Origin of the sequence: Acinetobacter sp. Q85-2, assembly GCF_013420555.1 — a bacterium.
Lineage (GTDB): Bacteria > Pseudomonadota > Gammaproteobacteria > Pseudomonadales > Moraxellaceae > Acinetobacter > Acinetobacter indicus.
The window spans coordinates 1-50,814 of sequence record NZ_VOXW01000021.1; the positions used below are offsets into that span (position 1 = coordinate 1).

At 46.8% G+C, this 50,814-nt stretch carries 46 protein-coding genes; 26 read left to right on the forward strand and 20 right to left on the reverse strand.

Annotated elements, in window-relative coordinates; all coding sequences use genetic code 11:
- Window positions 1–159 precede the first annotated feature (159 nt).
- Window positions 160–732 carry a peptidylprolyl isomerase gene (locus FTT68_RS11300; protein ID WP_016659793.1) on the reverse strand — a complete coding sequence of 191 codons (573 nt, stop codon included), beginning with the start codon at window positions 730–732 and terminating at the stop codon, window positions 160–162.
- 97 nt (window positions 733–829) lie between these two features.
- On the opposite strand from FTT68_RS11300, the gene FTT68_RS11305 reads away from it, so the two are divergent.
- Window positions 830–1,540, forward strand: coding sequence for an acetoacetate decarboxylase family protein (locus tag FTT68_RS11305; protein ID WP_160255809.1), 711 nt, complete (start codon window positions 830–832; stop codon window positions 1,538–1,540).
- A gap of 10 nt (window positions 1,541–1,550) precedes the next feature.
- On the opposite strand, the gene FTT68_RS11310 is transcribed toward FTT68_RS11305, so the two are convergent.
- Window positions 1,551–2,627: an alpha/beta hydrolase gene (locus FTT68_RS11310; RefSeq protein ID WP_005181046.1), complete on the reverse strand. Its 1,077-nt coding sequence runs from the start codon at window positions 2,625–2,627 to the stop codon at window positions 1,551–1,553.
- 202 nt (window positions 2,628–2,829) lie between these two features.
- Between FTT68_RS11310 and FTT68_RS11315 the strand changes: the two genes are divergently transcribed.
- Window positions 2,830–3,255, forward strand: coding sequence for a hypothetical protein (locus FTT68_RS11315; RefSeq protein WP_005181048.1), 426 nt, complete (start codon window positions 2,830–2,832; stop codon window positions 3,253–3,255).
- A 241-nt stretch (window positions 3,256–3,496) separates the two neighbouring features.
- On the opposite strand, the gene FTT68_RS11320 is transcribed toward FTT68_RS11315, so the two are convergent.
- Window positions 3,497–3,748 carry a hypothetical protein gene (locus FTT68_RS11320; RefSeq protein WP_180006986.1) on the reverse strand — a complete coding sequence of 84 codons (252 nt, stop codon included), beginning with the start codon at window positions 3,746–3,748 and terminating at the stop codon, window positions 3,497–3,499.
- An 830-nt stretch (window positions 3,749–4,578) separates the two neighbouring features.
- Here FTT68_RS11320 and grpE point away from each other — a divergent pair.
- The 4 genes from grpE (at window position 4,579) to FTT68_RS11340 (ending at window position 8,837) form a co-directional block, all read left to right on the forward strand.
- A complete protein-coding gene (gene grpE, locus FTT68_RS11325; RefSeq protein ID WP_005181051.1) occupies window positions 4,579–5,127 on the forward strand; it encodes a nucleotide exchange factor GrpE in 549 nt (182 codons plus the stop codon).
- 119 nt (window positions 5,128–5,246) lie between these two features.
- Window positions 5,247–7,187, forward strand: a complete 1,941-nt coding sequence (gene dnaK, locus FTT68_RS11330) for a molecular chaperone DnaK (protein ID WP_005181052.1) — start codon at window positions 5,247–5,249, stop codon at window positions 7,185–7,187.
- A gap of 228 nt (window positions 7,188–7,415) precedes the next feature.
- Window positions 7,416–8,327, forward strand: coding sequence for a matrixin family metalloprotease (locus tag FTT68_RS11335; protein WP_075168301.1), 912 nt, complete (start codon window positions 7,416–7,418; stop codon window positions 8,325–8,327).
- A gap of 120 nt (window positions 8,328–8,447) precedes the next feature.
- Window positions 8,448–8,837 carry a hypothetical protein gene (locus FTT68_RS11340; RefSeq protein ID WP_168382072.1) on the forward strand — a complete coding sequence of 130 codons (390 nt, stop codon included), beginning with the start codon at window positions 8,448–8,450 and terminating at the stop codon, window positions 8,835–8,837.
- A 42-nt stretch (window positions 8,838–8,879) separates the two neighbouring features.
- Here the strand turns inward: FTT68_RS11340 and FTT68_RS11345 are convergent, their stop codons facing one another.
- The 3 genes from FTT68_RS11345 to purE form a co-directional block, all read right to left on the reverse strand.
- Window positions 8,880–10,163: a lytic murein transglycosylase gene (locus FTT68_RS11345; protein WP_075175487.1), complete on the reverse strand. Its 1,284-nt coding sequence runs from the start codon at window positions 10,161–10,163 to the stop codon at window positions 8,880–8,882.
- A gap of 737 nt (window positions 10,164–10,900) precedes the next feature.
- Window positions 10,901–12,022, reverse strand: coding sequence for a 5-(carboxyamino)imidazole ribonucleotide synthase (locus FTT68_RS11350; RefSeq protein WP_075175485.1), 1,122 nt, complete (start codon window positions 12,020–12,022; stop codon window positions 10,901–10,903).
- Window positions 12,023–12,037: 15 nt separating this feature from the next.
- Window positions 12,038–12,550 (reverse strand): 5-(carboxyamino)imidazole ribonucleotide mutase, encoded by a 513-nt coding sequence (gene purE / locus FTT68_RS11355; protein ID WP_005181065.1) that lies wholly within the window; start codon window positions 12,548–12,550, stop codon window positions 12,038–12,040.
- Between the two features lie 288 nt (window positions 12,551–12,838).
- Between purE and FTT68_RS11360 the strand changes: the two genes are divergently transcribed.
- On the forward strand, window positions 12,839–14,119 hold the full coding sequence (locus FTT68_RS11360) for a DUF2254 domain-containing protein (protein ID WP_180084070.1): 1,281 nt from the start codon (window positions 12,839–12,841) through the stop codon (window positions 14,117–14,119).
- Between the two features lie 3 nt (window positions 14,120–14,122).
- On the opposite strand, the gene FTT68_RS11365 is transcribed toward FTT68_RS11360, so the two are convergent.
- On the reverse strand, window positions 14,123–14,461 hold the full coding sequence (locus tag FTT68_RS11365; RefSeq protein ID WP_005181069.1) for a DMT family protein: 339 nt from the start codon (window positions 14,459–14,461) through the stop codon (window positions 14,123–14,125).
- 254 nt (window positions 14,462–14,715) lie between these two features.
- Between FTT68_RS11365 and mpl the strand changes: the two genes are divergently transcribed.
- Together mpl and FTT68_RS11375 are read left to right on the forward strand one after the other, a co-directional pair.
- Complete coding sequence (gene mpl / locus FTT68_RS11370) at window positions 14,716–16,083, forward strand: UDP-N-acetylmuramate:L-alanyl-gamma-D-glutamyl-meso-diaminopimelate ligase (RefSeq protein WP_180084072.1); 1,368 nt, start codon at window positions 14,716–14,718, stop codon at window positions 16,081–16,083.
- Between the two features lie 249 nt (window positions 16,084–16,332).
- Window positions 16,333–17,418 (forward strand): zinc-dependent alcohol dehydrogenase family protein, encoded by a 1,086-nt coding sequence (locus FTT68_RS11375; RefSeq protein WP_005181074.1) that lies wholly within the window; start codon window positions 16,333–16,335, stop codon window positions 17,416–17,418.
- Between the two features lie 95 nt (window positions 17,419–17,513).
- On the opposite strand, the gene FTT68_RS11380 is transcribed toward FTT68_RS11375, so the two are convergent.
- Together FTT68_RS11380 and FTT68_RS11385 are read right to left on the reverse strand one after the other, a co-directional pair.
- Window positions 17,514–17,795: a GNAT family N-acetyltransferase gene (locus FTT68_RS11380; RefSeq protein WP_005181076.1), complete on the reverse strand. Its 282-nt coding sequence runs from the start codon at window positions 17,793–17,795 to the stop codon at window positions 17,514–17,516.
- Window positions 17,796–17,833: 38 nt separating this feature from the next.
- The gene (locus tag FTT68_RS11385; RefSeq protein ID WP_219605518.1) at window positions 17,834–18,127 is read right to left on the reverse strand and encodes a GNAT family N-acetyltransferase; all 294 of its coding nucleotides are present in this window, start codon (window positions 18,125–18,127) and stop codon (window positions 17,834–17,836) included.
- A gap of 564 nt (window positions 18,128–18,691) precedes the next feature.
- Between FTT68_RS11385 and FTT68_RS11390 the strand changes: the two genes are divergently transcribed.
- The 4 genes from FTT68_RS11390 to FTT68_RS11405 all read left to right on the forward strand — a co-directional run bounded on the left by FTT68_RS11390 (window position 18,692) and on the right by FTT68_RS11405 (window position 22,404).
- Complete coding sequence (locus FTT68_RS11390) at window positions 18,692–19,657, forward strand: TerC family protein (protein ID WP_075168119.1); 966 nt, start codon at window positions 18,692–18,694, stop codon at window positions 19,655–19,657.
- A gap of 263 nt (window positions 19,658–19,920) precedes the next feature.
- Complete coding sequence (gene guaD, locus FTT68_RS11395; RefSeq protein WP_075175265.1) at window positions 19,921–21,237, forward strand: guanine deaminase; 1,317 nt, start codon at window positions 19,921–19,923, stop codon at window positions 21,235–21,237.
- 212 nt (window positions 21,238–21,449) lie between these two features.
- Complete coding sequence (gene hpt / locus FTT68_RS11400) at window positions 21,450–21,977, forward strand: hypoxanthine phosphoribosyltransferase (RefSeq protein WP_005181088.1); 528 nt, start codon at window positions 21,450–21,452, stop codon at window positions 21,975–21,977.
- 166 nt (window positions 21,978–22,143) lie between these two features.
- Window positions 22,144–22,404 (forward strand): GlsB/YeaQ/YmgE family stress response membrane protein, encoded by a 261-nt coding sequence (locus FTT68_RS11405; protein ID WP_005181091.1) that lies wholly within the window; start codon window positions 22,144–22,146, stop codon window positions 22,402–22,404.
- Between the two features lie 72 nt (window positions 22,405–22,476).
- Here the strand turns inward: FTT68_RS11405 and FTT68_RS11410 are convergent, their stop codons facing one another.
- Together FTT68_RS11410 and dmeF are read right to left on the reverse strand one after the other, a co-directional pair.
- Complete coding sequence (locus FTT68_RS11410; protein ID WP_104499335.1) at window positions 22,477–23,178, reverse strand: DsbC family protein; 702 nt, start codon at window positions 23,176–23,178, stop codon at window positions 22,477–22,479.
- A 90-nt stretch (window positions 23,179–23,268) separates the two neighbouring features.
- Window positions 23,269–24,276, reverse strand: coding sequence for a CDF family Co(II)/Ni(II) efflux transporter DmeF (dmeF, locus tag FTT68_RS11415; RefSeq protein ID WP_127801809.1), 1,008 nt, complete (start codon window positions 24,274–24,276; stop codon window positions 23,269–23,271).
- 54 nt (window positions 24,277–24,330) lie between these two features.
- Between dmeF and FTT68_RS11420 the strand changes: the two genes are divergently transcribed.
- Together FTT68_RS11420 and FTT68_RS11425 are read left to right on the forward strand one after the other, a co-directional pair.
- Window positions 24,331–24,597 (forward strand): metal/formaldehyde-sensitive transcriptional repressor, encoded by a 267-nt coding sequence (locus tag FTT68_RS11420; RefSeq protein WP_005181098.1) that lies wholly within the window; start codon window positions 24,331–24,333, stop codon window positions 24,595–24,597.
- Window positions 24,598–24,736: 139 nt separating this feature from the next.
- The gene (locus FTT68_RS11425) at window positions 24,737–25,879 is read left to right on the forward strand and encodes an MFS transporter (protein WP_104488182.1); all 1,143 of its coding nucleotides are present in this window, start codon (window positions 24,737–24,739) and stop codon (window positions 25,877–25,879) included.
- Window positions 25,880–25,996: 117 nt separating this feature from the next.
- Here the strand turns inward: FTT68_RS11425 and FTT68_RS11430 are convergent, their stop codons facing one another.
- From FTT68_RS11430 to rpmH, 6 genes are all read right to left on the reverse strand, one after another.
- Window positions 25,997–26,332, reverse strand: coding sequence for a DUF1622 domain-containing protein (locus tag FTT68_RS11430; protein ID WP_005181102.1), 336 nt, complete (start codon window positions 26,330–26,332; stop codon window positions 25,997–25,999).
- Between the two features lie 275 nt (window positions 26,333–26,607).
- Window positions 26,608–27,963, reverse strand: a complete 1,356-nt coding sequence (gene mnmE, locus FTT68_RS11435) for a tRNA uridine-5-carboxymethylaminomethyl(34) synthesis GTPase MnmE (protein WP_180084078.1) — start codon at window positions 27,961–27,963, stop codon at window positions 26,608–26,610.
- 95 nt (window positions 27,964–28,058) lie between these two features.
- On the reverse strand, window positions 28,059–29,828 hold the full coding sequence (gene yidC, locus FTT68_RS11440) for a membrane protein insertase YidC (protein ID WP_005181113.1): 1,770 nt from the start codon (window positions 29,826–29,828) through the stop codon (window positions 28,059–28,061).
- A 5-nt stretch (window positions 29,829–29,833) separates the two neighbouring features.
- The gene (yidD, locus tag FTT68_RS11445; RefSeq protein WP_005181116.1) at window positions 29,834–30,154 is read right to left on the reverse strand and encodes a membrane protein insertion efficiency factor YidD; all 321 of its coding nucleotides are present in this window, start codon (window positions 30,152–30,154) and stop codon (window positions 29,834–29,836) included.
- Window positions 30,155–30,163: 9 nt separating this feature from the next.
- The gene (gene rnpA / locus FTT68_RS11450) at window positions 30,164–30,556 is read right to left on the reverse strand and encodes a ribonuclease P protein component (protein ID WP_005181120.1); all 393 of its coding nucleotides are present in this window, start codon (window positions 30,554–30,556) and stop codon (window positions 30,164–30,166) included.
- Window positions 30,557–30,584: 28 nt separating this feature from the next.
- Window positions 30,585–30,719: a 50S ribosomal protein L34 gene (gene rpmH / locus FTT68_RS11455; protein ID WP_000831329.1), complete on the reverse strand. Its 135-nt coding sequence runs from the start codon at window positions 30,717–30,719 to the stop codon at window positions 30,585–30,587.
- A 660-nt stretch (window positions 30,720–31,379) separates the two neighbouring features.
- Here rpmH and dnaA point away from each other — a divergent pair.
- From dnaA to gyrB, 4 genes are all read left to right on the forward strand, one after another.
- The gene (dnaA, locus tag FTT68_RS11460) at window positions 31,380–32,759 is read left to right on the forward strand and encodes a chromosomal replication initiator protein DnaA (protein WP_005181121.1); all 1,380 of its coding nucleotides are present in this window, start codon (window positions 31,380–31,382) and stop codon (window positions 32,757–32,759) included.
- Between the two features lie 110 nt (window positions 32,760–32,869).
- Entirely contained in the window at window positions 32,870–34,018 is a 1,149-nt protein-coding gene (gene dnaN / locus FTT68_RS11465; protein WP_016659767.1) for a DNA polymerase III subunit beta, read from the forward strand.
- A 24-nt stretch (window positions 34,019–34,042) separates the two neighbouring features.
- Window positions 34,043–35,125 carry a DNA replication/repair protein RecF gene (gene recF, locus FTT68_RS11470; protein WP_180175360.1) on the forward strand — a complete coding sequence of 361 codons (1,083 nt, stop codon included), beginning with the start codon at window positions 34,043–34,045 and terminating at the stop codon, window positions 35,123–35,125.
- A gap of 42 nt (window positions 35,126–35,167) precedes the next feature.
- Entirely contained in the window at window positions 35,168–37,636 is a 2,469-nt protein-coding gene (gene gyrB / locus FTT68_RS11475) for a DNA topoisomerase (ATP-hydrolyzing) subunit B (RefSeq protein WP_104470783.1), read from the forward strand.
- A 54-nt stretch (window positions 37,637–37,690) separates the two neighbouring features.
- Here the strand turns inward: gyrB and FTT68_RS11480 are convergent, their stop codons facing one another.
- Together FTT68_RS11480 and FTT68_RS11485 are read right to left on the reverse strand one after the other, a co-directional pair.
- Window positions 37,691–38,854, reverse strand: coding sequence for a zinc-dependent alcohol dehydrogenase (locus FTT68_RS11480; RefSeq protein ID WP_168397922.1), 1,164 nt, complete (start codon window positions 38,852–38,854; stop codon window positions 37,691–37,693).
- Between the two features lie 310 nt (window positions 38,855–39,164).
- The gene (locus FTT68_RS11485; protein WP_180055101.1) at window positions 39,165–41,102 is read right to left on the reverse strand and encodes an ATP-binding cassette domain-containing protein; all 1,938 of its coding nucleotides are present in this window, start codon (window positions 41,100–41,102) and stop codon (window positions 39,165–39,167) included.
- 232 nt (window positions 41,103–41,334) lie between these two features.
- On the opposite strand from FTT68_RS11485, the gene FTT68_RS11490 reads away from it, so the two are divergent.
- The 4 genes from FTT68_RS11490 (at window position 41,335) to erpA (ending at window position 45,381) form a co-directional block, all read left to right on the forward strand.
- Window positions 41,335–42,342, forward strand: coding sequence for a putative solute-binding protein (locus FTT68_RS11490; RefSeq protein WP_104490659.1), 1,008 nt, complete (start codon window positions 41,335–41,337; stop codon window positions 42,340–42,342).
- Between the two features lie 257 nt (window positions 42,343–42,599).
- Window positions 42,600–43,610 carry a putative solute-binding protein gene (locus FTT68_RS11495; protein WP_180175361.1) on the forward strand — a complete coding sequence of 337 codons (1,011 nt, stop codon included), beginning with the start codon at window positions 42,600–42,602 and terminating at the stop codon, window positions 43,608–43,610.
- A 344-nt stretch (window positions 43,611–43,954) separates the two neighbouring features.
- The gene (locus tag FTT68_RS11500) at window positions 43,955–44,923 is read left to right on the forward strand and encodes a putative solute-binding protein (RefSeq protein ID WP_171065126.1); all 969 of its coding nucleotides are present in this window, start codon (window positions 43,955–43,957) and stop codon (window positions 44,921–44,923) included.
- A 122-nt stretch (window positions 44,924–45,045) separates the two neighbouring features.
- Complete coding sequence (gene erpA, locus FTT68_RS11505) at window positions 45,046–45,381, forward strand: iron-sulfur cluster insertion protein ErpA (RefSeq protein WP_005181144.1); 336 nt, start codon at window positions 45,046–45,048, stop codon at window positions 45,379–45,381.
- Window positions 45,382–45,454: 73 nt separating this feature from the next.
- Here the strand turns inward: erpA and FTT68_RS11510 are convergent, their stop codons facing one another.
- Window positions 45,455–46,582, reverse strand: a complete 1,128-nt coding sequence (locus FTT68_RS11510; RefSeq protein WP_005181147.1) for an anhydro-N-acetylmuramic acid kinase — start codon at window positions 46,580–46,582, stop codon at window positions 45,455–45,457.
- A gap of 63 nt (window positions 46,583–46,645) precedes the next feature.
- On the opposite strand from FTT68_RS11510, the gene tyrS reads away from it, so the two are divergent.
- The 3 genes from tyrS (at window position 46,646) to FTT68_RS11525 (ending at window position 50,651) form a co-directional block, all read left to right on the forward strand.
- Window positions 46,646–47,878, forward strand: a complete 1,233-nt coding sequence (gene tyrS, locus FTT68_RS11515) for a tyrosine--tRNA ligase (RefSeq protein ID WP_168382784.1) — start codon at window positions 46,646–46,648, stop codon at window positions 47,876–47,878.
- A 488-nt stretch (window positions 47,879–48,366) separates the two neighbouring features.
- Entirely contained in the window at window positions 48,367–48,639 is a 273-nt protein-coding gene (locus FTT68_RS11520; protein ID WP_180175362.1) for a hypothetical protein, read from the forward strand.
- Between the two features lie 107 nt (window positions 48,640–48,746).
- Window positions 48,747–50,651 carry a bifunctional UDP-sugar hydrolase/5'-nucleotidase gene (locus FTT68_RS11525; protein WP_180175363.1) on the forward strand — a complete coding sequence of 635 codons (1,905 nt, stop codon included), beginning with the start codon at window positions 48,747–48,749 and terminating at the stop codon, window positions 50,649–50,651.
- Window positions 50,652–50,814: the final 163 nt, after the last annotated feature.

The window sequence follows — 50,814 nt, forward strand, 5'->3', positions numbered from 1 at the left end:
ATAGGACAATTTCTTACACACGCAAGTGCTTTTAGCATCTTGTTTTATCGAGTGTTTCTTTTTTATGCACCAATATGGAGCATTTTTACCCGATCTTTGAAATAAACTTCTAATTTTAAAGCAGAAATATTTAATTTATATTTCTGCTTTTTATTTTCGTTAATTTTTTGCCGTTGCCGGTTTTATCTTCACACTCAGGATTTTCACCGGTTGAGCCGGAACATTCTGGTGCACACCAACATTGCGGGTCGGTACTTTGGCAATTTTATCGACCACATCCATCCCCTTGGTAACACGGCCAAACACGGCATAACCCGCATTACGTGGACTTTTATTCAGGAAGTCGTTATCGACCAGATTAATAAAAAACTGGCTTTTGGCTGAATCAGGATGATTGGTTCGTGCCATCGCCAAAGTACCACGCTGATTGCTCAGGCCATTATAGGATTCATTTCTGACCGGTGGACGGGTATTTGGACGTTCCACCATGGCTGCATCCATACCGCCGCCCTGAATCATAAAGCCCGGAATGACGCGATGGAAAATGGTACCGGTATAAAAACTGCTACTGACATATTTTTCAAAATTGGCTGCTGACAACGGCGCTTTGTCGTTAAACAGTTCAATTTCAATATTGCCCATGGAAGTTTTCATTTCAATCATTGAATTGGCAGCCCATGCAGAGGCACTAAGGGCAAGGCTGGCGGCCATAAGAACGCTACGTTTTAACATTTCTTTACGAATCCGTGGTTTGATGTTTTGCTTCACTTATATTAATTGTTCAGTATGAAGAAAACATTAGCTGTTCCTTTCAAATCCTGAGAATAAGATGAATAACAATATCCAGAACCAGATTTTTGCGCATCCGCCTTGGCGCTTACACGGCGATGCTTTTATTTTGAATTATTGGCTGAATCCTTTTTTCCTGAAAACAGCCAAACGTTTTCGGCTGGCTCCGTCTCCTTTAGGACGCATGGTCAATGTAATGCTGATCCGTTATCAGGATTCGCCAGTGGGTCCGTATGATGAACTGTTAATTATGGATCATCCTTTATTGTATAAGCATCGCTTGTCGACCATTCCCAAGATTTATGTCTCGACCCAGGCTTCTTTAGTGCATGGCCAGCAGTTATGGGGCATTCCGAAAGAGCTGGCCGAATTTGAATGGCTGGAAAAAGAAGGTCGCACCTATTGTATTGTGCGCCATCAGCAGCAAGAGATGTCAATTTGTCTGGAGCGGCCGAAAAACAGCACCTCGTTTTATATCAATAGTCACCATATTCCGGCTTCATTTTTATCCATTCAGCAGGCCTGGCAAGGCCAGCGCTACCAGTTTAGTCCGAAATTTCGCGGCCGTTTATCTAAACTCAAAACGGTGGAATGGCAAAATACCCAGGATATTTTTCCTGATTTTTCCCAGGCCCGACTATTACAAAGTTTTTATGTACCGGAGTTTGATCTGTTATTCCCCGAAGCGCAGATTAAAACCAAAACCGCTGTTCCACGTGAAACCAGAAAAAATCTGAGTCGGCCTTTTTAAGTTACCCCTTTTAAAAGAAGCGTGGTCGATCCCAAAATTTTCTGAAATTCTTGCCCAGCTCGAGCGTGAGTTTTTTAGCACGGCGCGAAACCGGGGTTAAATTAATAAAACCATGGGTCTGGTCGGTATATTCCTTATATTGGACTTTGACCCCTTGCTGACGCAGCTTGTGCGCATAAATTTCCGCTTCATCGTGCAGCACATCATGCCCGGCCGTCACAATAAAGGTCGGCGGCAGTTTTCTTAAATTGCCGTAGGTTGGTGAAATCAGGGCATCATCCAGTGCCATATTGTGCTGTAACGCATAATACTCGGTGACGAAATCAATATCCTGCTCAGTCAGCACCAGACCATCTTTATAGGCAAAGAACGACGGATGACGGCTTTTAAAATCCACCACTGGATAAATCAGTAACTGGGCATGCGGTGCATAGGCGGTATTTTTACTACGCTGTGACACCACGGTAGCAATATTGGCACCAGCACTGTCACCCGCCACGGCAATACGGTTTTTCAGAATATTAAATTGACGGCGATGCTGATACACCCAAGCCAAAGCATCTTCACAGCACTGAATCAGCTGTGTCGGTGAAACCTCGGGGGTCAGTGGATAATCGACACTGACCACCTGCGCCTGAGCGGCATGCGCCAATAGCCGGCAAACTTCATCATGGGTATCGAGATTGCCCACCACAAAACCACCACCATGATAAAACACAATCAACGGCAGTTTTTTATGCGGTGCAGGATGATAATAACGGGCTGAAATGGTGCCACTTTGCAGGCTTAAACGTAAATCTTCGACCCGTTTGACATAGGTCGGCTGTTTACGGATCGCCTTCATCTGAGTATCAAAAGCCTGACGCGATTGCGCCGGATTTTCGCCAATAAAACCGATACGCCCCTGCTTGATTTGGGCCGCCATCATGCATTTAATGAGGGGATCAAGTTGCGGATACTGATAAGGATAGCCCAAGGCGCGCGCCAGTGATTCCTGCGCCACACACGGTAAATGATCGAGTGTTCGCACCACCGTACCCTGACTGTTATCAATGATTTTTTGCAGTTTCTGTTGATACGCACTCATCTATCATCTTCCTTTTTTATTCATTCTTCACATTTTCTACATGATCAGTAGTTTAGTGACTATTTCGTTATAGAAGTCCAGTCATCGACCTACATATTCAGAATTTATATACGCTAATCTTATTTCTATAAGGTGTCATTGACAATTTTGATGATACAGAGGGATTGATTTTGCTAATCCGGATAGAAAAAGGACGCTCACCATGTCTAGAAAACTCCTCTTGGTTTCCTGTGCGACCGTATTTTTAGCGGTCGGTTGTGTCGCGTTCCCTGAAGATGGCCACTACAATGGCCGCTATGATCACCGTTATGACCGGGATTACGACCGTAACTATGATTATCGCCGCATGACAGAACGTCAGCGTTGGGAATATGAACAACGTCAAAAACGCTTACAGCAACAACGCCAACGCGAAGCGCAGTGGGATCGACAAAAACGTGAACTGGAACGTAAACGTGCCGAACAAAGCCGTCAGCAGTTACAACGGGAACGCGAACGACGCGCCGAACTGAACCGTAAACGCCAGCAAGTCGAACGCAAACAGCAAGAGCAGCGTAAAAAACGGGTCGAAGAACAGCGTAAACGGATGGAAGAATATCGCAAACGGCAACGTGACCGTCGTGATTAATCCTGTATTTGACAGTGTGCGATGTACAGTTTAAAAACCCGAAAACCTGGCTTTCGGGTTTTTATTTTTACAAGGTGCTTTGATTGAAAGCGCTGTGATAGAAAAATAACGACCTTCCATAATAATAGTGAAAATAGCTGGCCTTCCCTGGCCATTTTTTGAATATTCCTATTTAGAAATTAAATCTTCCTCCCTGATTTAAATGATGGTCCTGTTTCATTTGAAATAGACAGCGTTGAATTTAGGGCTGCGGCTGTGCCTCAACTGCCGGTGCTTCCGACCCTGCTGGTGCAGCAGCGGCCGGGGCAGTGACTTCTGCGGCTACGCCCACTTCAGCCCCCGCTTCTACCGGCATGGTAGTCACCTGTACCGTTTCAGGTTGCTCCGGATTTTGTGCCACTTCTGGTGCCTGTGCCGTTTCATGACTGCTACAACCTACCACCGCCAGTCCAGCAAACAAGGCCACAGCCAATACACCCATTTTTTTCATCATTCGATCCTCATTCATTGAAAAATACAAAGTCCAACTTTGCGCTGGCTATACTTTCAAAATTTCAGCACTGGCTGGGCAGATAAAAAGTTAAATTTTTATATCCACCGGTACGAGTTATGCAGTTTTTTATAAACGTGAAGATGCAGCTGTTTTTACAGCCAATGGAAGGAATCAGCAGGATTAATCTGCTGTTTTTATTATAGATTACAGCAATAAAAAAAGACAAAAGTGCAGAATTATTTTAGAGGGAGAAAACAGCATGCTCTACACAACATACAGCTAGTTTTGCGAAAAGATAACAGTGTAAATGCGGTACTTTTAAATCTTTAGGGCAAAAAAAAAGCTTATCCAGAGGGCGGATAAGCCAGAAAACACATTTCAAGAAAATATCAAAAGAAACTACAGCGATAGAATCTGGGCGCAATCATACAAAGTTGACCTTGCCCTGTAAAATAGTATTTTTCACTCATTCTGATCGTTTTTATGTATAAATAATAATCAACTTAAAAATTTTGTATAGACAACTCAACAGCATCTACAGAATTTATCCGGACTTAAAATTAAAATCATTTTCCCATAAATTGGGGTTTCAGCCTCGTAGTATCTTCCTGCACCCTCCCTGCTAAAAAGATCAAAAATTAAAAGAATGTATGTTTTTTCAGCAAATTTCTGCAGATTTAATGACTGGCACCGCTTGAATTTTTATCCCCTGCCCCGACTTCTTTAATAATTACGAAATTCATCACTCATGGCAGTTCAGAATGAACCAGTCAATACTGATGCCAGAAGGACTGTACATGTTTAAGAACCCATTTAAACGGAGTAAATCAATGGCAACCGAGCACAACCAAGACGCTCAAGATCTGCAACAAGAGCAAGTAGAACAAGATACTACCCAAACTCAAGCTGAAACCGAGCAGGCAGACGTTTCCGTTGAGTCTTTACAAGAACAGATTGCGCAGCTCGAAGGCGATTTAAAACTTGAAAAAGCGCGTACCGCCAATGCAGTGTATGAAGCGCAAAAGAGTGTCGAGCGTATTCAGCGTGAATCTGAAAAGCATAAAGAAGCAGTGCTGGAGAAATTTGCCAAAGAACTGCTCGATAGCGTAGATAACCTGGAACGTGCTATTGCCGCAGCTGGCGAAGAAAAAACCCCGCTGTCTGAAGGGGTGGAACTGACGCTGAAATCACTGCTGACGACTTTAGAGAAATTCGGCATTGTGGCGGTAGATACCGCGAACGGTTTCAATGCAGATTTACATCAGGCGGTGGGCATTGATCCAACAGCCAAAGCCAACGAAATTGGCAACGTACTGCAAAAAGGTTATAGCTTAAATGGCCGTTTATTGCGTCCTGCAATGGTTATGGTCGGCGCTTAAGCCTCATAAATTCGGGAGTTGGTGAAATTTTTTCATATTTTTAACTTGAAAAAAATTGAACGGCTCTCATATCGGATAACAAGTGTAAAGCACAATAAAATTTTTGAGGAAACATCCAAATGGCTAAAATCATTGGTATTGACTTAGGTACAACCAACTCATGTGTTGCGGTACTTGAAGGCGATAAAGTTAAAGTAATTGAAAACGCTGAAGGCGCGCGTACAACTCCATCTATTATTGCGTATAAAGATGGCGAAATCCTGGTCGGTCAGTCTGCGAAACGTCAAGCAGTAACTAACCCGAAAAACACCTTGTTCGCAATCAAACGTCTGATCGGTCGTCGTTATGAAGACCAAGCGGTACAAAAAGATATCGGTCTGGTGCCATACAAAATCATCAAAGCAGACAATGGCGATGCTTGGGTTGAAGTTAACGACAAAAAATTAGCACCACAGCAAATCTCTGCAGAAGTTCTGAAAAAAATGAAGAAAACTGCGGAAGATTACCTCGGTGAAACTGTTACTGAAGCAGTTGTAACCGTTCCCGCATACTTCAACGATGCACAGCGTCAAGCGACTAAAGATGCCGGTAAAATTGCTGGTTTAGACGTTAAACGTATCATCAACGAACCTACTGCTGCGGCGTTAGCGTTCGGTATGGACAAGAAAGAAGGCGACCGTAAAGTTGCAGTCTATGACTTGGGTGGTGGTACTTTCGACGTATCGATCATTGAAATTGCGGATCTTGATGGCGACCAGCAAATCGAAGTATTGTCGACTAACGGTGATACATTCCTGGGTGGTGAAGACTTCGATAACGCATTGATCGATTACCTGGTTGAAGAGTTCAAGAAAGAACAAAACGTCAACCTGAAAAACGATCCACTTGCGTTACAACGTTTGAAAGAAGCGGCTGAAAAAGCAAAAATCGAGCTTTCTTCTTCAAATGCAACTGAAATCAACCTGCCATACATCACGGCTGATGCGACTGGTCCTAAACACTTGGTGATCAACGTAACACGTGCGAAATTAGAAGGTTTAGTTGCTGACCTGGTTGCGCGTACCATCGAACCTTGCCGTATTGCACTGAAAGATGCGGGTCTTTCGACTTCTGACATCTCTGACGTGATTTTGGTGGGTGGTCAGTCTCGTATGCCACTTGTACAACAAAAAGTACAAGAATTCTTCGGTAAAGAGCCACGTAAAGACGTGAACCCGGATGAAGCTGTAGCAATGGGTGCGGCGATTCAAGGTGCGGTACTTTCAGGTGACAAGAACGACGTTCTTTTACTTGACGTAACACCGCTTACACTTGGTATTGAAACCATGGGCGGTGTGTTAACGCCAATCATCGAGAAAAACACCACGATTCCTGCGAAAAAATCGCAAGTGTTCTCTACCGCTGCGGACAACCAACCTGCAGTAGACATTTCGGTTTACCAGGGTGAACGTAAAATGGCTCAACAAAACAAATTGTTGGGTAACTTCCAATTGGGCGATATCCCACCTGCGCCACGTGGTGTGCCACAAATTGAAGTATCGTTCGACATCAACGCGGATGGTATCTTGAAAGTGTCTGCGAAAGACAAGAGCACGGGTAAAGAGCAATCGATCCAGATTAAAGCAAACTCAGGTTTGTCTGATGCTGAAATCGAAGCGATGATCAAAGACGCTGAAGCGAATGCTGAAGAAGACCGTAAGTTTGAAGAACTGGCAAAAGCACGTAACGAAGCAGATGCCCTGGTTTCTTCTGCTCAAAAAGCAGTAAAAGATCTTGGCGAACAAGTGACTGCTGATGAAAAAACTGCGGTAGAAACAGCAGTTTCAGAACTTGAAGCAGCAACCAAAGAAAATGACGTTGACGCGATCAAAGCGAAAACTGAAGCACTGCAAAACATCATCATGCCAATTACGCAACGTGCATATGAAGCAGCTCAAGGCCAAGGCGGTGCGCAAGGTTTTGACCCGAATGCCTTCGGTGGTGATGCTGGCCAACAGCAAAAAGCGGACGATGGCGTTGTAGATGCTGAATTCACTGAAGTGAAAGATGACAAAAAATAATTTGTCACTTTAAACAAAAAGACCGCGCGTAAGCGCGGTTTTTTTATATCTGCTTGAAAGCAAAAAGACTTGTTTCATCTCTGCGGCTTTTTTAAGCTAGTTAGACACCCCATCTGGCCTACTCTGCTTGACCGTTTTCCCTGTTATATAAAGGAAAGAAAATCGGTCAATCACAGATGCGGATGTGCAGTTAATTGCCCCCTCTCTACAGGAAACCCAATCTGCGTGATGCGTCCCTTAATCCTGATTGTGTTACTGCTGTTTGCCGCCATGCTGTGGTATCAGAACCAGCAACATCCGCAGCTGCAGCACAACAGCCTGCTGACCCGGATTCAGGCCCCTTTGGATACCCGGCTGCGTTACCGGATTGCCGAAGTGGACCCGCGCTTTGGTTTAAGTCATGCCGAGGTAGTGCAACTGGCCCAACAGGCCACACAAATCTGGACAGAGGGTACTGGTCAGGACTATTTTGTCTATGATCCACAAGCACGACTGGCAATCCGCCTGATTTATGATGAACGCCAATATGAATCGGAACAGCGTCGCCTACAGATGGGCCAGATTGAGCAACAGCAGCAGCATTGGGAACACCAGCAGACCCAAGTGCAGACAGTCAAACAGCAGATTCAGCAACTGAACCAGCAGCTGGCCTTTAAAAATGCCCAGTTACAGCAACAGCTGAATGCCTATAACCAGCAGGTGCAGCAGCTGAACCAGCAAGGCGGTGCATCGGCCACACAGCGCAGCTCTTTAAACCAGCAGCGCCAGCAACTCGAACAGCAAACCGCCAGTTTACAGGCTGAAATTCAACAGTTTAATGTACGTATTGCAGGCTTGAACCAACAGGTCGATGCCCTCAACCAGCTAAATCAGTCAATTGATGCTTCGGTGCAGCAATTTAACCAGCGCTTTCAGCCGCGTTTATTTGATAAAGGCAGCTTTGATGGTAAAAGTATTCGCATCTATGAGTTTCAGTCAGCCGCCGACCTGCGTTTAACCTTGGCACATGAGTTCGGTCACGCCTTGGGCTTGGGGCATACCCATGATCCGCACGCCCTGATGCATCCTCTCATGCAGGAGCAAAATCTGGATCATTTTCAGCTAACTGCCGCCGATTTGGCACTTTTGCAGCAGCGTTAAATACATTTGATGCTTTTCATTACAAGTTAATCTAGAAAACCGGGGCTTTATCGCCAACAGCACTGCCCTCTCTGGCTATTTCATGTTATTGTGAAAGCCGCAATTTCAACAGGAATGTTTGTGGAGATTAATGTGAGTTACTACCATATTTTGATTGAAGTAAATGACCACATCAGCACGATTGAACAAACGCGTGATATTGAACTGTTTGATATCGTCGATATTCAACCGTATCTCTACTCTATTCTATTGCCGTATTTTAATGAGCAGATGATTGAGCTCGAAGAAGAAAATGTCGAGTTTGAAGATATCCTGCATTTAGAAATTAAACAGACCCTGTTGCCGATCAATCACCTGATTGAAGAAGAACAAAAACTGCTGCCAAGCGACACCGATGTCACCATTACGGCCTATGAAGTGTTTAACAACCGTGACTTGAGTCAGGATGTGACCACGGTGATTTTTGATATTTTAGAAGCCGTGAAGATTGATACCTCAGATATTGAATAAACATCAGGGCGCCATAAGGCGCCCTTTTTATTGCATATTTATTTATTGCAGCATCATCAGTTTGGCATTTTCATTACGAAAAGCGCGTAATACCTGTTGTCCGGCACGCCCGGTTGGACTTAAGCCCAGGCGGATCTGTTCCTGACGAATGGCCTGACGGGTTTTATCACCAATCAGGCCATCTACCGCACCAATATCATGACCGCGATTTAATAAAAACTGCTGGATTTCACGACGTTCTGCACGTGAAGTACCCGGATCATCGGTAGGCCATGCCGTCACAAACGGGCCTTTGCCCTGTAAACGGTCGGATAAATGCGCAATGGCCAAGGCATAACTTTCCGCGGCGTTATAACTGTAAATGGCATCAAAGTTTTTAAACACCAGGAAAGCCGGGCCATTGCCGCCTGCCGGTGTCAGCAAACCGGCCTGACTGCTGCCTGAAAGATTGCCCTGAATCAAGGCACTGCCATCGGCTCGTACTAGCCCACGATTGACCCAGCTGCTTAAGGATTTTTTATTGCGGCGCCCTTCTCCACTGACCGACATGCCTGCGGGCAATTTCACTTCAAAGCCCCACGGTTGTCCGCTTTGCCAGCCACGTTTTTTCAGGAAATTGGCGGTTGATGCCAAGGCATCAGTGGTGCTTGATACCAGATCACGGCGGCCATCACCATCAAAATCCACTGCCAGTTCTTCATAGGTCGATGGCATAAACTGGGTATGACCAAATGCCCCGGCCCATGAGCCTCTGAGCTGATCTTCACGCACATCGCCGCGTTGTAAAATACGCATGGCGGCAAAGAATTCGCCGCGGAAATAACTCTGACGACGGCCTTCACAGCTTAAAGTACCTAAAGCCTGCAATAACGGATAACGGCCAGAAATATCGCCAAAATTACTTTCTACACCCCATACCGCGACCACGGTTTCTGGCGGTACACCATAAGCTGCTGCAACCCGGTTCAGTACCTCACGGTGCTCGGCCAGTTTTTGCTGGCCCAGTTGTACGCGTTCTTCATCGACCAGACCGGAAAGATAATCCCAGATTGGCGTCGAAAATTCCGGCTGATAATTCAGGCGTTCAATCACGGAATAATCTGGCGTTAAATTTTGGGTATAGCGGTCATAAGTACTGCCACTGACGCCCTTGGCCATGGCCTGACCGCGTAAATTGGCCAGACAGGCCTGGAAATTATTTTGAGGCTGGATGGTGCTTGGCACCGGCGCCGTGGTGGTGACCGGCTGACCGTTAATAATCAGTTCTGCATGTAGCTGAGATGCAGCCAATGCCAAAGATCCGAAAACAAAAGCAAAGCGATGCATACTATCCCTTATGTCATTTGAATTTAAAACTGGTTTTACCATAACAGCTGAGCCATAAAATGACAGGGTAAAAACGTAAATTTAAATTTATTTTGCTTCATTTTAAATTCATATTTCAGTTTTGAATTTAAAAAATTTTATCCACAGATCTAATCTTGAGTATTTTTAAATTCAAATCTCGGTTTTCTTATTTTTTAAATTTAAATTCATTCTTTTAAATTCATTTTTTCAGACTTCAACCAGTAAAGTTATCCACACCTGCAAAACAGCGCTGGTTTTAAATTTAAATCATCATTTTTAAATTTATTTCAGAAAAACTTATCCACAAAACCCATCCACCTGACCGTAAATCTGTACTTTTTAAATTTAAATTGCAGTTTTTGAATTTATTTCGCAGGTTTTAAATTCAAATTTTAAATTTAAAACTACAACCGGATTTGAATTCATATTTTTGAATTTAAAGTTCAGCGGATATTTTAAATTCAAACTGCATGTTCAGATTTAAATTCAAAATAAAATCTATGTTTGAATTCATTTTTAATTTTTCAGATGCTCTGTATTTATGTTTGTTTTTTAACCATTTATAGTTATAAAAGATCTGGACTGAAGCAATCAAGCCTGTTGTTGAACCAGCCGACCAATGGCAGCTGGCGAAAAAGAGCGCAATCTTGCCCGAATTTCTGGTATAAAAAAAGCGGCCCGCTGAGGGACCGCTGTTTTCATAAACGAATCTGCAGTTAAATGCTCATATCTTCACTCAAGGCCAGCGGATTTGGCAAAATTTTCGCCAGCTGACGGCAGAGTGACGTCAGTTCGCGACTGTCGTTTGGCATTAGGGTAATATGCCCGATTTTACGGCCTTCGCGTTCAGTTTTATTGTACAAATGCAGATGTGCACCATTTAACGCCAACACATCTTCCGACTTTGGATGCTGACCAATAATATTCACCATCACCGTTGGGCGCACCACCTCAGTCGAACCGAGCGGCAAACCAGCCACTGCACGGACATGGTTTTCAAACTGTGAACAGACTGCGCCTTCAATCGACCAGTGCCCTGAATTATGCACGCGTGGCGCCATTTCATTGGCATACAGGCCTTTTTCAGTCACAAACAGCTCCAGTGTCAACACACCGACATAGTTGAGATGATTCAGCAGACGTGTAATGTAGTCTTGCGCCACTGGCTGTAAATCAGCACTGTTCGGTGCCGGTACAATCGAGTGCGACAAGATCCCATGATGGTGGTGGTTTTCAGCCAATGGCCAGGTTTTGACATCGCCATTTTGGCCACGTACTGCAATAATTGATACTTCACGCGAGAAGGTGACAAAACTTTCTGCAATCAGTGAGCCGGCAGGGCCAAGTTCTGCCCAGGCCTGATCAATCTGATCGGCGCTACGCAGCACAAACTGGCCTTTACCATCATAACCGCCAGTCGCGGTTTTCAGTACAATCGGCAGACCTAATTCAGCCACCGCCGCCTGTAAACTGTCCAGCGAATCAACCGCCTTATACGGCGCCACCGGAATCTGCAGCGCATCAAATAGAGCTTTTTCCTGCAGACGGTTTTGCGCAATCGCCAGTGCCTGACGCGGCGGATGCAACGCTTTACTTTGGGTCAAGACATCAACATCGGCCAGCGGGGTATTTTCAAATTCCAGGCTAAATACATCTGCACTCTGGATAAAATCCTGCAAACCGTGTTCAGCTGCGCTTGAATAGACCGTACCTAAAGCTGCAGAAGGGCAATCTGCACTGGCTTCAAAGAAAGTACATTGAATATTGAGTGGTAACGCGGCTTGCGCCATCATGCGGCCAAGCTGCCCACCGCCAAAAATACCAATGGTTTTATTCATAAGGAATGTCCCGTATTAAGCCTGACCCGGAATATTGTTGCTGGCCACTTTATCGGTTTGCGCTGCACGGAAATCAGCGACATTTTTCGCAATCTCTGGACGCGTTAAACCCAGAATCTGGGCAGCCATAATGGCAGCATTGGTGGCACCGGCCGGACCAATTGCCAAGGTACCTACCGCAATTCCGGCCGGCATTTGTACAATCGACAGCAGTGAATCGACGCCATTTAAAATAGAAGATTTAACCGGCACACCCAGCACTGGAAGATCAGTCTTGGCTGCGCACATGCCCGGTAAATGGGCAGCGCCACCCGCACCGGCAATAATCACCTGAATACCACGATCACGCGCAGTTTCGGCATATTCGAATAAACGGTCTGGGGTACGGTGCGCAGAAACCACTTCCGCTTCAAATGGGACACCAAGCTGCTTGAGCATATTGGCAGTGTGTTCGAGAGTTGCCCAATCAGATTGAGAACCCATAATAATTCCAACGAGAGGAGCGTCTTGTGCTGCGGCCGCATTCATTGCTAATGTTCCAGAGACTAAGTGAAAAAAGATAAATCTCGACGAGAGCCAAGCTTTAATGAATAAGCTCCGTATTATAGACTGAAAAACCGGCTGGCTAAAGTTCGGCGCAAGAATAAAGATTAAAATTATCTGTTTGTAAAACTGAAGAAAATACAATGATGGCAATAGGCCAAAAATACAAAAAGAGGACATACAGCGGTGAAAAAAACGCTATAACTATCAAGATAAAGCTTTTTGTAATGAATAACTTAAGATTAGATTAAAGATATTTTCAGGGCAGTTTCCATGTGGTTCAAACTTAAAATCTGGCTACAAAACCCTTCAGAAAACTTATGGCTGATGCCGGCGCTGGGTGCCATCTTTGCGACATTTTTTTCATTATTTGCCATCGCCAGCCAGTATTTTATTCCGGCCAGTACGGTACTGAATATCAGCATCGACACCTTGGGCAGCTTGCTGGATATTATTGCCTCCAGCATGCTGGCAGTGACGACCTTCTCATTGTCGATTATGGTGGCAGCTTTTGCTTCGGCTTCAAGCAGCGGCACACCACGTGCCTATAGCTTGATGATGAGCGATGACAACACCCGGCTGGCCATTTCCAGTTTTATTTCCGCCTTTATTTATGCAGTAATTGCCAAAATTGCCCTGGGGCTGGAGTACTACGGTCCATCGGGACGTTTTGTGTTGTTTATCAGTACTATTCTGGTGTTGATGTACCTGATTTATACCCTGATTCATTGGGTACAAACCCTGTCTAAACTCGGCAATTTAACCACCACCATCGACAAGATTGAAACTGCGGCCAAAAAGGCCTTGGGCCAGTTCCGGCATCAACCGGACTTGGGGGCAACAGGGCAGAAGCCTGCTTTTGCGCCCAGCTTTTGCGTCTATAGCAGCACAACCGGCTATTTTAACCATGTCGATCTGGCCGGACTGGAGCAGATTGCCGCGCAGCAGCAACTGCATTTACATCTGCCATCTATGCCGGGCAAATTTTTAGATCCGATGACTGCGCTAGTCGAGGTCTATAGCCCGCAGGCGCTGTCCGAAGAACAGCAACAGCAGATCCGCGATCAGATTCTGCAGCATCTGATTATTGAAACCAATCGCAGTTTTCTGCAGGACCCGCGTTTTTGTCTGCTGGTGATGAGTGAGGTCGGGCAAAAAGCCATGTCGAGTGCAATTAATGATGTCGGTTCTGGCATTAGCGCACTGAATGCGCTGACCCGGATTCTGATTGACAGTCGCCCGGACCCGGAGGCGACGCGCTGTGACTGTCCGCATCTCAGTATTGAGTGCTTTGATCTGCAAGACCTGATTTATGGCAGCTTTATGCCGCTGGCCCGCGATTGTGCCCAGAATCTGGAGTTAAATCAGCGCCTGCTGAAATGCCTGTCGATGATTGCGCAGAATGTGCCGGAACCGGAACTCAGACAGGCGGCCACGCAGATGGCAATGCAAGTGCTACAACGCTGTTTACATCACTTTGATTTCGCACCAGAACGGGCGCTGATTCAAGCAGATTTCGCCGCACTTTTTCCACATCTGCCACAGCCTGAATAAGACTTAACTGCTGCGAAAAACGAAGTAAACACAACCAAGCAGGCATAAACCGGCCCAGAGATAATCCAGTTTAAACGGCTGCTTGAACAGATACAGCATAAACGGCACAAAGACCAGCAGGGTCACCACTTCCTGGGTAATTTTCATTTGCCCAAGTGACCAGCCATGCTGGGCCAGCAAGCGCGTGGCCGGAATCATAAAGGCGTATTCGAGCAGGGCAATCATCCAGCCAAACAAAATGGCCTGCCACAGCGGTGCGCCATGCAAAAATTTCAGATGTCCATACCAGGCCAAAGTCATAAAACAGTTGGAAATAATTAACAGCAGTAAAGGGAAGGACATAGGCGGCAGCATCCAGAAAACGTCAGCCTATTGTACGGTTTCAGGCCCAAAAAGCAGTGTGGCTATGCGGATTTTTTTCACGGTCAGCATCCACCTGGAAAATGCCTAATTTTTTCGGATTCCAGTCAACGAATCCCTACAAGAATGACTATCTTTTCCGAAACAGCCTTGCTATCGTTGCTGACAATTCAATACATCATGACCAGGCCATCAACAAGAATGGTACGGTCCTACACGCAGTGGAGTAACAGCGGATGCATCTGCATATTTTGGGTATTTGTGGCACTTTTATGGGCTCTCTGGCCTTGTTGGCGCGTGATCTGGGACATACCGTGACCGGTTCCGACCAGAATGTTTATCCGCCGATGTCGACCCAACTGGAAAATGCAGGCATTACCTTAATGCAGGGCTATGACCGCAGCCATTTACAGCCGCATCCGGACTTGGTGATTGTCGGTAATGCCATGAAACGTGGTATTGATGCGGTGGAATATATGCTCAATGCCGGTCTGCCTTATGTTTCAGGTCCACACTTCCTGGCCGATCATGTGCTGCAAGGCAAGCATGTTCTGGGCGTGGCCGGCACCCATGGTAAAACCACCACCACCACCATGCTGGCCTGGGTGCTGGATCAGGCCGGTCTGGAACCGGGCTTTTTGATTGGCGGCGTTCCGCTTGGCTTTAAAGAAAGCGCGCGTTTAGGTGGTGGCAAATACTTCTGTGTCGAAGCCGATGAATACGATTCTGCTTTCTTCGACAAGCGCTCCAAGTTCGTACATTACCATCCGAAAACTGCCATTTTAAATAACCTGGAATTTGACCATGCCGATATCTTTGATGATCTGGCGGCAATTCAAAAACAGTTCCATCATCTGGTGCGTACCATTCCAAGTGAAGGCTGCATTATTGCACCGGTTACCGAAACCCATATTGATGAAGTGCTGGAAATGGGCTGCTGGACACCGGTGGTCCGCACCTCACTGACTGCACATGCCCAGGCCGCGCTATCTGCCGAGCAGTTACAGGCCGATGGCTCACATTTTAAAGTGCTGCAAGATGGTGTGGTTCAGGGCGAAGTCTGCTGGAACATGACCGGCCAGCATTCAGTGGCCAATGCCCTGGCAACCATTGCCGCGGCAGCGCATGTTGGTGTATCGATTGAAACGGCCTGTGCGGCCTTGTCCAATTTCGGCGGGGTAAAACGCCGTATGGAACTGCTCGATACCGTACGCGGCATTGAGGTCTATGATGACTTTGCCCATCATCCGACTGCGATTGACACCACTCTGGAAGGCGCGCGCAAACGTTTAGGTGAACGCAAACTGTGGGCGATTATTGAGCCTCGTTCCAATACCATGCGTATGGGCAGCCATAAAGATGGACTGGCACATTCAGCACGTCTGGCCGATGAAGTGATCTGGTATCAACCGGAAGGGCTGGACTGGGATTTACAGCCGGTGGTGGCTGCGGCACCAAACAAGGCCAAAATTGCCCGGACGCTGGATGACATTATTCATACCGTCAGCCAGGAAGCAGGCGAGGGCGATGCGGTGGTGATCATGTCTAATGGCGGTTTTGGTGGTCTGCACCAGAAATTATTAAGCGCATTAAAATCGGCTTAAGCACGTTTATTGACCTGAAACATCATTCAACGGGGCTGTAGTTAGAATACTGCAGCCCTGTTTTATTGTCATACAATTCAATAGATTAAAATAAATATACAAATATATGAATAAAAACGGTTTTTTAGAGATAAACTTGTCATCAACTCCTGTTAAGTTAGAACGATCACATCCTGTGCTATAACGGTTCCTGATGAGGTGAAAAGGCGCAGGCTGTCCCACAATAAGCACAACAAGAGGATGACCACCATGTCCCAGACAATGCAAGCCATGGTTTATCATGGCGCCAATGATATCCGTTTTGAACAGCGTCCACGTCCCCAGATTCTGCAACCCACCGATGCCATCATCCGCGTGACCAAGTCAACGATTTGCGGTACCGACCTTGGTATCTGGAAAGGCAAAAACCCGGAAATTGAAAGCACCGCAATCGAAAAAACCGGCCAGTTTGATGGCCGTATTCTCGGCCATGAAGGCATCGGGATTGTTGAAGAGGTCGGTACGGCAGTCAAAAATTTCAAACCGGGCGACCGGGTGATTATTTCCTGCGTCAGCCGCTGCGGTACCTGTGAAAACTGCCAGAAACAGCTCTATGCCCACTGCCGCAATGAAGGCGGCTGGATCATGGGTTATATGATTGACGGCACCCATGCCGAATATGTACGCACCCCATTTGCCGATACCTCGCTATATCCGCTGCCAGAAGGACTCAATGAAGAAGTCGCGGTATTTTTATCGGATGTGTTGCCGACTTCGCATGAAATTGGCGTGCAATATGGCAATGTCAAACCCGGCGATACCATTGCCATTATTGGTACCGGCCCGATTGGGATGGGCTGTCTGCTGACTGCACAATTCTATTCACCGGCACAGATTATTGCGGTAGATATGGATGATAACCGCTTGGCCATGGCCAAAGAACTTGGCGCGACCCATACCATTAACTCGGCCAAAGAAGATGCCATTCAGCGTATTCTGGAAATTACCGATGGCCGCGGGGTCGATTGCGCCATGGAAGCCGTGGGGGTAGAAGCCACCTGGAATATTTGCCAGCATATCGTCAAAGAGGGCGGTCATCTGGCCAACGTCGGAGTACACGGTAAATCGGTGAATTTTGAGTTAAATAAACTGTGGATTAAAAACCTGACCATTACCACCGGTCTGGTCAATGCCAATACCACCGGCATGCTGCTCAAAAGCTGCTGTGCCGGCAAACTGCCGATGGAACGTCTGGCCACCCATCATTTTACATTTGACCAGTTTGAAAAGGCTTATGAGGTATTTAAACACGCTTCAGATGAAAAAGCCCTGAAAGTGATCATTGATTACAGCTAAGGTCTTTATCGGCAATCAAAAACCACGAGTCCATGCTCGTGGTTTTTATATTTCAGCTGGCATTACAAAGTCAGCTGCAGGTTCAAGTGCCAGATTTAAGCGGCGACATCGGCCAGGCTGGGCTCACGTCGAAACATGACTTCAACATAAGAACAGACCGGTACAATCTTGAGCTGTTTTTCCCGGGCAAACTCGACCAGTACATCCAGTAATTGACGAGCAATGCCTTGGCCACGCAATGAATCATCTACCCAGGTATGGTCGGCGACAATTTTATGTGCGTCCTGCCATTGATAGGTGATTTCAGCAATCCGCTGTCCATCCCGTTCAATAAAAAATGCGCCGCCACGTTTTGCCTCTTGATGTTGAATATCCATTGCTGTCCTGCCTTAAAGTTTATGTGTCATCTGATGAATTAGGGTTGAAGTACATCCTGAATCGACGGGTCTTTTTCAAAAGCCGCTTTGGCATAAGGGCAGAGCGGTATAATCTTGATCTGCTGTTCGCGGGCATAATTGACCGCAGCTTCAACTAAGTGACGTCCCACACCCTGACCACGTAACTGTTCACTGACCGTGGTATGGTCAATAATGATTTTATCTTCGCCAGCACGTGAATAGGTCATCTCAGCCAGACGCTCGCCATTGGCTTCAACAAAAAAGGCCCCTTTGCTGTCATTGTTTTCGTGTTGCACCATCATTTTTATCATATCCTCGCATCTGGAATAGTCAGTATCTGCTTTATTCACAGAAAAAGACAGAAAAGAAAAGTGCGACTTACATTTTTTATGATCTGTGAAACATGACTAGGTTTTTAGCTAAAATATGGATACAATTAATTACATGATTAATACATTTCAATATTTTTAACTATGGATCTTTTTTTCATCATTATTTTGTTGTTGGTGGGTTTAGCCATTTATCTCGGAATTTCAATCTATAAGGAAAAATCTCGCGATCCGTTTAAATAAGCCTAATTGCACTTTACTTAAAAATATGCAATTCTCTGTCGACTTTGGGGCATTCCCCCAACACAGAATTGTTGAACAAGGGGAGTAGCCTCCTCCAAGCGTTAAAACCCAGATGAAACTCACTGGTTTTAACGTGTCAGACTATCGTCATTACACTTTGCAAAAAGTCGGTATCTGAGCATTGAATCTGCATCAGGCAGGGCAATGTAGGCAAGACCTTGATCACGTTGTTATGGATGTTTTTATTTCATCTGGCAACGGGTCAAGGTTTTTTTATGGCCAATTGTCGGATGTGGAGATTGTATGGAATCTATCGGCAATATCTGGCTGTATCTAGCCTTTTTTGCGATTGTTATGGTCATGCTCGCCATCGACTTTCTGGGCTTTAAACAAAAAGAAGGCCAGACCGTTCAGGTGCGTACCGCCGCTTACTGGAGTATCGCCTGGGTCAGCGTGGCCATGCTGTTTGGTGGTGGCCTATGGCTGTATCTGAAACAGACCGCCGGACTGGATGTCGCCAATACCAAGGTGATGGAATATCTGGCCGGTTATTTACTGGAAAAATCACTGGCGATTGATAACGTCTTTGTCTGGCTGATGATTTTTGCTGCCTTTGCCATTCCACCAGCGTTACAACGTAAAATCCTGCTGTATGGCGTTTTGGGCGCTATTGTGCTGCGTACCATCTTTATTTTTATTGGCGCCTGGTTTGTGCAGGAATTCTCCTGGATTCTGTATCTGTTCGGTGCCTTCCTGGTCTATACCGGCTTTAAATTCCTACGTGGACAGGACGATGAAGACAGCAATATCGAAGATATGGCGATCCTGAAATGGTTACGCAAACATATGCGGATTACCCCGCAGCTGGAAGGCAGCCGCTTCTTTGTACGTAAAGAGGGCTTACTCTGGGCCACGCCACTCTTTCTGGTGCTGATTCTGGTTGAAGCCTCCGATGTGATTTTTGCGGTGGATTCAATTCCTGCGATTTTTGCTGTGACCAGTGATCCCTTTATTGTCTTGACCGCCAACCTGATGGCGATTTTAGGCTTACGCGCCATGTTCTTCCTGCTGGCCGGTGCAGCCACCAAAATGCATTATCTGCCGTATGGGCTGGGAATTATTCTGGTGTTCATTGGCTTCAAGATGCTGATGCTGGATGTGTTCCACATGCCAATCTGGATTTCCCTAAGCTTTATTGTGATTGTGCTGGCAATTACCGCCTGGCTGTCGATTCGTCACAGCCGCAAGCATCATGAAACCACGCTCTAAAGTGGCCTGATTGATCAAAAAGCCCGTTGCATACGGGCTTTTTTTATTTTCCATATTCAGGGGTTACTCTTAAATATCAGCGTACAAGTACTTGATTTAACTGAATATTTTAGAGTTGACCCAGTGGACATCTTGTATTTCACCCAAACTGGCAACAGTTTTGCATGACACCCAATGTCTGTGACTGAATGTTGGATTTTCCATACAGGGCAGCGCTTTTCAGCTACAATCAACCGAAAAAATTAAACAAGTGCAGGTTTTTCATGTCTTCTGTCATTGCAACGACGGCAATTCGCGGCCGCTTCCTCGATATTCAGAATACAGTTGCCCAAGCGCGTGATATTCACGACCAAGTGCGCTATGTAGAAGATGGTTTATTAATTACCCAACACGGGAAAATTCACTGGTTTGGTCCCTGGGAAGAGGGGCAGGCGTATATTCCGGCCGGTGTTTCGGTGCAGCATTATCCCGATCAGCTGATTATACCCGGCTTCATTGATACCCATATTCATTTCCCACAAACCGAAATGGTGGGCGCCTATGGCACCCAGCTGCTGGAATGGCTGAATACCTATACCTTTCCAACCGAAATGCAGTTTGCTGATAAAAGCTATGCTGACAAGATTGCTGCATTTTTTGTGCAGGAACTGCTGAAAAATGGCACCACCACGGCACTGGTGTTCTGTACCGTGCATCCTGAATCTGTCGATGCCCTTTTTGAAGCCGCAGAACAGCACCAGATGCGCCTGATTGCTGGTAAAGTGCTGATGGACCGTCATGCACCCGAGGAACTCTGTGACACGCCAGAACGCGCCTATCAGGAATCTAAAGCACTGATTGAAAAGTGGCATGGAAAAGGCCGTAATTTATATGCGATTACCCCGCGTTTTGCACCGACCTCAACGCCGGCACAACTGGAAAAAGCGCAGCAGCTGAAAGCTGAATATCCGGATGTGTATCTGCATACCCATTTAAGTGAAAACACAAATGAAATTGCCTGGGTCAAAAGCCTGTTCCCGGAGCAAAAAGGCTATTTAGATGTCTATCATCATTATGGGCTGACCGGTTCACGTTCGGTATTTGCGCATTGTGTGCATCTGGAAGAGCAGGAGTGGGACTGTATGCACCAGACCGATTCCGCGATTGCCTTTTGTCCGACTTCTAATCTGTTCCTGGGCAGTGGCCTGTTCCCGATTCATCAGACCTGGCAGAAACAGGTCAAAATGGGCCTGGGCACCGACATCGGGGCAGGGACCTCGTTTAGCCAGCTGCGCACCATTAGCGAAGCCTATAAAGTCCAGCAGCTACTTGAGCAAAACCTGTCGGCCTATGAAGCGCTGTATCATGCCACTTTAGGCGGTGCCAAAGCACTGGATCTGGATGACAAGCTCGGCAATTTCAATATCGGTAAAGAAGCGGACTTTATTGTGCTGGATTTAAACGCCACCGCCTTGCAGACCCTGCGCCAGCAGCACAGCAAAGGCCTGGAAGACAGCCTGTTTGCGCTCATGACCATGGGCGATGAACGTAATATTCAGGCCACCTATATTTATGGACAATGTGCCTATGTCCGCGACTAAACCTATACGCCGGGCGCAACCGAAATAGCGGGTGGCGCTCACGCTGATTGGTCTGGCCTTATTGCTGAAAAGAGACCACCCGGTCAAAAATGCTGTTTTTTTAGACAGCAAAGAGGATGCATCTGACCGCAAGATGTATTAAAATTAAGGCATATTTTGGGGTGTTGCAGGTCAACACCTTTTTTATTTTTTGCTCTTTTAGGGATCTACCCATGACCGTTGATATGAAAGTATTGATTTCTGCTGAAGAAATTCATGCGAAAGTTCAAGAACTTGGTAAACAGATTAATGCGCACTACGCCAACAGTGACAAGGAACTGGTGTTAATCGGTTTACTGCGTGGTTCTGTGCTGTTTATGGCCGATTTATGCCGGACCATTGAAAAACCGCATGAACTGGACTTTATGACCGTTTCAAGTTATGGCGGCAGTACTGTGTCTTCGCGTGATGTAAAAATCCTGAAAGACCTCGACGGCGAAATTCGTGGCAAAGATGTGCTGGTGGTAGAAGATATTATCGACTCTGGCAATACCCTGAGCAAAGTACTGGAAATTCTACAAACCCGTGAACCAAATTCGATTGAGCTGTGTACCTTGGTCAGCAAACCGTCACGCCGTGAAATTGAACTGGAAGTTAAATTCCTGGGCTTTGAAGTAGAAGACAAATTTATTGTCGGTTATGGCCTCGACTATGACCAGAAATATCGCCATATCCCGTTTATTGGTGAAATCGGTCTGTAAGCAACCGCAAAAGAAAGTGGCGTTCAGCCACTTTTTTTACGACAAAGCGGACAAAAAAACTACAATCTGTAGCAGGACTCTACTGTTTGTCCTCTCAAAAATCCTGAAAAATAAATCAAATAGCAACAACTCAACTTGATAAACCATAACAAGAAGGAGACAGGAGATGTGGACACTTATTGTGGCTATCGTGATTGGTTTTATTGCAGGTCTTATCGCCCGTGCCATCCATCCAGGTGATGATAAAGCAGGCTTTATTATGACCACCTTACTCGGGATCGCCGGTTCACTGTTGGCCACTTACGGCGGTCGCTTCCTCGGTCTGTATGATGAAAACTCAGCTGCCGGCTTTATTGCCTCGGTGATTGGTGCGCTGATCATTCTGTTTATCTATAACATGATTTCCAAACGCTCACATCGCGTTTAAATCAATAAAAAAGCACCGTTCATTCGCCGGTGCTTTTTTATGGTCTAAAATCTGACTTTTAACAATCTGAGCTTAGAGCCCGAATTCCTTGAAAATCTGCTCGATCTGCGCAGCAGGGTAGGCGCCCATCACCTTAAAACCATTCGAGAAAATAATGGCTGGTGTACCGTTTAGTCCCAGGCTTTGCGCCAGTTTCAGATTACGCTGAATCGGATTGGCACAGGGCTGGCTCGCGCGCGGGCTAAGGCCTTTGGCAATCAGGTCTTCCCAGGCCTGTGCCGGATTGGCTTCACAATACACCTGCTGCGAAGGGCGTACCGATTGTGCCTTTAACGGTAAAATAAAGGTGTAAATGGTGACATCATTGAGTTTTTTCAGCTCTACTTCCAGCTGTTTGCAATACGGGCAATTTGGGTCAGAAAAGATGGCAAGCTGACGTTTACCCGTCCCTCGAACCGTTTTTAAAGCATCTTGTAGCGGCAGTTTTTTCCAGTCGATGCTGTTTTGTTGTACCAGCAGCGCTTTGGTCAAATTCTGCTGGTCGCTTAAACGGATCATGGAACCGGCCAGAATATGCTTGGCATCTTCATTCAGATAGACCACCTGACCCTGCATTGAACCGCTATAAATCCCGCGCATTTCAGTGGCCTGAATATTCTGGATATCCAGGTTTGGATGCTGCTGCTTTAAATTGGCTTTGACGGTGTCGACATTGGCCAGTGCCAGCGTTGAGCTCATCGCGAGCGCGGCCAGCAAGAATGCATGTTTAAACATAGTGAAATCTTGTCTTTATCAATCCTTGCCCGATTCTAATCTTAAATCGGGGCAAAAATTTAACTTTCATCAGAGAAATTTACCGAATCACTACAGCATCGACAACGACGTTTCACGTGGAACATAAACCGGATGAATCGAGTTAATTTCAATTGAGACATGCACAATTTCCTCATGCACTGACAGGGCCGTGCGGATTTGATCGGCATTTAATTCATCTTCAGTTTCTACGGCCAGAATACAGGAAAACTTGTCACGACCGACTTTCCAGACATGCAGATCGGTGATATTGACCATTCCTGGCAGCTCGGCAATCACCTCGCGAATTTCTTCCACCACCGGATGATCCATTTCGGCATCCAGCAAGGTCCGTCCGGTTTCCTGAATCAGGCCCCAGGCCCAGCGCGCCACCAGAATCGAACCCACAATACCCAGTACCGCATCAAGAAAATCCCAGCCCCAGAACTTGCCGGCAATTAAGGCCACAATCGCAAAAATGGAGGTCACAGCATCGGCCACCACATGCATAAACGCAGCTTTCTGGTTTAAATCATGTGCTCCAGCTGTATGTGCATGCGCATGTCCATGCCCCGACTCATGGTGATGGTGATGGTGATGGTGATGGTGATGGTGATGGTGATGGTGACCATCATCATGCAGTAACCAGGCACAAATCAAGTTGACCAATAGGCCTAAAATCGCAATGGGAATGGCTTCGTTATAATGAATATTAACCGGGAAAAATAAGCGTTCTACCGAATGAAACGCCATAAAACCGGCCACTACCAGCAATAAAATCGCACTACTATAACCGGCCAGAATCTCAATTTTCCAGGTACCAAAGCTAAAACGGGCATCCTGGGCATAATGACGCGCCGCCCGATAAGCCACATAGGCCAGCCCCAAAGCCAGCATATGCGAGCTCATATGCCAGCCATCGGCCAGAAGTGCCATCGAGTTAAAAATCCAGCCGCCAATAATCTCTAAAAGCATCATGACACCGGTTAATATCGCAGCATATAATATACGCTTCTGGGCCAGTGGATTGCCTTCATCAAACTGATGGTGATGGGTACGGTGAGAAACATGATTTTGCATGGGGAGAATCGTCCAATATACTCCCCCATAGTATATTTGAAATTAAGGTGAAGTGTGGGCCATTTACATACAGATAAAAAAGTTTTAAATCGCATCAAGCGTTTACAAGGTCAGATCAGTGCGGTGGAACAGTCCATCCATGATCCGGAAAAAAGCTGTATCGAAGTATTACAGCAGGTGGCTGCGATTAAAGGCGCGGTTAACGGGCTGATGAATGAGCTGATTGAATCGCATTTGCGCCATCATGTCATTGGCGATGAGGTCGAGGTCAATGAAGTCGAACTGGATGAATTTTTAAAATTGTTAAAACGCTATACCTAAGCCCATCTTTCGATTGACCCACAAAATTCCTGCCTTTACACTGAAACGATCTTTTCTCATATCATGATACCTGAGCCAAAAAGCTGAGGTATTTTTTTATTCTCTCATGTCAAACGCTCAATCGTGGCAGCCGTTTTTAATGGTCAGCCTGGCGCTGTGTATTGGTACCGTTGGAACCGCACTGGCCAGTCCTTTATATCCCTTGTATCAGGAGCTGTGGCAGCTGCTGCCGAGTCATATTACCTATCTGTTTGTGGCCTATATGTTCGGCTGTCTGGCTACGTTACTGTTTCTGGGACGAACCAGTAACCGCTTTGGTTTTGTCCGCAGCTTGCAGGTCGGTATTGCCCTGGTCACGGTTGGACTAATACTGTCAGCCTGGGCACCGACAGCGCTGTATTTGGGCCTCGGCCGCTTTATTATTGGGATTGCTTCGGGACTGATTACCACCTCTGCCATGCTGGGGCTGATGAATGTAGTGCCCGATAGCCATAAACTGCTGGCGCCGCAGCTCAGCTCGATTATTACCGCAATTGGCTTTGGTTTAGGGCCATTTCTGGGCGGTGTAATTGCCCAGTTTGCCGAGCAGCCGCTGGTCACGCCTTATCTTCCGGTGATTGTCAGTGCCATTTTCTGTGGGCTGGGCCTGTTCAAGCTAAAACAGCCTGCCTTTGAACAGCAGCCATTTTCGGTTTATCCCAAATTACAAACCCCGGATGCGCCCTATCAGGCTGCTTTTTTTCTGGTCAGTCTGGCCGCGTTTTGTGCCTTTGCCGGCTTTAGTCTGTTTGCTTCGCTGTCGCCGTCGTTTGTGCAGGATATTTTGCCCTGGCATGGGCCACTGGTCAGTGGTGTAGCAATTTCCGCGATTTTAATTATTTCAGCCATCGTCCAGTTTTTTGCCCGTAGCGTGCTGCCTGCCACGGCCTTGCGCTGGGGGCTCTATGCGCTGCTCGGCAGTCTGCTTCTGCTGGGACTGTGTATGTCGCTGCAATGGAGCCCGCTGTTCTTTGTCAGTGATGTGCTGGTCGGAATTGGGCATGGCTTGAGCTTATTGGGCGCCTTTGGCCTGATTCACCAGATGAGTCAGCCGCACAACCGCGCTGCAATTATGTCCAGTTATCTGTTTATTGCCTATCTGGGCACCATTGTACCGATTATTGCGGTGGGCTATTTATCAGACCATTTTGGCTTAAGTGTGGGTATTATCAGCTTCTGCATGCTGATTGGGCTGCTTTGCCTCAGCCTGATCTGGCAGCAGCGTAAAGTGCTAACCTTTTAAATTAATGCTGTTGAGTCGGGGATGATCAGGCACCCTCAGCCTGATTCTGGGTGCGGACAGACTGCGCTGCCAATCAGATGCTGACCATATCAACATCCACCAGATGATTGAATAGTTTTATTTCTCTGTACCGGGTTGATGTTCCAGCTCTTTCATTAAAAAGTAGTTTAAAAAGGTCCGAATGACCGCAATAATCGCCAGTTTGATCAGGCTGTCCATATCCGGATCGACCGTGGTGGCCAGAATATCCGCGGCCAGCTGAAACTCCAGCGCAGTGGCCAGCCAGTTCCCAAAACAATAGCGCGCACTGCGGCCGGATTTTAGCTGAACCAGCACCATTAAGGTTTTGACCAGACCAATCACTACACAGACCACCGAGATAAACTCGAGCAACAGCTGCAGCACACTCACTAAAGCAACCAGTGACTCACGTAAATCAACCACCTCCAGCATGCCACACCTCCGGCAGTGTTTTTGTTGAACTGCATTCAGGATTTCATTGGAACAACTTGTAGGTTATTCACTCATCATAGCCTGAATATCGGGCAATAGAAGGGCGGATGGTGGGATATAGGCTAGCCCATACAATGTGACAGGCTGTTCCCTTAGAACATACAAAACTATTTAGGCTGAAATGACGAGATTGCCTGATAAAAAGCAATAAAAAAGCACCAGGTGGCTAACACCTGATGCTTTTAAATGCATAGCAAGCTCAGAGCGTGCTGCGCTTATTTTCCAATACAGAAAGAACCGAAAATTTTACCCAACAGATCATCGGCACTAAAATCTCCGGTAATTTCACCTAGGGCATTTTGCGCCAGACGCAGGGATTCAGCCACCAGCTCACCGGCATGATAATCTACCAGCTGCTCGCGCGCTTCGGCCAGATAGTACTGGGTGCGCTTCATTGCGTCTAAATGACGAGTTCGGGCAATGAAGGTATCTTCTTCCGGCTGGAAGCCTGCATGCGCTGTAATCGCATCTATGAGCGATTGAACACCGGTTTCCTGCTTGGCCGACACGGTAATATGACGAAAGCCCTGATAATCACCAATAACGGCTTCAGCACCAGTCAAATCTGCTTTATTACCAATCAGCATCAGACGTTTGGGTTCCAGATGATCGGCAAAATATTCCTGGGCCAATTGCAGCGGATCTTCACCCTGACTTAAGTCATAGACCAGCAGCAATAAATCGGCCTGTTCAATTTCTTTAATCGCGCGGCGGATGCCTTCTTTTTCCACCACATCACCGGTTTCCCGTAAACCGGCGGTATCGGTTAGGGTAATCGGCAAGCCATTTAAGGTGATTTTTTCATGCAGCACATCACGGGTGGTACCAGCAATATCGGTCACAATCGCCCGTTCAATCCCGGCTAAAGCATTCAGTAAAGATGATTTTCCGGCATTGGGTTTACCGGCAATCACCACCTGCAAGCCTTCACGTAATAATTGTCCCTGACGCGCCGATTGCTGTACCGCGGTGACTGAGCTGGTGACATCATCCAGCAGGGCCAGAATTTTGCCGTCGGCCAGAAAATCAATTTCTTCTTCCGGAAAATCAATCGCTGCTTCCACATGCAAACGCAGATGAATCAGTTTTTCTAAAACCGTATTGACCTTGGTTGAAAATGCGCCTTGCAGGGAGCGTACCGCTGAACGTGCTGCAGCCTGCGAGGTCGCGTCAATCAGGTCGGCAATCGCTTCGGCCTGTACCAGATCAAGCTTGCCATTTTCAAAGGCGCGCATGGAAAACTCGCCAGCTTTGGCCGCGGTCGCACCGAGTTCCAGTAAACGTGCCAGCAGGGCATTTTGAATGACCGGGCCACCATGACCTTGCAGTTCCACCACATCTTCACCGGTAAAGGAGTTTGGATTGGGGAAACAAATCACCAAACCTTCATCCATCACCTCACCGCTAGCCTCATAAAACTGACGGAAGCCGGCAAAACGGGCTTTCGGCAGCTGCTTTTGGGTTAAGGCTTCAGCAATAGCATAGGATTTGGGACCAGACAGGCGAATTACCCCCACACCGCCACGCCCGGGTGGAGTGGCAATCGCAGCAATTGTTGTGGTTTGGGTCAGCATAAATTCACCTGTCGCAATGCTTAAAGTCGGGCCAAAAAAAATCCGCCTAAGAGTATCATCTTAAGCGGATTTATTCAGCTCGTCAGTACAACTTAGTTGACTGGGGTCGCTTCATCACGTTTGGCACGGTCTTTCTCAACAGATTTGTTGATCAGGCCTTGCTGCAAGATGGTGATCAGGTTGTTGACAATCCAGTACAACACCAGACCCGCCGGGAAGAACAGCAGGAATACGGTAAAGATAACCGGCATAATGCGGAAGACTTTAGCCTGCATAGGATCGGTCGGCTGCGGGTTCAGCATTTGCTGAATATACATGGTCGCACCCATGATCAGCGGCAAGATAAACCAAGGGTCCATTGCCGATAAATCCTGAATCCAGAGTAACCATGGCGCATGACGCAGCTCTACAGATTCCATCAGTACCCAGTACAGGGCCAGGAAGATTGGCATTTGCAGTAACAGCGGTAAACAGCCGGCCAACGGATTAACCTGTTCACGTTTGTACAGGGCCATCATCTCTTGCGAGAAGCGCATCCGGTCTTCACCGAACTCTTCTTTCATGCGCTGCATTTCAGGTGCAATCACACGCATTTTCGCCATAGAACGGTAGCTCTTCGACGATAATGGCCACAGAATCAGCTTCACCAGAATGGTCAACAGAATAATTGCCCAGCCCCAGTTACCCACTAAGCCGTGGAAGAATTCCAAGCCTACAAACAGCAGTTTGGCAATTGGCCATAACCAGCCATAATCCACAGTCTGATTCAGACCAGTGGCCAGATCTTTCAGCTCTGACTGGATTTTTGGACCGCTATAGAAGGTCGCATCGACTTCTGCCACTGTACCCGCCGGTACATTAATGGTTGGCGAAGTAAAGCCGATAATATTCATATTATCGCCTGATTTACGCGATTCCAGCTTGGCGCTATACGGTTGGCCATCGGCCTGGGTCAGTTTCAGGTTACCCGGTACCCATGCACTCACGAAGTAGTGCTGCACCACCGCAACCCAGCCGCCAGTCGCTTCAACATTCAGTTTTTCTTCAGTGAAGTTGTCGAATTTCAGCTTGTTGTAGTGTTCATCCGGTGTCCCCCAGGCGCCGCCCAGGAAGGTACCCAAAGTGAAAATGCCCTGGTCCGATTTACCCGGATCATCCGAGTTATCACGTTTGATCTGACCAAACATTTGACCTTGCCAGTTCTGGCCACTGCGGTTTACCACTTTGTGGTTGACCACAATCGGATATTCGCCTTGCTTGAAGCTGAAGGTCTTGATAATTTCTACACCGTCAGCAGTTTTGTACACCATTGGTACATTTAACACTTTCACCGCTTCACCGTCCTGATTCTGAACGGCTTTGGCATCTTCCAGGCTATAGCTTAATTTTTCAACTTCATAGCTTGGACGACCATTACGGCTGCTGTCTGGTCCATTCAGACCAATCAGGCCTGACTGAGCGACATAGGTACGTTTGTCATCGCTTTCAAGCATTACAAACGGTGCATCACTGTCTTTATTTTTGTCATGATTGAGTAATTCAACACGAACAATATCACCACCTTTTGGATTGATCCAAAGATGATAAAGGTCAGTTTGTACTGAAATAAGCTGCTGACTTACAGGTGCAGTGGCATCTGTGGTTTGAGTCTGCTGCGCTGAAATATTTGCCTGCGGTACATCAGAAGCTGCTGTAGCGGTTTGGCCATTTGGCAAATCTGCAGACACTTCATGTGAAACCACCGCAGCCTGTTGCTGTGGTTGGGTTTCAGCATTTCCATAATCTTTTTGCCAAGCCAAAATGAGCAAATAAGCGACAACAAACATGGCCCCGAGAATTGCAATCCTGGCCCATTGTTGCATATCTATTACCCCAAGTGGTTAGAGTGATTTTGGTTCAATAAACGTTCACGAAAGGGTACAGCAATGTGACCCGTTTGAGAATCTATTTGCTGAAATGAAATAAAACGAATTGCTTTGGCCGGTACAGGGTCATAGCCCGAACCACTCCACGGATGACAACGACAGATACGTCTGGTCGCCAGCCACACACCACGTCCGGCCCCATGGATCTGAACTGCTTCCAGGGCATATTGAGAACAGGTTGGAATATAGCGACAACGTGGTCCAAGAAGCGGACTAATCGCAATCTGATAGAAACGAATCAACCAATGCAGTAAACGTACCATTGGTCATCTCTACTGATGTGGGGAGGGAGCTATTTTAGAATGCTTTTTGGCAAGGCGGTGCAATTTCTGCCAAGCAAATTGTAATTGCTGATGTAACTCTGCATTTGGCACTGTTTCAATCCCCATTTTGGGCATCACCACAATATCCAGTACAGCCAATTGCTGTTGATGCAGGCGAAAACTTTCGCGAGCAAGTCGTTTTACTCGATTTCTTTCGTGTGCACGACGCACTTTTTTCTTGGCAACAACAATACCCAAACGGCTGTTCAGCAGTTCGGACGGTTTTGCCAGAAATAAGAAATGGGGTTGATGCACTTTAAAAAGCGCACCATCAAACACATCTTTATAATCGGCAGCACAGCGTATACGAAGCTCTGTGCTGAAGCCATAAAGTGATGTCATAACACCCAAGTCGATGCAGCGTGACTGATTAAACAGTTAAGCTGTGACGACCTTTTGCACGACGGCGAGCTAATACTTGACGACCAGCTTTAGTAGCCATACGAGCACGGAAACCATGAACGCGTTTACGCTTTAATTCAGATGGTTGGAATGTACGTTTCATGTCGAAACTCCAAAAATGATCTTTCTATAAAGGTCCGCGATTTTAGTGCTCATTGCTTGAGCTGTCAATCAAAAACACGGTTTTCCTTTAAATAAGCCTAATTTTTATAAAAGGCCTTAAGTTTATCCAGGAATAGGCAATTGTACATATTCTGGCTTATTCACAAGCTATCCTATTGTTAAAAAATACAAAATAAGTTATAAACAATATTATTCACATAATTATCCACAAGACCATGTGAATAAATTTATTCTCTGCAGGTTTAAATTCGAATTTAAATTTATTTTCAGTTTATCCACATCCGAGCACGCTCTAATATATAAATTCAAATTTATAAATTTAAATTTATTCTTATTAGGGTGGATTTTTTATGTGGAAAAGCAATTTTTAAATTTAAAAAACATAGACTTTGCATGTGGATAACTGTGTTTTTATATTTTTAATACATTGTGGATAACTTTATGCTATATTTTATCCACAGCTTGCGGATAAACTTATCCACACCAGCTTTTAAATTTAAATTTAGATCTTGATGTTTGTTTTTTGGCTAAATTCGCTCAATTTCTCATGACAGATGTGGATAACTTGGTTAGAATGGCGACCCGCTTGCAGCGGACGAATGCGTTTTAAATTTAAAATGGAATAAATAGGGGTTTTCACATGCTTTGGACGGACTGCTTAAATCGCTTGCGACAAGAGCTCTCTGGGAATGTCTTTACGATGTGGATTCGCCCATTAGTTGCAGAAGAATCAGAAGATACTTTACGTTTATATGCACCGAACCCGTATTGGACCCGCTATATTCAGGAACATCATCTTGAGTTGATCACGATTCTGGCCGAACAACTGTCTGAAGGACGGGTACGTAAAGTTGAAATCCTGGTCGATTCCCGTCCGGGCGCCATTTTATCGGCCAGTGAACAGCCAGCGACCACCACCGCTGCTTTAGAGTCAGCACCGGCACCGGTCAGCCGTCCAAAAAAGGACAAAGAAGAGAGTGGCAGCAAAAACAGCCGCAAGCGTCAGTTAAACCCTTTATTTACCTTTTCTTTATTTGTAGAAGGCCGTTCTAACCAGATGGCGGCAGAAACCTGCCGTAAAGTATTGACCCATCTGGGCGCTTCACAACATAACCCGCTATTTTTATATGGCCCGACCGGTCTGGGTAAAACCCACTTGATGCAGGCAGTGGGGAATGCCTTGTTGCAGGCCAAGCCGAATGCCCGGGTCATGTATATGACTGCTGAAAGCTTTGTACATGACTTTGTCAGCTCGCTACAGCAGGGCAAGGTTGAAGAATTCAAGAAAAATTGCCGTTCACTTGATCTGCTCTTGGTGGATGACATTCATTTGCTGGCCGGTAAAGAAGCCAGTCTGGTGGAGTTTTTCTATACCTTTAATGCCTTATTGGATGAATCCAAGCAGATTATTCTGACGTCGGACCGTTATCCAAAAGAACTGACCGAACTGGACCCGCGTCTGGTGTCACGTTTTTCCTGGGGCCTGTCGGTGGGGGTAGAACCGCCCGATATTGAAACCCGGATTGAAATTCTATTAAAGAAAGCCGAAAGCAGTGGCGTCGATTTACCGCGCAACTGTGCCTTGTTTATTGCCCAGCAGGTGGTCGCCAACGTGCGTGAACTGGAAGGCGCCTTAAACAAGGTAGTCGCAATTTCCCGTTTTAAAGGCACCGCGATTGATCTGGATGTGGTGCGTGAATCTCTAAAAGATGTGCTGGCGATTCGTGCGCGTACCATCAGTACCGAAAATATCCAGCGTGTGGTCAGTGAATATTTCCGTATTCCACTGAAAGAATTGGTCGGGCCAAAACGTACCCGGATTTATGCCCGTCCGCGGCAGCTGGCAATGGGGCTGGCCCGTGAACTGACCGGTGACAGTTTCCCTGAAATTGGCATGGCTTTTGGTGGTCGTGACCACAGTACCGTGATGCATGCCTGCGAGAAAGTACAAAGCCTGCGCGAAGAAGATCCAATCTTCAACGAGGACTATAAAAACCTGCAACGCCTGTTGCAAAGTTAGGCCGGTTTGGTCAAATTCTGTTCTTGCAATGCGGCATATTCTGCCGCATAGTACACTGCTAAAAAATTAATTTTTATCTTCATCATCTTCAGTTGTTAGAGGAATGTACCGTGCGTTTAAAAATCGCCAAAGAAAGCTTACTCAATGTTCTATCACATGTTGTAGGAGCGGTTGAACGTCGCCATACGTTAAACATTTTATCTAACGTGAAAGTTCAGGTGACCGAACAGGCACTGACCATTACCGGTTCCGATCTGGAAGTTGAGCTGGTGGCCAGTACGGTTCTGGCTGAAGGTGCATGTTTACAGGCGGGTGAGACCACAGTGCCGGCACGTAAACTGATGGATATCTGTAAATCTTTGCCGACTGCGGCTTTAATTGACCTGCAGATTACTGAAGATCAGCGCTGTATTTTAAAATCGGGCAACAGCCGTTTCGTGTTGGGGACTTTACCAGCCGAAGATTATCCGTTATTGGCCACTGAAAATACTCAAGGCACACAGGTAGCGGTGACCCAGCGTGAATTAAAACGTTTATTTGAAAAAACCGCCTTTGCCATGGCCGTGCAGGATGTGCGTTTCTATTTGACCGGCACCTTGCTGGAAATTGATGAAAACCAGCTGCGCGCTGTGACTACCGATGGCCACCGTTTGGCATTATGTGAAACGGGTGCCTCCTCAAATGCGACGCAGCCAATTCAGGCAATTGTGCCACGTAAAGCCGTGGGTGAATTACAGCGTTTGCTCAGTATTGAAGATGAGCAGCTGTCTTTGTTAATTGGTCGTGAACTGTTAAATGTAACCATTTCCGTGCCAAGCCGTGACAAAGAGCAGGGTGATATTACCGTACGTTTCACCACCAAGTTAATTGACGGTAAATTCCCGGATTACCGCCGTGTGATTCCACGTGGTGGTGATAAAGTGGTGATGATTGCACATGACGTGTTCAAGCAGTCGTTACAGCGTGTGGCGATTTTAAGTAATGAAAAATTACGCGGCGTATTCCTGAACTTTAATGCAGATTCACTGCAATTACGTGCCAACAACCCGGAGCAGGATGAAGCGATTGAAGACCTGGCCGTGCAATACAACAATGCACCGCTGGAAATGTCGTTCAATGCTCAATATCTGCTGGATGTATTAGGTGCACTGGATGGTGATGATGTGGCGATGACCATGACCGAAGCCAACCAGTCGGTACTGGTGCAAGACCCAGCGCAGCAAGATCAAACCTATGTTGTGATGCCGATGCGTGTCTAAGCTTGTATGTGATTTGACACGATTATGCATATTACGCGTTTAAATATAGAACGTGTTCGAAACTTAAAAGCGGTTGCACTCGTCGGGTTGCAGCCGTTTAATGTCTTTTATGGTGCCAATGGCTCCGGTAAAACCTCGATTCTGGAGGCCATTCATTTACTGGCCACCGGTCGTTCCTTCCGTACCCATATCCCCAAAAACTATATTCAGCATGATGCCCAGGATGCGATTGTGTTTGCCCAATCACCCACCGAAAAAATTGGCATGCAAAAACTGCTGTCTGGTGAACAGCTAATTAAGGTCAATGGCGATCATATTGCCACCCAGGGACAGCTGGCCAAACTGCTGCCGCTACAACTGATTGATCCGCAAAGTACCGATATTATCGACCACGGCGCCAAACCGCGCCGGCAGTTGCTGGACTGGATGATGTTCCACGTGGAACCAGAGTTTTATCATGCCTGGCAATACTATTCGCGAGCCTTAAAACAGCGTAACAGCTTACTAAAAACCCGGCGTCATTTAAGTCTGGCAGAACTGGAACCGTGGAACCAGATGCTGAGCCAGTATGGTGAAATGTTGCATCTGCAACGCTACAGTATTATCGAGCAGTGGCAGCATTATTTTCAGCAGGATTTACAGCAGTTGTTGCCCGATTTAAATATTCGCCTGGAATACCAGCCGGGATTTCATCCGGAACCGGGTTTAATGAGCGATTTGGTCAATCATCATCAGAAAGATGTGGAGCGCCGTTATACCGAATATGGACCGCATCGCGCAGATTTACGTTTAAAAACAGCGACGGGCGATGCCGATGTAGTGCTGTCACGCGGACAAAAAAAGTTATTGATCATGGCTTTAAAACTGTCACAGATTGCAATGCTGCATGCGTGCAATAAGGAAACTGTGGTATTATTAGATGATCTGACAGCAGAATTAGATTTAACCGCACAACGACGTTTAATTGAGCGATTGAGCCAACTTGGTAGTCAAGTTTTTATTACCACCTTAGACCATGAATCAGTGCAGAATCACTTACATGATTTGTCTATTTCCTATCAATTATTCAATGTTGAAAACGGTACTGTTCAAGTTGTTGTGCAATAGTTTTTTATCTTTGGATAGACCAGTTTTTACTAGGGAGAAACCATGAGTTCAGAAGATCAATCTGCCACTCAAACAGAACAAACCAATGAAAAGGCTTATGATTCCTCTAGTATCAAAGTATTACGTGGCCTAGATGCTGTTCGTAAACGCCCGGGCATGTATATCGGTGATACAGATGATGGTACCGGTTTGCACCACATGGTGTTCGAGGTGGTCGATAACGCGATTGACGAAGCGCTTGCCGGCCATTGTGACGAGATTCTAGTCACTATTCATGAAGATGAATCGGTATCTGTGGCCGATAACGGTCGCGGCATTCCAACCGACATTCACCCGGAAGAAGGCGTATCGGCTGCCGAGGTGATTCTGACCATCCTGCACGCCGGCGGTAAGTTCGACGACAACAGTTATAAAGTGTCGGGCGGTCTGCACGGGGTCGGGGTATCGGTGGTAAACGCCCTGTCGAGCAAACTGGAACTGACCATTAAACGTGCCGGTCAGATTCATCAGCAGGAATACCGTCATGGTGATCCGCAATATCCATTAACTGTGGTTGGTGAAACAGAAGAGACCGGAACCATGGTTCGTTTCTGGCCAAGCGCCGAGACTTTCAGCCAGACCATTTTTAATGTCGATATTCTGGCGCGCCGTTTACGTGAGCTGTCGTTCCTGAATGCCGGTGTACGTATTGTCCTGAAAGATGAGCGTATTAACCTGGAACATATCTATGACTATGAAGGTGGTCTGTCTGAGTTCGTGAAATATATTAACGAAGGCAAAAACCATCTGAATGATATTTTCCATTTTACCGTGCAGGCAGAAAATGGCATTGGAGTTGAAGTTGCGTTGCAATGGAATGATTCTTATCAGGAAAATGTACGCTGCTTTACCAACAATATTCCGCAAAAAGATGGCGGTACCCATTTAGCCGGTTTCCGTGCCGCGTTGACCCGTGGTTTAAACAGCTACATGGAAAACGAAAACCTGCTCAAAAAAGAGAAAGTGGTGGTTTCCGGGGATGACGCACGTGAAGGTTTGACCGCAATTATTTCGGTGAAAGTGCCTGATCCAAAATTCTCTTCACAGACCAAAGAAAAACTGGTGTCGAGTGAGGTAAAACCTGCGGTCGAGCAGGCCATGAATAAATCCTTCTCGGAATATTTACTGGAAAACCCGCAAGCGGCCAAATCGATTGCCGGCAAGATTATTGATGCAGCGCGTGCCCGTGATGCAGCGCGTAAAGCACGTGAAATGACCCGTCGTAAGAGCGCGCTGGATATTGCCGGTTTACCGGGTAAACTGGCCGATTGTCAGGAAAAAGATCCAGCTTTATCTGAACTGTATCTGGTCGAGGGTGACTCTGCGGGTGGTTCAGCCAAGCAAGGCCGTAACCGTAAAATGCAGGCGATTTTACCGCTAAAAGGTAAAATCCTGAACGTGGAACGTGCCCGTTTTGACAAGATGATTTCATCGGCAGAAGTCGGCACCTTGATTACTGCACTGGGCTGCGGAATTGGCCGTGAAGAATATAACCCGGACAAGCTGCGTTATCACAAAATTATTATCATGACCGATGCCGACGTCGATGGTTCGCACATCCGTACCTTGCTGCTGACGTTCTTCTTTCGTCAAATGCCGGAGCTGGTGGAACGTGGTCATATCTATATTGCTCAGCCACCGCTGTACAAGCTGAAAAAAGGTAAGCAGGAACAGTACATTAAAGACAATGAAGCACTGGAAACCTATCTGATTTCCAATGCCATTGATGAACTGGCCCTGCATGTCAGCGCAGATGCACCGGCGATTCGTGGTGAAGCACTGGCTTCGGTGATTGCCGATTATCAGACCTCGCAAAAGAGCCTGAGCCGTTTAACCTTGCGTTATCCAGCCAGCCTGTTAGATGGTTTGCTGGCGCAAGAGGCGTTCAAGCTGGATCAGGCGCATGATCTGGATTATGTACAGGCTTGGGGTGAGCAGCTGTGTGCCTATATCGCGGCCACTCAAAGCAGTTTACGTCCTGAACTTAGCATCGAAACCTTTGACAAAGAAGATGCGGAAGGACAGAAGTCTGCGATTTACTGGCCACGTATTACTATTTATGTACATAACCTGCCACATGCCTATTTGCTGGATGCCGGTTTACTCGGTTCAGGTGAGTACGCACGTTTGCTGAAGAACTCGAAGAGCTGGTTTAGCCTGATTGAAGAGGGCGCGTACTTGCAAAAAGGTGAGCGCAAGATTCAGGTCAACAGCTTCCATCAGGTCTGGCAGCATATTCTGCAGGACTCACGCCGTGGCATGATGATCCAGCGTTATAAAGGTCTGGGCGAGATGAACGCCGAGCAGCTCTGGGAAACCACCATGGACCCGGAAAACCGTCATATGCTGCAGGTGACCATTGAAGATGCGATTGAAGCAGACCGGATGTTCTCGTGTTTAATGGGCGATGATGTGGAACCACGTCGTGCCTTTATTGAAGAAAATGCCCTGAATGCCGATATTGATGCCTAAGTGGCATGATTCAAAAAAAGCGCCTGCGGGCGCTTTTTTTGATGGCACTACGGATTAGGGCGTGAGAATGATTTTGCGGCAATCCTGTTCGCGTTGATCAAAAATACGATAGCCCTCGGCAGCATCGGCCAGTTTCATACGGTGGGTAATAATCACTTCGGGTGACAGGTCGCCATTTTCAATGCGTTCCAGTAATTCGGGCAGGTAACGATGCACATGGGTCTGGCCCATCTTGAAAGTCAGGCCTTTATCAAAGGCATCGCCAAACAGGAAGCCGTGAATTGGACCCGCATAGACGCCCGGCACGCTAACCACACCGCCACGGCGCACTGCGGCAATACACTGGCGCAAGGCAAAGCCGCTGGAACCTTCCAGTTTCAGGTTGGTCATTACGGTTTCAATCATGCTGCCTTTGGCTTCAAAACCAATTGCATCAATGACCGCATCCACACCTCGATGGCCGGGAGTGTTATTAATAATAAACTCGGCCGCATCCATTTCATCAAAATTGACTGGAATCGCGCCATAGGTTTCATGGGCAAACTGCAGCCGGTAATGGTGATGATCGACCATAAAAATCTGTTCAGCGCCAAGCATCCGTGCACAGGCCGCTGACAGTAATCCCACGGGTCCGGCACCATAAATGGCTACACTGGAGCCTTTGCCAATTTGTGCATTGGTCACCGCCTGCCATGCGGTTGGCAGAATATCGGTCAGGAATAGCACTTTTTCATCTGGCAGTGAACCGGGAACTTTAAAAGGACCGATATTGCCTTTGGGGATTCGCACATAATCGGCCTGTCCACCCGGCACGCCGCCATAAAGATGACTGTAGCCAAACAGCGCTGCACCCGGTGGAATCTGTTTTTTATTCAGAATGGCGCCGCGGCCCGTATTGGTATTTTCACAGGAGGCAGTCAGCTCATGTTCACAGAAAAAGCAGTGACCACAAGCAATCACAAAGGGAATAATCACCCGGTCGCCTTTTTTTACTGCCGTGACCTCGGGGCCGACTTCTTCGACCACGCCCATAAATTCATGGCCAAAAATATCGCCGTGTTCTGTGGCCGGAATTTTACCGCGATATAAATGCAGATCTGAGCCACAAATGGCAGTGGCGGTGACGCGAAGGATGACATCATCCGGTTCCTGAATAATTGGGTCAGGCACCGATTCAACTCTTACATCTCGGGTTCCATGATAGGTTAAGGCACGCATAGAATTTCCTCTCTTGGCTAGCAGAAGGCCAGACCCGCGCATTGAGCCGGCCACATTTCTTCATGATGAGATGCGCGGCTGTAAATTTATGTATAAAAAAACCGGCCAAGCTGTGTGCAAGAGGGCTTTATATTGCAGTTCAGTAAGTGCAATCAGAGCTAAAACGGAGAGGAAAACAGCTATTGGTGAGCATCCTCCTTGATCTTTTTAAAGAAAACAGACGGGCTAAAAAGAGGAGTGATCATAAAGTGGAAATAAAAAAGATAGCCACTGGGGCTATCTTGAGGGGAAGGTTTCGGAAGAAACGGGATTAACTGTTCTGGAATGATTGTTCCAGGGTTTCCAGTTCCATCATCAGTTCCAGCATGGTTTCTTCGGCCTGTTCCAGCGTGGCTTTTAAGCTGGTCTGTTCATTCATCAGCTTGAGCAGATCTTCTTTACGCGAAGCTTCATACAGGCTGCTGTCAGCCAGCTGTTCTTCAATACTGGCCAGACGGGGCTGGATTTTTTCAATCTGGTTTTCACATTGTTCAATTTTTTTCCGTAGCGGTCGGGTTTCTTCACGGCGCTGCGCCGCCAGTTTGCGCTGTGCTTCTTTATCAACTTTGGCAGGTGCGGCAGTCTTGTTGGTACTGGCGCTGGCCTGTGCCAAGGCGGTTTGGGCATTGATCTGCTGCTGGCGGGCCTCGCGTAACCATTTGGCATAATCCTGCAAATCACCGGCAAATTCAGTACAGCGTCCGGCATGCACCAACAGCAGGTCATCACAGACACTGGCGATTAGCTGACGTTCGTGCGATACCAGTACCACTGCGCCTTCAAAGTCCTGTAAGGCCATGCTCAGGGCATGACGCATGTCTAAATCCAGATGGTTGGTCGGTTCATCCAGAATCAGTACATTCGGGCGCTGCCAGACAATCAGGGCCAAGGCCAGACGGGCGCGTTCACCGCCGGAGAAGCTTTCGCACGGGGTATCCATGCGTTCACCGCTAAAACCAAAACTGCCGAGGAACGAACGTAGGGTGGCTTCACTGATCTGTTTGTCGGCCAGACGTGACAATTGCAGCATCGGGCTGGCCTGCGCATCCAGTGCATCCATCTGATGCTGGGCAAAGTAACCAATATTCAGCAGTTCAGAGGCCTTGCGCTGGCCATTTAAAAGCGCTAAATCACCAACCAGTGATTTAATTAGAGTAGATTTACCGGCGCCGTTCATGCCCAGCAGGCCAATACGCGAGCTTGGGGTAATCTGCAGACTGATTTTGCTGGCAATACTTTTGCCCGGATAGCCAATTTCGGCCTGATCCAGAGTCAGTAAGGGTGAACTCATTTTGGTGGGTTCACGGAAACTGAAAGTAAACGGGGTATCGACATGCGCCGGCGCCAGCAACTGCATTTTTTCCAGCTGTTTAATCCGGCTTTGTGCCTGACGCGCCTTGGTGGCTTTGGCTTTAAAACGGTCAATAAATTTTTGCAGATGTGCGCGGGCTTCAACCTGCTTTTCAAAGGCCTGTTGCTGCTGGGCCAGACGTTCGCTGCGGGTCACTTCAAAGGTCGAGTAATTGCCGGTATATAAGGTCAGTTCCTGATTTTCAATATGCAGGATATGATCGGTCACTGCATCGAGAAAATCGCGGTCATGTGAAATCAGGATTAAAGTGCCTTCATAGGCATTGAGCCAGTCTTCAAGCCATAAAATGGCATCCAGATCCAAGTGGTTGGTTGGCTCATCCAGAAGTAGTAAGTCGGAGCGGCTCATCAGGGTGCGTGCCAGATTTAAACGCATGCGCCATCCACCGGAGAAACTGGAGACATCCAGACGTAGCTGATGTTCCATAAAACCGAGACCGGCCATTAACTGGGCGGCTTTAGATGGGGCAGAATAGCCATGAATTTCATCAAAACGGCCATGTAATTGTGCCAGTTCGCTGTTACTGAGCTGTTCAGGTTGTGCCAGCTGTTTCTGAATCTGCCAGTATTCTTCATCGCCCGATAACACAAAATCCAGCGCCGGCATATCTAGGGCTTTGACTTCCTGGGCCATGTGCGCAACGGTCCAGCCCGATGGACGGGTCAGGCTGCCTTCATCTGCCCCCAGTTCTCCCAGTAAGGCGGCAAATAAGGTCGATTTGCCGGCGCCATTGACTCCGGTGAGGCCAACTTTCCAACCCGGATGGATCTGCATGGACGCTTTTTGAAATAAGACACGACCACCACGGCGTAAAGAGACTTGGTCAAATTGAATCATTGGACTCACTAAACTCAGGAACAGAATGCGCCTATTCTAAAGGATGCGCTCTGGAAAACAAAAAGCTGGCGCAGTTTATTTCAGGTGCTACAGCAACACATCGAAAAAAATAATGAAAAAGCGGGCGCCGTGTCATCTATCGGAAAGCGGCTATGCAGGGTTTTTTTATAAAACCAAGCCCGATATATTAAAATTTCTGATAAAAAACAAAAACAAATGTACGGTGACAAAAATGAAAAACGGAGTTTTGTTGTTGTCGACACTGGCCTTGTGTGGCGTCAGTGGCCTGGCTCAGGCCAATCCGCAGGTCTGTGTTTTTGATCTGTTGGGACGGGCCGGAGAATCCTATAAATTGCTGGAAGAATGGGCCTTGGCCAGCAAGCGCTGGGGCAGCAATGTCAGTCTGAAAGCCTATCAGGATGAAGCCCAGGTCGAGCGCGATTTTAAGGCGGGCAAGTGTGATGGTGCCTATATGACCTCAATGCGGGCGCGGCAATACAATAAATTTGCCGGTTCGATTGATGCACTGGGCGGTGTGCCAAGTAATAGCATTGCCCAGAAAGCCATTAGTTATGTGCTGGACCGGCGCAATAACCGCCGTCTGGTGACCCGGATTGGCCAGGAAACCTTTGAAGTGGCTGGCATCGGCCAGATTGGCTCGGCCTATATTTTTGTTAAAGATCGGGCCATGAACTCGGTTGAGCACATCAAAAACCGGAAATTTGCGATTCTGCATTATGATCCGGCACAAAAAATGATGGTGGAACGAGTCGGCGGTATTGCGGTCGATTCCGATATTTCCAATTTTGTGCGTAAGTTTAATCAGGGCGAGGTTGATATTGTGGCCGCACCGGCCTATGCCTTTAAACCGCTGGAAATTGAAAAAGGTTTGGGCACACGCGGCGCCATGATTGATTTTCCGGTGGTGAATGTCACGGCGGACCTGATTATCCGGCCAGAAAAATTCGCAGAGGGTTTTGCAGTGCAGTCCCGGCGCTGGTTTGTACAGCAGATTCCAAAAAACTTTGCCATGGTGAAACGTCTGGAAGCGGAAATTCCGAATAAATACCGCACCCGACTCAGCAAGGAAGATCAGGACAAATACCAGAAACTGTTACGTGATGGCCGCATCGAACTGACCGAAAAAGGCATTTATGATGGCTCGATGATGCGGGTCCTGAAACGGGCACGATGCACGGTAGAACGCACCAATTTTGAATGTTCACTCGGCGGCGAATAGAGAAAATGGTTATAAGTTTGTAAAAAAGTGGCCACGATGTGTAAATTTTCGCCGCTCTGCCTGAAATTTTTAAGCCATTGAAAATACTGTTGATCTCTGCAATTTGTGGGTTTGAGTTCAGCAGCAGCATAAATTGAATTGGTCACGATTTAAAAATATTTGGAGTAAAAGCTCTATTTTTTTAAAAACAAGTTGCTTAATATTCAGCAAGTGTATGGACACTCTTGATGAAAGACGATTCTGTAAGGACAAATACAATGAAAAAAACAATTCTCGCGCTTTCTGCACTGGCTACTTTGGGTATGGCCAGCAATGTTCAGGCAGCCAAGGTCGATGTATGTATCTTCGATTTACTCGGCAAATCTGGTGAATCTTATCAAATGGCCCAGGAATGGGCGCTGGCCGCGAAAGGCTGGGGCGCAGACATCAACCTGATTCCCCGTCAGGATGAAGCCGTGGCCGATAACGACTTTAAAGCCGGCAAATGTGATGCGGTTTTCCTGACTGCGATGCGTGCCCGTCAGTACAATAAATTTGCCGGTTCAATTGATGCGCTGGGCGGTGTGCCAAGCAATGCCATTGCCCAACGTGCAATTACCTTTGCACTGGACAAACGTAATGCCGGCAAAATGGTCACCAATCTGGGGGGAAAAAAATATGAGGTGGCGGGAATTGCACCTTTAGGTTCGGCCTTTATTTTTGTCCGTGACAAGAATATTGATTCAATTGAAAAAGCTGCCGGCAAGAAATTTGCGGTACTGGGCTATGACGATGCACAAAAAATTATGGTGCAACGTGTCGGTGCTCAGGCGGTAATCTCCGATGTCTCTAACTTTGTGGCGAAATTTAATAATGGCCAGGTCGATATGGTTGGTGCGCCAGCCTATGCTTATAAGCCGCTGGAAATCTATAAAGGCTTGGGAACCAAAGGCGCCATGTTTAATTTCCCGGTACTGCATGTCACGGCTGATTTAGTAATTAGTCCGGAGAAATTCCCGGCTGGTTTTGGCCAGAAATCGCGTGACTGGTTCTCGAAAAACCTGCCAAAAAGTTTGGGCATGATTAAACGTCTGGAAGCAGGCATTCCAGCCAAATACAAAATGAACCTGAGCGCGGAAGAGAAAACCAAATACCAGAAACTGTTACGTGAAGGGCGGATGGATATGACCAAGCGCGGTATTTATGATGCGTCGATGATGAGCGTACTCAAACGTGCCCGCTGTTCTGTCGATAAAGCCAACTTCGAGTGTTCACTGGGCGGTGAATAAGCTTCATTTTTAAGGAAAAACAACCCGGCATCTGTGCCGGGTTGTTGCATCTGGAACCTTGTCACTTGGGCCATTGCAGTTCAGGTCAAATCACGTAAGCTAATCAAAAATAATAGTTTCATCTTTGCCCAAGCCTAAAAAATAGAGATGAGTTGTTTCATCCAAGGCATACAGACAGGAGGAGCAGGAGAGGGTGATCTCCAAAGGTAAAAAGAACAAGGATGGATAGGCAAAAACAGCTTTTTAAAATATTAAACACTTCAGTACAACTGAAAACAACAAGAACAGCGATAAAGGAAAGATCAATGAAATATTATGCTCAAGGCATCGCACTGGCTGCAGTGATGGGACTCGGTGCGACTGCAGCACAGGCCAAGCAGACAGTGTGTGTCTTTGATTTGGTGGGAAAAAGTGGCGATGTGTATGCGCTGATGCTGGACTATCAGCTGGCGGCCAAAGCCTGGGGCGCCGATATTGAACTGCGTGTCGGACAGAATGAAGCGGTAATTGCCGAAGATTTTAAAGCCGGTAAATGTGACGGGATTAGTGTCACCGGTATGCGCGGGCGTCAATTTAACAGCTTTACCGGTTCTCTGGATGCGATTGGTGCAATTCCCGATTTAAATCTGGCGGTCAAAGTCATGCAGGGACTGGCCAGTCCGAAATTTTCCCGCTTTATGACTCAAGGCCAGTATGAAGTGGCTGGTGTAGTGCCTGTCGGTGATGCCTTTTTAATGGTCAATGACCGCAGTATTAATACCGTGGCCAAAGCTGCCGGTAAAAAAATTGCGGTCCTGGATTATGACCAGGCACAAAAAATTATGGTGCAGCAGATTGGTGCGCAGGCGGTCAGTTCCGATGTCACCAACTTCGGCAGCAAGTTTAATAATGGTCAGGTCGATATTATTGGTGCACCGGCCGCCGTGTTTAAGCCGCTAGAGCTGCATAAGGGCCTGGGCAGTAAAGGCGCGATTGTGAATTATCCGATTTTACAGGTGACTGGCAATATTATTATTCGCCCGAACAAGTTCCCGGCCGGTTTTGGCCAGAAATCACGGGAATGGGTCAAAGGTCAATTACCGCGTGCCTTTAACATCTTGGGTAAAATGAAAGCCGATATTCCGCAAAAATACTGGATGAATATTCCGGCAGCCGACAAACCGGGCTATCAGAAGATGATGCGTGAGGCGCGGATTGACCTGACCAAACGTGGCATTTATGACAAACGCATGATGAAGCTGCTGTGGCAATTCCGCTGTAAGCAGGATCCGAAAAACTTCGAATGCGGCCTACAGGATGAGAATTACAAATAATCTTGATAAAATTAGTCTGAATTGACTTTGAATTGAACATGACTGACCATATATTGGGTATGTTATACTTGATATGTGGTCTTTTCTGTTAAAAGACATTTGAATCGAACGAGGAATCCGACATGAATGCCCAAGCCCTTGTGCTGACTGACAATGCTGCGAACAAAGTACGCCAATTGCGTGACAGTGAAGGCAACCAAGATTTAATGTTACGCGTTTATGTGACCGGTGGTGGTTGTTCGGGCTTCTCTTACGGCTTTAACTTTGCTGAAAGCATGAATGAAGATGATGCTGAATTCGTGAATGGTGACGTAAAAATGCTGGTCGATTCACTCAGCTATCAATATCTGGTCGGTTCAGTGGTGGACTATTTAGAAGGTCTGGAAGGTTCACGTTTTGTGGTTCAAAATCCGAATGCCACGACTACGTGTGGCTGTGGTTCTTCTTTCTCGATTTAAGCAGAATTTTAAAATACTCAGCCCTCTATTTTGAGGGCTTTTTTAATATCTTTTTTAATATAAAGAGATTGGCCTAGACTGCGGTCAATGTTCCTAAAATCCGGTAGCCTTTGGCCCCAGTCACAGCCGGGAAATTGCCACTTTGCTGGTTGAGAAAACGCATCGCCAGCCAGGCAAAAGCAGTGGCTTCCACCCAGGTCGGGTTAATGCCTAAATCCGCCGTGGTCTGTACACTCCACTCATGTTTGCGTAAGCGCCAGCGCAGCTGTTCCAGTAAATAGGAATTATAGGCACCGCCACCACAAACATAGACTTCACCGGTGTCCATGCCGGAGCGGTAAATGGCTTTTTTAATCGCGCGGGTGGTCAGTTTTAACAAGGTGGCCTGTACATTTTCCGGGGTATCTTCCAGTTCCTGATAGGCCAGGTCATTGCGCCAGTCGGCAATCTGTTCATCCAGCCATTCCAGGTTAAAATCTTCACGGCCGGTGCTTTTTGGCGGCTCTTTGGAAAAATATTCATGTGCCTGTAGCCGGTCCAGCAGACTGCGAATTGGCTGTCCATAAGCCGCCCAGTTGCCGTTTTCATCATAAGGCTGGCCGGTGTAGCGTTCACACCAGGCATCCATCAGGATATTGGCCGGGCCGGTATCAAAACCATAGACTTTTTCCGGCTGTCCGGCAGGCAACATGCTGACATTGGCAATCCCGCCCAAATTCAGAATCACCCGGTGGATGCTGTCATGCTGGAACACGTCCTGATGAAAAGCTGGTACCAACGGAGCACCTTGTCCACCGGCAGCCATATCACGCCGGCGGAAATCCGAGACCACCGGCAGCTGGGTTATTTCGGTAATAATATTTGGATCACCAATTTGCAGGGTAAAGCCATGTTCAGGCCGGTGGCGGATGGTCTGGCCATGTGAACCAATGGCACGAATCTGGCTGCGATCAAGCTGGTGTTCTTCAATCAGGCGGTTAATGCCATGTCCAATCATTTGCGCCAGCGCCACATCGGCCTTGCCCATCCGGTCAATTTCATTGTCATCTGGCAGGGTTAGGGCCATCAGTTCATCGCGTAAATCGGGATCGAAGCTCAGGGTCAGGGTGGCATGAAGCTGTAAAGGATCAAAAGAAGCAGCAACAATATCGACACCATCCATACTTGTGCCGGTCATTACCCCAATATAGATCGCTGTCATGGTTATTCTTAAGCCTGCAATGTGCTGAAAAAGTGTTAGTATATCGCACAAATTGAATAACTGATGTGTTTGGGTTTTGTGATGTCAAATTTCTTGCCAGCTGAAGAACAACTTGCCCTCATCCAACGAGGTACGCATGAAATTATTTCTGAAGAAGATCTTCTAAAGAAATTAAAAGAGAACCGTCCTTTAAAAATTAAAGCGGGCTTTGACCCGACTGCACCTGATCTGCATTTGGGTCATACGGTTTTAATTAACAAGCTGAAAGTGTTCCAGGATTTGGGTCACGAGGTCTTCTTCCTGATTGGTGACTATACCGCCATGATTGGTGACCCGACCGGTAAGAGCGCGACCCGTCCGCCGTTGTCACGCGAGCAGGTACTGGAAAACGCCAAAACCTATCAGGAACAGGTGTTCAAGATTCTTGATCCAAACAAAACCAAAGTGGTGTTTAACTCGGAATGGTTTGCCAGCAAAACTGCGGCCGATTTAATTCAACTGGCCTCACAGCAAACCGTGGCGCGTATGCTGGAGCGTGATGACTTCACCAAGCGTTATAACAACCAGCAACCAATTGCGATTCACGAATTCCTGTATCCGCTGGTACAAGGCTATGACTCGGTGGCTTTAGAAGCCGACGTAGAGTTGGGTGGTACTGACCAGACCTTTAACCTGCTGATGGGCCGTACCTTACAGGGCCGTTATAACCAGGAAGCACAGGTGTGTATTACCGTGCCAATTCTGGAAGGTTTAGATGGCGTCAACAAGATGTCGAAATCATTGGGCAACTATATTGGTGTATTTGATGCCCCAGGCGCGATGTACCAGAAAGTGCTGTCTATGCCGGACTCACTGATTGAGCGTTATTTTGACCTGCTCAGCTTCAAGTCTGTGGCAGAAATCCAGCAGTTACTGAAAGAAGTGGCTGAAGGCCGTAACCCGCAGGATGTGAAAAAGATTCTGGCGCTGGAACTGGTCGAGCGTTTCCACGGTGCAGAAGCTGCAGCCAAGGCGCATAAAGGTGCCGGTAACCTGATTACCGAAGGTGAATTGCCAGAAGGCACACCAGAAGTGACCATTTCACGTGGCGAATATGGCGGCGAGATTTTCATTGCTTCTATTTTACGTGCAGCAGGTTTAACCAAAAACGCAGCGCAAGCTAAAGATGCTGTCGGTCGTGGTGCAGTGAAAGTTGATTGGCAACCAGTCGATGCCTCATTTTCGGTGAAAGAAAACGTAACTTTGATTGTGCAGGCCAGTAAAAAAGCCATTGCCAAAGTCACCTTTACCGACTAAAAATGCAGTTAAGTAGTTGAATTAAAAAGCAGGCTTCGGTCTGCTTTTTTTATGATATTGCTTATAAGATATTTAAATATTTAAATTTAAAAAAAAACCTTATAAAAACAAGAATTAAATTTTCCCGATTGTCTTGATTTTGTCATATTTTATGTTTAAGATTTATCCGTCTAAATATGTGGTGTCTACATATCTAGAGGGTAAATTGCTATTTGATGACGTTTCATCCCCAAGAAGCGCGGAAATAGCTGAAAATAATAATGACAATAACATATGGATCCGTAAAAGATTCAACTCCGAGGGAGAGATTTTGGGAGAGATCTCTTTCTTTTTTTTATCCAAAATTTAGCCTTTGACCTGAAAAAAGCGGTTTTTTGAGCAACTGGAGCGGTATCTGCCCATGGTTGCCCGCTGCAAAGATCCGGCGTATAAATAAACCCCGATCATTATTTCCATCTAAAAAAATAAACTTGAGCCAGAGGGCGCGTATGTATTCCTATAATACCGATACTCATGACCAGCAGCTGGATACCATTTTACGTTTCCTGTTTGAATATCAGCCGCAAAGTGAAAAGCAGTTTGCCTATCATCCGGTCAAGACGCTGTTTGAGCAATTGGAACTGTCGGCCATGTATCAGCTATTTGCCCTGATTCACGAGCAACTACCGCGCAAAGCCAGACTATTGTTTGCGGCCGAAGATTATCGCGGTAAACAGGCACTGGTCTTAGAGGTGATGCAGCATATTCGCGAACGGGTTTAACTATTGTCATGAAATCTTGATCGTTTTTTCATCTGCCTTACATGTTCAGGCCACAGACTCAGTCAGACAATTCCAATTAAAACACTGAGTCTCAGGGTAATTGCCAGATGAACGTATTGAATAAAAAAACCATATTATCAATAGCCTGTCTTTCTGTTTTCATGACAGCCTGCGGGGATAATGACCGTCAGACTACTACACCGACACCAGTAGTCGAGGGTAAAGCCGTTGAACTGAATATTCTGCATATTAATGACCATCACTCCCATTTAGATGAAGAGCACTGGAACTTTAGCTTGGCACAAGGGGCTGAGGAAGAAAATTATAGCGTCAGCCGGGGTGGTTTTGCCCGTGTCGCCGGGTTAATCAACCGTCTGACAGAGGAATATCCGAATGTGATCAAACTGCACAGTGGTGATGCGATTACCGGCGATCTGTATTTCAACCTTTCTGAAGGTAAGGCGGATGCAGATGTCATGAATACGGTCTGCTTTGACAGTTTTGTGCTGGGTAATCATGAATTTGATGCCAAAGATGCAGGCCTACAGAAATTTATTAACTATCTGGATGCCGGTAACTGTGCCACACCAACCCGTATTGTATCGGCCAATGTGAATTTCGGCCCATCTTCGCCGCTGTATCAGACCCAGCGCATTGAAAAGTCTTTTATATTTGAACGTGACGGTGAAAAGTTTGCCATTATTGGCCTGACCATTGCTGATAAAACCAAAAATGCCTCTCAGCCGAACAGTGACACTACGTTTGCCAATGAAATTGAAGCGGCTCAACAGGAAATTGATCGCCTGAAAGCTCAAGGCATCCATAAGATTATCCTGCAAACCCATACCGGTTTTGCCCTGGATCAGCAACTGGCTGCGGCTTTAACCGATGTCGATGTAATTGTTGGTGGTGACTCACATACCTTATTAGGTCCGGACAGTTTAGAGGCGGTCGGCCTGAGTCCGAGTGGTGCGTATCCGACCCAAGCGCGAAATAAAGATGGTGATCTGGTCTGTATTGCCCAGGCCTGGCAGTACAGCTATGTAGTGGGTGATTTAAAGGTCAGGTTCAATCCGCAAGGTCAGGTGGAACAGTGTAGTGGTACACCGCACATTTTAGTGGGCGATGACTTTAAGCGTGAAAATACCGAGAGCAAACAGTTTGAAGCCTTAAATGCAACCGAAGAGGCGGCGCTGTTGGAGCGTTTTAAAGCGGCGAATATTCCGATGCAGGTGGTCAGCCCATATACCGCGACCTTAAATGTGCTGTTGCCATATCAACAACAGAAACAGAATTTTGCCAGCACGGTGGTGGCTCAGGCAACTGATAACCTGTGTTTACGCCGTGTACCGGGGACGCAGCGCGATACCAGCCGTTCTAGCTTGGGCGATATCTGTAATCAGAATCCGCATGTCATTGCTCATGGCGGCGATATTCAGCAGATGATTGCCGAAGCCTTCTTGCAACAAGGTAAAGTGTACTTTGATGCCGATCTGTCATTCCAGAATGGTGGTGGGGTGCGTGTGGATGTCGCGGCAGGTCCAGTCACCGTAGAGAAAATCTATCAGGTACTGCCATTTAAAAATACACTGGTCCGTTTGGATATGACTGGTGCAGAAATTAAAGCCACGCTGGAAGATGCGATTAGCGGTGTGGTCGAGCAGAGAAATACCGGCAGTTATCCATATACTGGTGGTTTACGTTGGCAGGTAGATTTAACCCAGGCCAAAGGGCAGCGTATTAGCCAGCTGGAAGTGCGTAATGCAAGCGGTAGTTATGAAGCACTGGTCTTGGATCGAACCTATAAAGTGGTGACTATCGACTTCCTGGCCAATGGACAGGACTACTATAGAAGCATGAAAGAGGTGACAGGCGAGCGCCGTATGGATGTGGGCCTCGATTATGCCGAAGCGTTTTTACAGTATGTCGAGCGTTTACCGGGAACAACCGGACAAAAATCACTCGGTAAATTGCCAACAGCGGATTACAGCACGCAGAAATTTACTGAATAAGATAAAAAGAAAGCCAGCAAAAAATCCCGTTCGCGGGATTTTTTCTTTTGAATTGTGCAAAAAATAAGTGAAAAACCGGTTTTTTTAGCTGTTTCGTAGAAAAAAGATACATATGTGAAAAATAAAGTGAATTGGGGCTTGCAATGATTCTGAAATCCTCTAG

What these genes read in the sequence shown, in the direction of transcription:
- FTT68_RS11300 (WP_016659793.1), bottom strand. Translation starts at nt 732, where the DNA reads ATGTTAAAACGTAGCGTTCTTATGGCCGCCAGCCTTGCCCTTAGTGCC.
- FTT68_RS11305 (WP_160255809.1), top strand. Translation starts at nt 830, where the DNA reads ATGAATAACAATATCCAGAACCAGATTTTTGCGCATCCGCCTTGGCGC.
- FTT68_RS11310 (WP_005181046.1), bottom strand. Translation starts at nt 2,627, where the DNA reads ATGAGTGCGTATCAACAGAAACTGCAAAAAATCATTGATAACAGTCAG.
- FTT68_RS11315 (WP_005181048.1), top strand. Translation starts at nt 2,830, where the DNA reads ATGTCTAGAAAACTCCTCTTGGTTTCCTGTGCGACCGTATTTTTAGCG.
- FTT68_RS11320 (WP_180006986.1), bottom strand. Translation starts at nt 3,748, where the DNA reads ATGATGAAAAAAATGGGTGTATTGGCTGTGGCCTTGTTTGCTGGACTG.
- grpE (WP_005181051.1), top strand. Translation starts at nt 4,579, where the DNA reads ATGGCAACCGAGCACAACCAAGACGCTCAAGATCTGCAACAAGAGCAA.
- dnaK (WP_005181052.1), top strand. Translation starts at nt 5,247, where the DNA reads ATGGCTAAAATCATTGGTATTGACTTAGGTACAACCAACTCATGTGTT.
- FTT68_RS11335 (WP_075168301.1), top strand. Translation starts at nt 7,416, where the DNA reads ATGCGTCCCTTAATCCTGATTGTGTTACTGCTGTTTGCCGCCATGCTG.
- FTT68_RS11345 (WP_075175487.1), bottom strand. Translation starts at nt 10,163, where the DNA reads ATGCATCGCTTTGCTTTTGTTTTCGGATCTTTGGCATTGGCTGCATCT.
- FTT68_RS11350 (WP_075175485.1), bottom strand. Translation starts at nt 12,022, where the DNA reads ATGAATAAAACCATTGGTATTTTTGGCGGTGGGCAGCTTGGCCGCATG.
- purE (WP_005181065.1), bottom strand. Translation starts at nt 12,550, where the DNA reads ATGAATGCGGCCGCAGCACAAGACGCTCCTCTCGTTGGAATTATTATG.
- FTT68_RS11360 (WP_180084070.1), top strand. Translation starts at nt 12,839, where the DNA reads ATGTGGTTCAAACTTAAAATCTGGCTACAAAACCCTTCAGAAAACTTA.
- FTT68_RS11365 (WP_005181069.1), bottom strand. Translation starts at nt 14,461, where the DNA reads ATGTCCTTCCCTTTACTGCTGTTAATTATTTCCAACTGTTTTATGACT.
- mpl (WP_180084072.1), top strand. Translation starts at nt 14,716, where the DNA reads ATGCATCTGCATATTTTGGGTATTTGTGGCACTTTTATGGGCTCTCTG.
- FTT68_RS11375 (WP_005181074.1), top strand. Translation starts at nt 16,333, where the DNA reads ATGTCCCAGACAATGCAAGCCATGGTTTATCATGGCGCCAATGATATC.
- FTT68_RS11380 (WP_005181076.1), bottom strand. Translation starts at nt 17,795, where the DNA reads ATGGATATTCAACATCAAGAGGCAAAACGTGGCGGCGCATTTTTTATT.
- FTT68_RS11385 (WP_219605518.1), bottom strand. Translation starts at nt 18,127, where the DNA reads ATGATAAAAATGATGGTGCAACACGAAAACAATGACAGCAAAGGGGCC.
- FTT68_RS11390 (WP_075168119.1), top strand. Translation starts at nt 18,692, where the DNA reads ATGGAATCTATCGGCAATATCTGGCTGTATCTAGCCTTTTTTGCGATT.
- guaD (WP_075175265.1), top strand. Translation starts at nt 19,921, where the DNA reads ATGTCTTCTGTCATTGCAACGACGGCAATTCGCGGCCGCTTCCTCGAT.
- hpt (WP_005181088.1), top strand. Translation starts at nt 21,450, where the DNA reads ATGACCGTTGATATGAAAGTATTGATTTCTGCTGAAGAAATTCATGCG.
- FTT68_RS11405 (WP_005181091.1), top strand. Translation starts at nt 22,144, where the DNA reads ATGTGGACACTTATTGTGGCTATCGTGATTGGTTTTATTGCAGGTCTT.
- FTT68_RS11410 (WP_104499335.1), bottom strand. Translation starts at nt 23,178, where the DNA reads ATGTTTAAACATGCATTCTTGCTGGCCGCGCTCGCGATGAGCTCAACG.
- dmeF (WP_127801809.1), bottom strand. Translation starts at nt 24,276, where the DNA reads ATGCAAAATCATGTTTCTCACCGTACCCATCACCATCAGTTTGATGAA.
- FTT68_RS11425 (WP_104488182.1), top strand. Translation starts at nt 24,737, where the DNA reads ATGGTCAGCCTGGCGCTGTGTATTGGTACCGTTGGAACCGCACTGGCC.
- FTT68_RS11430 (WP_005181102.1), bottom strand. Translation starts at nt 26,332, where the DNA reads ATGCTGGAGGTGGTTGATTTACGTGAGTCACTGGTTGCTTTAGTGAGT.
- yidC (WP_005181113.1), bottom strand. Translation starts at nt 29,828, where the DNA reads ATGCAACAATGGGCCAGGATTGCAATTCTCGGGGCCATGTTTGTTGTC.
- yidD (WP_005181116.1), bottom strand. Translation starts at nt 30,154, where the DNA reads ATGGTACGTTTACTGCATTGGTTGATTCGTTTCTATCAGATTGCGATT.
- rnpA (WP_005181120.1), bottom strand. Translation starts at nt 30,556, where the DNA reads ATGACATCACTTTATGGCTTCAGCACAGAGCTTCGTATACGCTGTGCT.
- rpmH (WP_000831329.1), bottom strand. Translation starts at nt 30,719, where the DNA reads ATGAAACGTACATTCCAACCATCTGAATTAAAGCGTAAACGCGTTCAT.
- dnaA (WP_005181121.1), top strand. Translation starts at nt 31,380, where the DNA reads ATGCTTTGGACGGACTGCTTAAATCGCTTGCGACAAGAGCTCTCTGGG.
- recF (WP_180175360.1), top strand. Translation starts at nt 34,043, where the DNA reads ATGCATATTACGCGTTTAAATATAGAACGTGTTCGAAACTTAAAAGCG.
- gyrB (WP_104470783.1), top strand. Translation starts at nt 35,168, where the DNA reads ATGAGTTCAGAAGATCAATCTGCCACTCAAACAGAACAAACCAATGAA.
- FTT68_RS11480 (WP_168397922.1), bottom strand. Translation starts at nt 38,854, where the DNA reads ATGCGTGCCTTAACCTATCATGGAACCCGAGATGTAAGAGTTGAATCG.
- FTT68_RS11485 (WP_180055101.1), bottom strand. Translation starts at nt 41,102, where the DNA reads ATGATTCAATTTGACCAAGTCTCTTTACGCCGTGGTGGTCGTGTCTTA.
- FTT68_RS11490 (WP_104490659.1), top strand. Translation starts at nt 41,335, where the DNA reads ATGAAAAACGGAGTTTTGTTGTTGTCGACACTGGCCTTGTGTGGCGTC.
- FTT68_RS11495 (WP_180175361.1), top strand. Translation starts at nt 42,600, where the DNA reads ATGAAAAAAACAATTCTCGCGCTTTCTGCACTGGCTACTTTGGGTATG.
- FTT68_RS11500 (WP_171065126.1), top strand. Translation starts at nt 43,955, where the DNA reads ATGGGACTCGGTGCGACTGCAGCACAGGCCAAGCAGACAGTGTGTGTC.
- erpA (WP_005181144.1), top strand. Translation starts at nt 45,046, where the DNA reads ATGAATGCCCAAGCCCTTGTGCTGACTGACAATGCTGCGAACAAAGTA.
- FTT68_RS11510 (WP_005181147.1), bottom strand. Translation starts at nt 46,582, where the DNA reads ATGACAGCGATCTATATTGGGGTAATGACCGGCACAAGTATGGATGGT.
- tyrS (WP_168382784.1), top strand. Translation starts at nt 46,646, where the DNA reads ATGTGTTTGGGTTTTGTGATGTCAAATTTCTTGCCAGCTGAAGAACAA.
- FTT68_RS11520 (WP_180175362.1), top strand. Translation starts at nt 48,367, where the DNA reads ATGTATTCCTATAATACCGATACTCATGACCAGCAGCTGGATACCATT.
- FTT68_RS11525 (WP_180175363.1), top strand. Translation starts at nt 48,747, where the DNA reads ATGAACGTATTGAATAAAAAAACCATATTATCAATAGCCTGTCTTTCT.